This is a genomic window from Mesorhizobium sp. f-mel (genome assembly GCF_053850215.1).
The window spans coordinates 1-57,671 of the sequence record NZ_JBSPTO010000027.1 but is presented as its reverse complement, the minus strand read 5'-3'; the positions used below and the strand labels follow the sequence as shown (position 1 = coordinate 57,671).

Sequence of the window (57,671 nt, the reverse complement as noted above, 5' to 3'; positions counted from 1 at the left end):
ACGACAGTTTCACGCAATTGTTAATGTCGGGCAAAATGCTATGGGCCGCATCATTCGCATGAAGGGCGCGACCGAATTCGCGTATGATTCGTTGGGTTTGAAGGGTGCCGGCCATTGTGCGCAAGGCGTTTCTCATGGCTAATCCTGCATCGCCTTTTGACGGGTTTCGGTGTTTGGCACAAGCGAGGGGCCGGTGAGCAAGCTTTATCTGTTGAGGCATGCCAAGGCCGGGTGGGCTCTGCCGGGCATGCGCGATTTCGATCGTCCCCTCGACGCATCCGGCGTCGCCGACACCGAAACGATGGGTGCGGCCATGCGGGCCCGCAGCTACATTCCGGACCTCACCCTTTGCTCCAACGCAAAGCGAGCGCGCCAGACCCTGGAAGGTCTGGCCGGCCACATCGATACAGGCCGGGTCCTGTTCCTGGACACGCTCTACAGTGAGGACGCCGCCGGCTATCTCAACCTCATCCGCAGCAATGGCGGGCCTAGCTCGCTGCTCATCATCGGCCACAACCCGATGACGGAAGATCTCACTATCGCGCTTTCGGGCGACGGCGACGAGGCTGCGATGGGAATGCTTAATCACGGCTTTCCGACTTCCGGCCTTGCCGTCGTCCGCTTTCCGGCCAGTCTTGCCAACGCCGCGCAAGGCACCGGCTATCTCGAAGCCTTCGTGACGCCGGCCGATCTCTGACGCCATTTCAAACCTAGGCAGCAGCGTCTATATCGGATCGTACCGAAGCCCCGAGAGACCGCATTTTGGCATCATCGCTGACCACTTTCACCGACGAGGCGAAGATTGCCCTGGATACGCTGTCGGGGCGCGCTACCGGGCTTTTTTCGCCATCACTGCGACTGGGTGTCACTGGTCTTTCCCGCGCGGGCAAGACGGTGTTCATCTCAGCCTTTGTCCACAATCTGATCCATGGCGGGCGCTTGCCGCTGTTCTCGGCGCAGAAATCGGGACGCATCGCCCGTGCCTTCCTCGAAGAGCAACCGGATGACGCCGTACCGCGATTCCAGTACGAGGATCACGTAGCGGCTTTGGTCAACGATCGCCTGTGGCCGGATTCGACACGTGCCATTTCCGAGCTGAGGCTCACCATCGAATATGAATCGGCCTCCGCCTGGAGCCGCATGTTTTCATCAGGCAGATTGTCGGTCGATATCGTCGACTATCCCGGCGAATGGCTGCTGGACCTACCGTTGCTCGGTAAATCCTACGCTGATTTCTCGCGCGAAGCGTTCGAGATGGCCGTGCTGCCGGTGCGCGCCGACCTTTCGCAGGAATGGCGCTCGCTCTCCGCCGCAGTCGACCTGAATGCGGACGCCGACGAGATGACGGCGCGACGCCTCGCCGAGAGCTTCGCCGCTTACCTCAAGGCATGCAAGCTCGACGAGCGGGCGCTTTCGACCCTGCCGCCCGGCCGTTTCCTGATGCCCGGCGATCTTGAGGGCTCGCCGGCGCTGACCTTCGCGCCCTTGCCGGGCCAGAGTGAGCGGCGGGCGCGTTCCGGGTCGCTTCAGGCGATGATGGAGCGGCGCTACGAGGCCTACAAGACATACGTCGTAAAGCCGTTCTTCCGGGAGCACATCACGCGCCTCGACCGCCAGATCGTGGTGATAGACGCCCTGCAGGCCCTGAACGCAGGCCCCGGCGCGATGGCCGATCTCGAACGTGCGGTGACCGAAATCCTCGCCTGCTTCCGCCCCGGCCGCGGCAATTTCCTGACTGACTTTTTTTCAAGGCGGATCGACCGCATATTGGTGGCGGCGACGAAGGCGGACCATCTGCATCACGAAAGCCACGAACGGCTGCAGGCGATCGTGCGGCGGCTTGCCGACCGCGCCGTGGCGCGAGCAAATTTCACCGGCGCCGATGTCGACGTGGTCGCCCTGGCGGCGGTGCGCGCGACCCGCGAAGGCACGGTCAAGCAAGGCCGTGAGACGCTGCCAGTCATCATTGGCACACCGTTGAAAGGTGAAAAGATCAACGGCGAAACATTCGATGGAAGAACCGAAACAGCCATATTTCCCGGTGATTTGCCGGAGAAAATTGATGCAGTGTTCGATGTCTCTGGACCAGACCATCGGCAGAACCCGGGCCATCGGAAAAGCGATGAGGACCCGGCGATACGCTTCGTGCGCTTTCGCCCGCCAAAGCTCGAACGCACGGCTGAAGGCGTCACGCTGTCGCTGCCGCATATCAGGCTCGACCGCGCCCTGCAGTTCCTGATCGGAGATCATCTGGCATGACCGCGCCCCGCAAGCCGGCGGCATTTCGCATCGAGCCGGAAGCCCCGCCAAAAGAAAGGGCAGCCTTGCGCCAGCCCGACGCTCCATCGGCCAGAAAGCCGCGCACCGTGAAGGCTGATCTTGCCGTCGTCACTCCGGCGGAAATCGACGTTTTCGACGAGCCGGACATCATCGTCGCCGAACCGCCGCCGGCGACCGCGCCGCGGAAGCGTTCGACGTTCGGCACCCTGTTCTTCGGCGCATTGGGCGTTCTGGTTTCGCTGGCCCTCGGCCTTTGGACCGACCAGCTGATTCGCGATCTGTTCGCGCGTGCCGAATGGCTGGGCTGGCTGGCCGCCGGCATGGCCGTGATCGCGCTGCTGGCGCTTCTGATCATCCTCGTCCGCGAATTCCTAGCGATCACCCGCCTCGCCGAGGTCGAAAAACTACAGAAGCGGGCACTCGACGCCATTGCCCGCGACGATCCGAAGGCCGCTCGCGCCGTGGTCGACGAACTCTCGGCCTTCGTCGCGGCCAAGCCCGAAACCGCGGCCGGCAGACGCGCGCTGGCTGACCTGCGCGACGAGATCATCGACGGTGGCAATCTGGTGCGCCTTGCCGAGACCGAAATCCTCGGCCCCCTCGATGCGCGCGCCAAGGTGATGATTCTCGAAGCGGCAAAGCGCGTGTCGCTGGTGACGGCTGTCAGCCCTCGCGCTTTGGTCGACGTCGCCTATGTCGTGTTCGAAGCGGGCCGGCTGATTCGCCGCCTGTCGGAGCTTTATGGCGGCCGGCCGGGCACGCTGGGGTTCTTCCGGCTGGCGCGCAGCGTTCTCGCCCATCTGGCGGTGACCGGCTCGATTGCCGTCGGCGACAGTTTCGTTCAGCAGATCGTCGGCCATGGCCTCGCTGCTCGGCTCTCGGCCAAGCTTGGCGAAGGTGTCGTCAACGGCATGATGACCGCGCGCATCGGCATTGCTGCGATGGAGACCGCAAGGCCCCTGCCCTTCAGCGCCGCGAGACGGCCCGGCATGGGTGATTTCCTGTCCGCGCTGACATCGTTTGCAACCAAAAAGCAGAAGGAGACATCCGCTTCCGACACGTGACAACCGTCTCCAGAACCGCACGTCCTGGTGGGAGGCTGTAGCCCTTTGATTTCGCGCACGATCCCAGCGCAAATCGCTCCCGATTTTCGGGGCCATGCGCTAGTGGTGACGAAGCATTAACCAATCTTGTTCATGGTCGGACGGGTTCCAAACCAGACTCTTTGTTGCCGGATGTCGTCGATGAAAAGCGTGATCTTGTCCAGTGTCCTGCCCATAGCTGTCGTGGTTTCAACAACTGCCGGCATGGCCGAAAAGACCTTTGCAGCAGAACGAGACAAGAAGTTCTTTCAATCCGTGGAAGGCGAATGGGTCGGCCCGGGGGAAATCGTCGCCGGCAAATACAAGGGCACGAAATTCACCTGCAATTTCACCGGCTCGACACCTGACGGCAAGATCGGCATGTCGCTCGACGGCGGTTGTCGGGTCGGCATGTTCACCCAGCAGATGTCGGCGACGATCCAGCACAAGGGCCGCGAGGGCTACAAGGGCAGCTTCATGGGCGGTGCCGCCGGTTCCGGCCTCGACATTATCGGCGGCAACGTGGTCAGCGCCAACAAGGTCGTCTTCACCATCAACCGCAATCAGTTGCGCGGCGTCATGCAGGCTCTTGTCCCCAACGACAATTCGATGACGGTGACGGTTGCGGTGCGCGTCGACCAGCAATTGGTGCCGGTCATCGGCATGAAGCTGAAGCGCGTCGATACGGTCGAAGTCGGCTCCATCGCGCCGAACTGAGCGATTATCTGCGCGTCCGACAGGACGTGCGGCGGCGCTATAAAAAAGCGGCGGCCACGGCCACCGCTTCTTTTGCAAAACTCAAATCGATTCTCAGGCCTTGATGGCGGCAGTCAGCTCGTCATAGGCCTTGCAGGCCTCGTCCGCCGTCGTCGCGCCCTGATACTCGGCTGTGACCGCCTGGACCTTGGCGGTGAGATCGGCCGCCTTGGCCGGATCCTTGGTAATTGCCTCCTGAAGGGCTGCAGTCATGTCATGAGCCTTCTTGGTCAGCATTTCAGTCGTGCAGTCCGGCGCGTTCGAGCAGGCCGATCCGGCAAGTGCCGCGATGCCAACGGCAACAAGCAAAAAATCTTCATGTCAGTCGTCTCCCTCAAAAAAAGACGGCGGATTTGATCGTCGTCCGCCCTTCACGGCCAAAGCCGCGCGTCCTTAGCGCCCGATTGCTGCAACACGCAGCGCAGCGGTGCATAAAGCTGTGGAGCGCGCCTGCAACACTGCTGCACCAGTTTCCGGATTCGGACTGTTCGATTTCAGCCGAAGCCCGTATCTTGGCTGCTCGATGCCGCAGCACGTGCAGCGGTCTCTAGAGAGAACGGAACGGCAGGCATGGCAGCAGAAGCAGCGGGCAGCGATCTGATCCACGTGGTGGCGCTGCTCGCCGCAGGTGTTGTCGCCGTACCGATCTTCAAACGCGTGGGGCTTGGTTCCATCCTCGGCTATCTGGCGGCCGGCGTGGTCATCGGCCCGTTCGGCATCGGCATCTTTTCCGAATCGGAAGCGATTCTTCACGTCGCCGAGCTCGGCGTCGTCATGTTCCTGTTCATCATCGGGCTGGAGATGCAGCCGTCGCGGCTGTGGGGCCTCAGGCGAGAGATCTTTGGCCTTGGGGCATTGCAGGTCGGCGTATGCGCGCTGTTGCTGACCGGCGTCGGACTGGCGGGAGGTTTTCCGATCTCGCAATCCTTCGTCGCCGGCGCCGGCTTCGTGCTGACCTCGACAGCGATCGTCATGCAGCTTCTGGAGGAACGTGGTGAGATCGCTGCGCCCAAAGGCCAGCGCATCGTCTCCATCCTGCTGCTCGAGGACTTGGCGATCGTGCCGTTGCTGGCCCTGATCGCCTTCCTGGCGCCGGGCGGCGCCGATATGAGCTTGACGCAGCGGCTGACGGAGGTGGGCATAGGCCTTGCCGCCATCGTCGGGCTGGTGTTGGCCGGGCGTTATCTGCTCAATCCGTTCTTCCGCATCCTGGCGGACGCCCGCGCCCGCGAAGTGATGACCGCAGCCGCCCTTCTGGTCGTTCTGGGGTCGGCGCTTGCCATGCAGCTCAGCGGCCTGTCGATGGCGATGGGCGCCTTCCTGGCCGGCGTGCTTTTGTCCGAATCCACCTTCCGCCATCAGCTGGAGGCTGATGTCGAACCATTCCGCGGTGTGCTGCTCGGGCTGTTCTTCCTCGCTGTCGGCATGTCGCTCGACCTGCATGTGGTCATCGAGAACTGGCGGCTTGTCGCCATCTACGTCGTTGCCTACATGGCGATAAAGGCGATCGGCATCTATCTCGTCGCCCGCATCCTCAAGACCGGTCACCGGGAAGCACTCGAGCGCGCCGTCTTCATGGCGCAAGGCGGCGAATTCGCCTTCGTTCTCTATTCCGCAGCCGCGGCGGTCGGCATCATCGACAGCCAGGCTAACGCGACCCTGACGGCGATCGTCATCATCTCCATGGTGCTGACACCGCTGGCCATTCTGGGACTGCGGTATCTGACGCCGCGCGACGAGCAGTCGCTCGAAGGCGTCGACATCGCCGATGGCCTTACCGGCAGCGTGCTGATCATCGGCTTCGGCCGCTTCGGCCAGATCGCCAGCCAGCCGCTGCTGTTGCGCGGGATCGATGTGTCGATCATCGACAATGAGGTCGAGATGATCCAGGCGGCGGCCGATTTCGGGTTCAAGGTCTATTATGGCGACGGCACGCGGCTGGACATTCTGCGTGCCGCAGGTGCCGGCCGCGCGCGCGCCGTGTTGATCTGCGTCGACAAGCCCGATGTCGCCGTCCGCATCGCAAAGCTCGTCAAGGCGGAGTTTCCCCTGCTGACCGTGCTGGCACGGGCTTTCGACCGCGGAACCGCACTGCAGTTGATACGTGCCGACGTCGATTTCCAGATTCGCGAAACCTTCGAATCGGCGCTTGTCTTCGGCGGCTCCACGCTGGAAGCGCTGGGCGTCGACCCGGAGGAAGTCGCCGAGGTGATCGAGGATGTCCGCCACCGCGATGCTGCCCGTTTCGAGTTGCAGCTCGCCGAAGGCGTTCGCGCCGGAGCGCGCTTCCTCAAGGGCAATATCGGCACGCCCATTCCGACACCGCTCAGCCAGCCGCGCCGCACCGGTCAGGCGCTCAATGAAGAAACCGCCGGCGTTCTGCACAAATCCGAGCCTGCGGACTAAATACCTGGAGCAACAGATGACCGAACTGGACGAACGTGCGCTCTCCGTCACCAGATTCTGGCGTGACGCCGGGAAAGATGCGTGGTTCGAGAAGAATGACGCCTTCGACGCGGAGTTCCGCAACCGGTTTCTCGACCTGCACTACGCTGCCGCACGGCGTGAATGCGATGACTGGTCGGAGCATGCCGAAGGCTCACTGGCACTGATGATCCTGCTCGACCAGTTCCCGCGAAACTGCTTTCGCGGCACCGGCCATATGTATGCAACCGACCCGCTGGCGAAGCATTTTGCCGAAAAGGCGACCGCCGCCGGCCAGGATCTGGCGCTCGACGAAGACCTGCGCGCCTTCCTCTATTTGCCGTATGAGCATTCGGAGCATCTCGCCGACCAGCTCAAATCGATGGACCTTTTTACCGCCAAAGCCCAATCCTATCTGAAATATGCGGTCGAGCACCTGGAGATCATTCAGCGCTTCGGCCGCTTTCCGCATCGAAACAGGATGCTTGGCCGCGAGACGACGCCGGAGGAACAGGTGTTCCTCGACGGGGGCGGATTTTCCGGCTGAGCTCAGTGCATCGGAGCCAAAACTGGTTAGAGGTTTTGGTCCGATGCTTTAGGTCAGCCACCAATCCCGGCCAGACGGCAGTCGCTCGATGCCGGCGCTGTCGAGTGCGGCAAGCCGCTCCGCCACGCTTCTGCCGTCGACGGTGAGGTCAGGCGCGATCTCGGCCAGCGGCGCCAGAACGAAAGCGCGCTCCAGCATGCGCGGATGCGGCACTTCCAGCCCGGATTCGTGGATAATCCGATCGCCGAACACCAAAATGTCGATGTCGATCAGCCGTGGACCCCAGCGCTCCTCGCGCACCCGCTTCAGTCTGCGCTCGACGTCGAGACAGAGATCGAGCAATGCGTGTGGTGCGAGCACAGTCGAAATTTCGGCAGCCGCATTGAGAAAATCCGGCTGGTCGAGCTTGCCCCAAGGCGGCGTGCGGTAAAGTGAGGAGACGACAACGACGCGCGCGTTCTCGTCAGCGTCCAGCATACGCAGCGCAGCGCCCATCGACCTTGCCGGGTCCCCGAGATTGCCGCCAAGGCTGAGGTAAACCGTGTTATTCTGGCCAGACAACGGTCACCTCGACATGATCGAGCACACCGGGCACTGGCGCATTCGGCTTGCGCACGGTGATCTCGGCCTTTTTGATCTGAGGAAACCGGGCCGTCAGCGCCCGGGCCACCTCCAGCGCCAGCGCTTCTATCAGAAAACGCCTCTCGCCGGTTATGATCTTTTCGATCACTCCGAAGGCGACACCATAGTGGACGGTATCCTCGATGGAATCATCGACCAGCGCGCGGCCGGGTTCGACGGAGAGCGCAGCGTCGACATAGAAACGCTGGCCGAGCGTCTCCTCCTCATCCAGCACGCCGTGCCGGGCGAAGAAGGCGCAGTTCTTCATGCGGATGACATACATCGCTCAGCGTCCCGCTCGATTAGAGCGACGTGCATCCACTTGGACGCAAAAACTACGCTCTAACGCTTTCAATCTACGCATCCTGCTTTCCGAAAATCGATTTTGATTTTCGAGCCTATGCGGTGGTTTCACGGGCCAGCATAGCATCCGCAAGCGCCAGCGCATCCACATTGATTGCGACATCGTGGACGCGAAAAAGCTGCGCGCCCTTGAGTCTCAGGATAACGCTCGTCGCCGCTGTTCCGGCCCCCCTGGCCGAGGCGTCGCGGCCGGTGACGGCGCCGATGAAGCGCTTTCGCGATGTACCCGCCATCAGCGGAAAGCCCAAGGCATCAAGTTCGGAAAACCGTGCCATCAGGTCGAGATTTTCCTCCGCTGTTTCCTTGGCGAAGCCAAAGCCCGGATCGAGCACGATTTGGTCGTCGGCAACGCCGCTTTGCCGGGCGATTTCCAGTGACTTCGTGAGGAAGGAAAACTGATCCTCGATAACGTCGGGCAGTTTTTGCCTGTCACGTCCGGTGTGCATGATGACCAGCCCGGCGCCGGTCTCGGCAGCGACCCGCGCGACGCCCGGTTCGCGCTGCAGGCCCCAGACATCGTTGACGATATGGGCGCCGGCGGCGACGGCAAGCCGAGCGGTGTCCTCGCGATAGCTGTCGACCGAAATCAGCGCCTTGCCAAGCCTGGCGAGCGCCTCGATGACAGGCAGCACACGGGCCTGCTCTTCCTGGACGGCTACCGAAGATGCGCCGGGGCGTGTCGATTCTCCACCGACGTCAATGACGGAGGCCCCCTCTTCCACCATCCGGCGGGCCTGGGCCATCGCCTGTTCGGGCGCAACGAACAGTCCCCCGTCGGAAAAACTGTCCGGCGTGACATTGAGGATACCGACGATCACCGCTTTGCCGCCGAGGTCGAGATGACGCCCATGCGCCAGTTGCCATCGCCGTGTCGTCATTGTCCATCAACCATGTGTGATCCGCCAAAGATCAATTCCGTTGCGCCGGCAGCGGCCGTAGCGCATGGTGGGCAAAGAGGCAACATGATGAAACGATCACTGCTTTGCGCCCTGATGCTCGCTTTTTCTGCCTTCCCGGCGGGCACCGCGAGTTTGGTAAAGACATATAGCTACTTTAGCATCGGCGGCAGGACGCTCGATGATATCGGAACCCAGCTTACGAAACTTGGGCCCCAGGTAAAAAGTACAGGGATGCGGCATCCAGGCGCGACGCAGATGGCGTTCACCACCCGCGTCAGCTATGCGGAAAAATCGAATTCCTGCGCGATTGCCGACGCCAACGTCACTCTCAAGGTCAAGGTGATCCTTCCCGAGTGGCGCCGCTCGCGCAAGGCTGATGCGGGCGTAAGGCTGTTTTGGGATACATTGTCCGCCGACATCAAGCGCCATGAGGACCGCCATGTCGAGATCGCCAAGAACCATGCCCGCGAACTCGAGGATGCGCTGAAGGCGACCTATCCGCAAAAGACTTGCCAGCGGGCCAAGGCCAAGGCCGCGGAGATCGCCGCCGCTATTCTTGCCAAGCACGACCGGGCCCAGATGCAATTCGATCGCGTCGAGACAATCAATTTCGAGAGCCGTATCCTGCGTCTGCTGCGCTATCGCATGGAGCGCATCGAGAACGGCCGACTGCCGGGTTAGCTTGGGCCAGATGGTAACGATTTAGGCATTGGCAGGGCCTTCGCCTCGACACGTCCGAGATCGCCTGCTATTGCCACGCCGCTGTTATCCGAAACGCATGCCGGTCGGTAGTCCGGCGATCCTGCCTGGCGGGATTCGAAGCCCCGTTGCCCAACGAGGTCCACAGCCCAATTCAGAGGGTCCGATTTCCGGCCTGTCGCCGTCACCGGCGCTTAGACGGACGGCCCCGGCTCTTCCTCTGGAAGCAGTGTCGCCGCAGGCGGACGGAGTGGATCGATGGACAAATCTGTCAGCGAAGCGGCCACGGCGCCGGTAAAGGCGTCGCCGCTGACGGAAAGCGAAAAGAACGCCATCATCGGCGGTGTGCTGCTGTCGATGCTGCTGGCGGCGCTCGACCAGACTATCGTCGCGCCGGCAATGCCGACCATCGCGCGTTTGCTCGGTCATGCCGAATATCTGCCGTGGATCGTGACCGGCTACCTTCTGACCGCGACCGCCACGGCGCCGCTCTACGGCAAGATCTCCGACGTCTACGGCCGCCGGCCGACCGTCTATGCGGCAATCCTCATCTTTCTCGCCGGATCGCTCGTCAGCGCCATGGCGCTCAACATGCTCGTCCTGGTCGTTGGACGGGCGATCCAGGGCGCCGGCGGTGGCGGCCTGTTCGCCCTGACCCAAATCGTGATCGGCGACCTCGTTCCGCCGCGCGAACGCGCACGTTACGCGGCCTGGATCGCAGGCACATGGGCGGTTGCCAGCATCGCCGGGCCGCTGCTCGGCGGCTCCTTCGCCGAACATCTGCACTGGTCGCTGATCTTCTGGATCAACATCCCGCTCGGCCTCCTGGCCATGGCGATCATCGACAAGCCGCTCAAGAAACTGCCCGTCGCCGCAAAGCATCACCGCATCGACGGCCTCGGCGCGCTGCTTCTTGTCGTGGCCACCGCGTTATTGCTTCTTGCACTGAACTGGGGCGGCAGCGCCTATCCTTGGGCGTCGCGCGAAATCCTCGGGCTGCTCGCTTGCTCGGCTGTCTTTAGCGGCGCCTTTGCGCTGCGGCTCATGCGCGCGGCCGAACCGCTGATCTCGCTCGAAGTGCTCGGCAATCCGATCGTGCTTGCCGGCACGCTTTCGATGTTCCTGCTGCAGGCCGCCAATGTCGGCCTGGCGGTCTACCTGCCCGTCTATCTGCAGTCGGTCCTTGCTCTCTCCGTCAGCAATTCGGGCATCGCGATGCTCGGGCTGTTGCTTGGCACCGTTGCAGGCGCGACATTCAGCGGCCGCATGATACCGCGCTTCGTCCATTACAAGCGGATCGCGCTCGCAGGAACGATCTTCGCCATAGCCTGCCTCGGCCTGCTCAGCCTCATCGCCGGACACGCCTCGCTGGTGGTTGTCGAGGTTCTGACGACCTGCATAGGGCTGGGTGCCGGGACGACGTTTCCGGTTGTCACCATTGCGGTCCAGAACGCCGTCGACCGCCCGCATCTTGGTGTCGCGACCGGCGTGCTGGCTTTCCTTCGCTCGCTCGGCAGCGCGCTTGGTGTCGCCATGCTCGGCGCGGTCGCCCTCGGCTATGGCCTGCCGTTAGCCGGCGAAGCCGCGCAGGCGGCCGGCCATATCGCCTCGGCGACCCCGTTCGTAATGATCTTTCTTGCCACCGCGGCGACGCTGCTTGTATCGCTTGTCACGCTCGGCCTGATGCCCGAGAAGCCGCTGCGCGGCCATGCCGAGACCGCGGCGCCGATTCGCGTTGAGTAAAATCAATGACCCAGGTGCGTGTTAAGATTCAGATCAGGCCCGGCATCATCTTGAATATCAACACCGCTAGCCGGCGACGCCGAGCTTCTTCTGCAGGCTGGTCGACGAGGTCGTATACTGGAATACGATTCGCTCGCCGGGGCTGACGATGCGCTTGGCTGCCTGCGCCATCAGGGCGACCTCATGGAAGCCCGACAGGATCAGCTTCAGCTTGCCGGGGTACCAGTTGATGTCGCCGACGGCGAAGATGCCCGGTACCGATGTCTGGAATTTCTCGGTGTCGACCGGGATCAAGTTCTCGTGAAGATTGAGCCCCCACTCGGCGATCGGTCCGAGCTTCATGGTCAGGCCGAAGAACGGCAGCATCCGCGTGCACGGCACCTCGATATCGCCGCTGGGGCCTTTGATGGTCGCGGAGGAAAGCTGGCCGTCGGCGCCGGACAATCCCGCCACCTGCCCTACCTGGAAATCCAGTTCTTTCATCTCCTGCATGGCGTACATCTTGTTGACGCTGTCGGGCGCCGCGCGAAACTCCGGCCGCCGGTGGACTAGCGTCACGCTCTTGGCCACCGGCTGCAGGTTCAGCGTCCAGTCGAGCGCCGAATCGCCGCCGCCGACGATAATGAGGTCGTGGCCGCGAAATTCCTCCATCCGGCGAACCGAGTAGAAGACGCTCTTGCCCTCATAAATCTCGATGTGCGGGATCGGCGGCCGCTTCGGCTGGAATGAGCCGCCGCCGGCGGCGATAACCACAACCTTGGCTTCAAAAACCTCGTTCTCGTCAGTGAGGACGCGAAAGCTGCCGTCCTCGAGCTTTTCGAGGCTCGAGATCATGCGGTTGAAGGTGAAGTCGGGCTTGAACGGCGCGATCTGCTCAAGGAGCCTGTCGACCAGGCCCTGCGCCGAAATCGATGGCCAGCCGGGAATGTCGTAGATCGGCTTTTCCGGATAGAGTTCGGCGCATTGCCCGCCAGGGCGATCGAGTATGTCGATGAGATGGCATTTCATGTCGAAGAGGCCGAGCTCGAATACAGCGAACAGGCCGACCGGCCCTGCCCCGACAATCAATACGTCCGTCCTGGTGATATCGGTCATGAATGCGCCTTCAATCCGCATGACCGCGAAAATCGAAATCGATTTTCGCTGGAGATCATGTGCCAAATCACGGTGCTATAGCGTCCTTTGCGCGTCCAAGAGGATGCGCGGCGCTATAGAGAACGGCGAGACACTGCATGACCATTGGCCCGCTGCCAAGCCGGGACCCGAAAAATCGGCTACAACGCTTCAGCCTTCACGCTTCAGCCCTGGCGGGCGGGCACGCGCACAACCAGGCCGTCGAGAGCGTCGCGCACCTTGATCTGACAGGAGAGCCGTGAGTTCGGCTGGACATCGTAGGCGAAGTCCAGCATGTCCTCTTCCATCGCTTCCGGCTCACCGACTTCCGCCGTCCATGCCTCGTCGACATAGACGTGGCAGGTCGCGCAGGCGCAGGCGCCACCGCACTCGGCCTCGATCCCCGGCACGGCGTTGCGGATCGCGTTCTCCATGACGGTCGAGCCGTTTTCGGCATCCACGTCAAAATGTGTGCCGTCATGGGCGATGAAGGTCAGCTTGGTCATTTGTCACCTGAAGGGAGTTCCAGCCGAGATAATCACTCCAGCAGACAAGTCAACTGCCGCGCGAAAGCGGCGCTCTATGCCGTTTTTTTCGGAAATCGGTTTAACGGCTGATGGCGGCGACGAAATCGCGGACTTCTTCGATCAGGGCGCCAAGCCGCTTGAGGGTATTGGTATCTTCAGGTTGAAGTTCGATCGCGCTGGCGCAATCGGCAATAGCGAAGGCGCCGACGCCGCGCGCCGAACCTTTCAGCCCGTGCGCAAGAAGCAGTCTTTGCCCCACATCGGCGTCGACGATCCTGTCGCGAACGGACAGCGCCTGCTGCACGAACAGCGCCAGCACCTCCTGTTCGAGGTTGCGGTCGCCCATCGTCTGACGCGCCAGATGCGCCAAGTCCACCGGCCGCGACCCGGCCGTTCCCGATACGTCGCCGCCGGGCATCGAGAAGGCAATGCCGTTTTCGCCACGCATGATTCTGCAACTCCGTTCATCCAGCCGCAAAAAATAGGCCCATCCTGTGGATGACGGGTTAATGATTGGCCCGGAAAAATGTTGCGATATCGGCGCCGGAATCACAGTTCTGTTAACCTTATATTTAAAGTTTTACGTATCGCGCCGAATGCATGTTTTCTTTACCCCGGTGTGTCATTACGATACGACAGGTCCATTTTCAGCCTCTTGCGTGGGACACGACAAGCAGAATCAATAAGTCCCGCGGCAGCTTGTACAGGGTAGCGAAGGCATGGCGAAGAAAACAACGACGAGAACGCTCGACAACGACGTAGCCAGGGAACTCGAAAAAGCACTTGAAATCGATCTGAGCGGCGATGCCGGCGGCGACCTCGACATCGCAGCGTCGATGGAAGATCTGGAAGCGCAGATATCGCAGGCTGCCGACGAGTTGGCACGCGAAGGCCGTAACCAGAATGCCGAGCCTGTCGCCAGCCAGAGCGAGAATGCCGAGCCCGTCGCCAGCCAGAGCCAGAAGACGGAGCCTGCCGCCAACCAGGACCAAAAAGCCCAGGACCAGAAAACAAAACCCGCGGCAAAGGACGAACTGCGCCCTGTGGAAACGCGCAATGGCACGCAGCCGGCCGGCTTCACGCCGGCCAATGACCCTCGTCAAAAAGATTACAAAACGCTGCTGCATACCCTCAATCGGCGTGCCTCGAACACGATCTACTGGGTCGTGGCGCTCGTTTCGCTTGCCTGGATCGCGGGCGCCGGTGCATTGGCCAACTTGCTGTTTGGACCAGGCATCTGGCAAATCCGCACGCCCGGCCAGTTTTTCGCCCGTCCCGAACTGATCGGCCTGGCGATCGCTGCGATCCTGCCCGTGCTGCTGTTTTGGGCGTTTGCAGCCATGATTCGCCGCGCGCAGGAGATGCGCATCGCGGCTCAGTCGATGACGGAAGTGGCCTTCCGCCTGACCGAGCCGGAAAACATTGCCCAGGATCGCGTCATGATGATCGGGCAAGCCGTCCGCCGCGAGGTGGCGGCCATGGGTGAAGGCATTGAGCGCACGCTTGCGCGTGCCGTCGAGCTCGAAACCCTGGTGCACAGCGAGGTGAACCAGATCGAACGCTCCTACTCGGAGAATGAATCCCGCATCCGCTCGCTTGTCGACGGGCTGGGCAGCGAGCGCGAAGCGGTGGTCACCCACGCCGAACGCGTGCGCGCCTCGATCACCGGCGCGCATGAGACGCTGAAGGACGAAATCGGGGCGGCCAGCGACATCATTCGCGACAGCATTCTCAACGCCTCGACCAACCTGTCGATGACCATAACCAATTCCGGCGACACCCTGATCGACAGGATCAACCAAAGCTCGTTGTCGATCTTCGATTCGGTGGAAGGCCGGCTCGAATCGATCACGGACCGGCTGTCGACCTCCGGCGAAGCCTTCGCCAGCCTTCTCGATACGCGCATCGCCAAGCTGACGGACACGACCGACGGCCTCACCCGGTCGCTGACCGACCTGCTCGACGATCGGACCTCCGGCATGGTGTCGTTGCTCGGCGGCGCCGCACGTACGCTCAACTCCGAATTTGAAGCCAGCCTTGACGGCATCGAGCGGACGCTGGCCGAACGCGGCCAGGCGCTGATTAGTGAATTTCAGACCCGCGCCGAAGCGCTGGACACCGGCACCCAGAAGCTCAACGCCGCCCTCGAGGCTCGCGCACGCCAGATCAACGAGACGCTGGTCGAGCGCGCGCGCGAAATCGCCCATACCTTCCAAGAGAGCAAGGAGACGCTGTCGGCGATGATCGATCAGGGCAAGACCCAGATCGGCGCCGACATGGCCGACATCGTTTCGTCGACTTCGTCCATGCTTGAAGCACGCGCAGGCGATTTCGCAGGGCGCATGGAAGCGGCCCGTCATGTGGTGTCGCGCTCCTTCGACGCCGACATCCAGCGGCTTTCCGATGCCCGCGTCGGCATCGAAGAAGCCGTCGAGAACCACAGCCGCAAGCTTTCCGAAAGCCGCGAACGCATGGCGGCGGCAATGCAGGCCGATCTTGCGAAATTCGCCGAAAGCCGCGCCGGAATCGACGCGGCTGTCACCGACCAGGTGCAGAAGCTTGCCGAAGGCCGCAACCTGATCTCGCGCGCCCTCGAAGAGGATCTGCGCAAGGTCAACGAGTCAAGCGCCGCCATCGATGCTTCGCTCGGCAGCCATCTCGAAAGGCTCGAAGAGGGCCGCAACAGGCTTTCACAAGCCTTGAACGAAGACTCCGGAAAACTTGTACAAGCCCGTACGATCATTGACGAAATGGTTGCCGGCCATGTTGGCAAGCTCGCCGAAGGCCGCAGCATTCTTTCACGCGCCCTCGAGGCCGATCTCGGCAAGCTGGCCGACAGTCGCGCCAGCATCGACGGCCTGGTCGCCGGTCAGGTCGAGAAGATCGCCGAAGGTCGCGCCATACTTGCCAAGGCGTTGGAAACCGACATTGTCGGCATCAAGGATCTCATCCAGAGCCATTCCGCCAAACTGGCGGAAGACCGCAGCCTGCTTTCGCGCTCGCTCGAAAACGACCTGTCCGGTATCCGAGGCCTGATCGAGGACCATTCGGGCAGGCTCGCCGACGATCGCAGCCTGCTTTCGCAAACGCTCGAGGCAGACCTCGCCAAATTGGCGGAAAGCCGGTCGAGCATCGACGGGCTGGTCGCCGGTCAGGTCGAGAAGCTGGCCGAAGGCCGCGACATCCTTAAGCGCGCGCTGGAGTCCGATCTCAACACGATCAAGGACGTCATATCAGGCCAGTCCGAAAAGCTGGCGGAAGACCGTGGTCAGCTTTCGAAGGCGTTGGAAACGGACCTGCAGAGCGTGGATGGCCTTATCTCCGATCACATGAACAGGCTCGCCGAGGACCGTTCAATCCTGTCGAAGGCACTCGAAGACGACCTCGCCAAACTGGCTGAAAGCCGGTCGAGCATCGATGGTCTGGTTACCGGCCAGGTCGAGAAGCTGGCCGAAGGCCGCGACATTCTCAAGCGCGCGCTGGAGTCCGATCTCAACACGATCAAGGACGTCATAGCAGGCCAGTCCGAAAAGCTGGCGGAAGACCGTGGCCAGCTCTCGAAGGCGTTGGAAATCGACCTGCAGAGCGTGAACGGGCTTATCTCTGATCACATGAACAGGCTCGCCGAGGACCGTTCAATCCTGTCGAAGGCACTCGAAGACGACCTCGCCAAGCTGGCCGAAAGCCGGTCGAGCATCGATGGTCTGGTCACCGGCCAGGTCGAGAAGCTGGCCGAGGGCCGCGACATTCTCAAACGCGCGCTGGAATCCGATCTCAACACGATCAAGAGCGTTATCGCAGACCAGTCCGAAAAGCTGGCGGAAGACCGCTCGACCCTGTCCAAGGCGCTCGAAGACGACCTCGCCAAGCTGGCGGAAAGCCGGTCGAGCATCGACGGGCTGGTTGCCGGCCAAGTCGAAAAGCTGGCCGAAGGCCGCGACATTCTCAGACGTGCGCTGGAAGCAGACCTCAATACCATCAAGGGTGTCGTCGCCGACCAGTCGCAGCAGCTGGCCGACAATCGCGCTCAGTTTGCGCAGGCGCTGGAAGCCGATCTCGGCAGCGTCAACGGTCTTGTAAACAGCCATGCCGAGAAACTCCTCCAGGAGCGCTCGACCCTGTCCAAGGCACTCGAAGACGACCTCGCCAAACTGGCGGAAAGCCGGTCAAGCATCGACGGGCTGGTTGCCGGCCAGGTCGAGAAGCTGGCCGAAGGCCGCGACATCCTCAGACGCGCGTTGGAAGCAGACCTCAATACCATCAAGGGTGTCGTCGCCGACCAGTCGCAGCAGCTGACCGACAATCGTGCAGAGTTTGCGCGGGCGCTGGAGGCCGATCTCGGCAGCGTCAACGGTCTCGTAAACAGCCACGCCGAGAAGCTCATCCAGGACCGCTCGATCCTGTCCAAGGCGCTTGAAGACGACCTCGCCAAACTGGCGGAAAGCCGGTCGAACATCGACGGGCTGGTTGCCGGCCAGGTCGAGAAACTGGCCGAAGGCCGCGATATCCTTAGACGTGCGCTGGAAGCAGACCTGCAGAAAATTGCGGCGAGCCGCGGCGAGGTGGACGACATCATCGCCGGGCATGTCGGCAAGCTGGCCGAAGGCCGCGACGCGCTGACCCGTGCGCTGGAGGACGATCTCTCCAAGCTCGCCGATACGCGCAAGGAAGTCGACCGTTCCCTGTCCGGCCATATCGACCAGATCGCCGCCAGAAGCACCGACATTTCGGACGCCATTGCCGCTGACGTCGAAAAGATCGAGCAGGCGTTCAGCCGTCAGACCGGCATCATCGAGGAGCGCGCCGGAACCATGGAGCGCGCGCTGTCGACCGGTGTCGACAACGTCCGCAGCGTGCTCGAAAAGAGCGCCGTCTTCGTCGCGGGAGCGCTGCGTGAAAAGGTAATAGAAGTCACCAGCGCGCTGCATGAGCAGGCCGGCGCGGCGTTCAGCGACGCCGACCGCAAGATCGCCGAGCGTGCCGAGCAGACCTCGGCCGCCTTGCTCGCCAGGGCGGAGGATATCGCCCGCACCTTCGAAGAGGCGGACCGCCGCCTCGCCGCACGTGCCGAAGACACGTCGACTGCGCTCATTGCCCGCGCCGAGGATACATCGAGCGCAATCATGGCCCGGGTCGACGACACATCGAACTCCTTGCTGACGCGCGCCCAAGAGACGGCCGACCAACTGGCCGCTCGTGCCAGCGAGATCGCCGGTACATTCGATGCGGCGGACCAGAAGCTGGTTGCCCGCGCGGTCGAAACGGCGCAGTCGCTGGCGGCACGCGCCGGCGACATCCTGCGCAATTTCGAAGGCGCCGACGAACGGCTCGGCGTGCGCATCGGCGAATCGGCCGAAGCGCTCGCAGCGCGAGCATCGGACCTTGGCCGCATTTTCGATGCCGCCGACCAACAGCTGATCTCGCGCATCGCCGAAGGTTCGGAGGCGCTGTCGGCCCGTGCGTCGGAGATCGGCCGTATCTTCGACGAGGCGGATCACCGTCTGGTATCCCGCATCGCCGACAGCACGTCGACGATCGGAGAACATGCCGACAACATCGTCGGGGCCTTCGCCAGCACCGAGCAGCGGGTTGCCGAACGTGCGCGGCAGACCGGTGAGGAACTTGCCGTCCACGCCCGTGAAATCGAGCAGGCGCTCGCCGGCGCCGACGAGCGCCTGGCATCCAGCGCGGCGGCTGCGGCGGCTCGCGTCGAGGAGCAGGTTGCCGGCGTCGAAAACCGTCTCGTCTACACCACCGAAACGATAGGCCAGAAGCTCAACGAACAGGTTTCGACCGCTGAGGCGCAACTTATTTCGCGCGCCAACGCGATCGCCGAAACCTTCACTGCGGTCGGCCAACATATCGGCCAGAGCACCAACGACGCGGCGAAGACCATCGGCACCAACACCCGCGAGCTCAACACCATGCTTGCGGCACGTTCGGCCGAGATCTCGAAAATCCTCGACGAAACGGCACGGCCGCTGGTCGAGCGCTTCGCCCAGGGCGGCTCGGAACTGCAAAAGAGCATGGAAGAGGTGACCGAACGCGCCACCGAGAAGCTCCGCAGTGAAAACGCCACCCTCGTCAATGCGCTCGCCAGCCGCACGGCCGAAACATTGTCGGCCGTCGAAGGCGCGCGCTCGACGCTCGCCGACAGTGTCGCCGATCTCATCGGCCGTATGAGCACCTCTAGCTCGCAGCTCGGTCAGTTGATCGAGCAGGCGGCGGCCAATCTCGGCCAGGTCGACGAACGCCTGACCGGCAGCACGCAAAGCTTTGCAGCGACCACGGAAAAAGCCGCGCAGACCTTCGCCAGTTCGGCACGCCTGGTCGATTCGAACACGACACGGCTTACCGAGCTGTCATCCGCGACCTTGCGCGAGGTTGCCTCGATCGCCACCAAGTTCGACGAGCACAGCCGATTGCTGTCCAGTGCTTCGGATCTGTTGAGCTCGGCCCAGAGCAACCTCGAACACACGTTGGAAAGACAGTCGTCGCTGGAGGATCTCGCCGTAGGCCTGGTTAAGAAGTCGGAGGATCTCGAAAAGGTCATGCGCTCGTTCGAGGATCTGGTCGGCCAGACGTTGCAGAACGCCGAAGGCAAGACTCTGGAGTCGGCGGACAAGATCCGTACCGCCATCGCCGACGTGGTCGATTCGGCAACGAAGCGCTTCGCCGACGCGACCGAGGAGATGCGGCGCACCGCCGGCTCGATCAAGAGCGAGCTCGACCTCACCCGCGCCGAGCTCAAGAAGGGCGTCATCGAGATGCCGGAAGAGGCAAAGGAATCGACCACGGCCATCCGCCGCGCCGTTTCCGAGCAAATCAACGCGCTGAAGGAATTATCTGAAATCGTTGCGAAATCGGGCCGCAGTACCGACTCCTCGGAGCCGCGCAACCTGCGTCCTGCGCCGCAAGCGCCTGCCGCGCGCGCCACTGAGCCGCTGCGCCGTCCTCCGGCCCAGCAACCCGAACCTCTTGGCCCGCAGGCGCCATCGGGTGACACCGCACTGCGCGGCACGCTCGACCTGGAACGCCCGGCCGAGGCGGCGCCGCGCCAGCGGGACCCCAATGGCCGTACGCCGCAGGGCGGCTGGGTGCGCGATCTTTTGACCGGGGCATCGCGCGAAGAGGGCGCCAAGCCGGCGGCACCTTTGGAAGCGCCACGCTCGGCACCTGCCCAGCGCTCGCCGCTTCACGTCGTGGAGTCGCTTAACTCGCTTTCCGTAGACATCGCCCGCGCCATCGATCACGACGCCTCGATCGAGCTTTGGAACCGCTACCGGCGCGGCGAGCGTGACGTGTTCACGCGGCGTCTCTACACGCTGAAGGGCCAGCAAACTTTCGACGAGATTCGCCGCAAATATCAGATGGAGGCGGAGTTCCGCGTCGCTGTCGACCGCTACTGCGACGATTTTGAAAAGCTGCTCAAGGACGTGTCGCGCAACGACCGCGACAACATGATGGCGCAGACCTACCTGACGTCGGACACCGGCAAGGTCTATACGATGCTTGCCCACGCCAGTGGCCGCCTGCATTGATCAGACGATAGGAACCAAAAAGGCGGGAAATTTTCCCGCCTTTTTCATGCCGTGCCGACCCCTTCGTAATGATGCTCTATTGATTGATCTCCGGTTCGACGAGCTTTGCCAGGTTTCGCAGCGACTCCTGCCAACCGAGATAACACGCCTCAGCTGGAATGACGTCCGGCACGCCTGCCTGCGTGATATCCAGCTCCGTGCCGACTGATACTCTCTTCAGTATCACCGTCACCTGCATCTCGCCGGGCAAGTTAGGATCGTCGAACTTGTCCGTATAGCGCAGACGTTCGCCCGGAACGAGCTCGACATATTCGCCGCCAAACGCGTGGCTTTTGTCGGTTGTGAAGTTGCGGAACGACATCTTGAATGTGCCGCCGACTTTGGGTTCCAGATGATAAACCGTGCAGGTAAAGCCGTTGGGCGGTAGCCATTTCGCGAGCGCGTCCGCCTCAAGGAAAGCGCGATAGAGTTTTTCTGGGCTGGTTGCCAGGACGCGGTGCAGGCGTACGGTACTGGGCATATCATTTATCCTTGTGATGTCGATCCTGCCCAAGGACGAACGGGTCCTGACCAATCCGACACAAGTTCTGAGGTTTTTTGGAACCGGGGCCGCAGACCTTCATGTTAGGCTCCCTGCGACCGCTTTTCGACCCGTTGCGGAAGTTCGTTCGACCCTGCCGAATTCACGCCCATGACCCTAGTCGGACATTCCAGGCCCAAATTTTCTCCCAGATAGGGACCTCCAGTGGAACTCACCGCTTTGACCCAATCCAGTTGTTACTCGATTTCGACCTCAATATCGCAACAGGTGGCGAAAGCGGATCTTGACCGAGCTAGATGCGTGTCGCCTATTTGGCCCGCTCGATACGCAGGGGTATATGAGCGGGCTTGCAATGGTGAGCCTGGCGCTACCTGCCCGGCCGGCTCAAAACAAGGATGGGGCCTATTCGGAGCTCGCCACGAGTGCGACCAGCGGCGTGATGCGGCGGATCGCGACGCGCCGGTTCTCGCGCTCGGGCTCCTGGGTTTCAACCTTCAGGTACTGCTCGCCATAACCCTACGTCTCCATGTTCTCGGGCGCGATGTCGAAGACGTTGGTCAGCGCAGTCGCCACCGCCTCGGCCCGCTGGTCCGACAGCGATCTGGCGACCCCTTTCTACTATGTTCGCCCGCAGCGACGTCGAACCGCTAACCCCTGTGCGGTCCTTGCAGCGAAGCAACACGAAGGTCGGCCAACGGGTCGGAGAGGCGACCGACAGGGTCGCCTCGATGTTGGTCCGGAAATGTCGCAACCGAGCCGACCGGGGCATCGGCTCGGATTTCACCGCTATGGCGCGTTCTACGTCTCAATCGGGTGGCTTTGCGACACCAACTAGCAGCAAGATCGAAGTCGGGAATCAGGCGGGCACCCGTCCTGCGATTCATGCACCGACGGCAATTTTGATCAGGCAATGAGCTGATGCGACCGGCGGTATTCGGCACACGCTTTTCAAGCACGGTGCTATTGTACAATCTCTACCAGGACGCGCTTACCTTGATAGCCCGATGAGTTTAGAATTGGTCTTCCAGGCGGCTCGTCAGAAGCCGCCGGCGAAGAGGCCTATCAAGGGAGGAAACCATGACGCCGATCGAACCAAACAGGTCGCGTACCTGGCATAGGTCAGTGCTCGGCGCGGCCGTACTCGGCATGGGCGTGCTGCTGACGGGAATTAGCGCCGGCGCCGGCTCTGTGGACAAGACCCCATTCGGAAACACGCAGGACGGCAAAGCCGTCGATCTCTACACGCTCACCAACGACCGGGGCGCGTCCGTCAAGTTCATCGCCTATGGCGGTATCATCACGGCGATCAATGTGCCCGACCGCTGGGGCAAGCTCGACAACGTCGTGCTCGGCTTCAAGGAACTCGCCGACTACGAATCCATGAACCCCTATTTCGGCGCCTTGATCGGGCGCTACGGCAATCGCATCGGCGGCGCGAAGTTCACGCTCGACGGCACGCAATACCAACTCGCCGCCAATAACGGGCCGAACAGCCTGCACGGCGGCACGAAAGGCTTCGACAAGGTCGTCTGGGCGGTCGAGCCGCTGAGCAGCGTCAGCGGCGCCGCAGCGCGGCTCAACTACACGAGCAAGGATGGCGAGGAAGGCTATCCCGGCACGCTCACGGTCCAGGTCGTCTATAGCCTCACCAACGACAACGAGCTGCGCATCGACTACGAGGCGACAACCGACAAACCAACCGTGGTCAATCTCACGAGTCATTCCTACTTCAATCTCGCCGGCGACGGCACGGGTGGGGTCGACGATCACATCCTCACGATCAACGCCGATCGCTACACGCCGGTCGATGCGACCTTGATCCCGACCGGGCAGCTCGCCTCCGTGACCGCCACGCCGTTCGACTTCCGCCAAGGGGCGCCGATCGGCGCACGCATCCGCTCGAACGACCCACAGATGGCCTATGGCCGCGGATACGATCACAACTTCGTGCTGAACCGGTCGGGTGGTGGACTTTCGCTCGCCGCCCGAGTCTACGAGCCGCGCTCGGGCCGGATCATGGAGATCTCGACCACCGAGCCCGGCGTCCAGTTCTACAGCGGCAACTTCCTCGATTCGACGCTTGTCGGCGCAGCCGGTCAGCAATACCGCCAGACCGACGGCTTCTGCCTTGAGACGCAGCACTTCCCGGATTCGCCGAACAAGCCGTCATTTCCAACGACGGTGCTGAAACCGGGCGAAACGCTGAAGTCGACTACGATACACAAATTCTCCACCGACGCGTCCTAGCGTTGCAGCTGCGTTCTTTTCTGGTTGCTGAATCGATGGGTCGCCATGATTCGGAGATCATGGATGACGGGCGTTTCGATCGAGACGCTGGAGCTCTGGGCGTCGCTGCGGAGGCAAGGCAGCGGATCCGGAGCTTGTTTGCTGGCGCTATGTCCCCGGCCGAACACACAGCCTCTCCGCGGCGAAGCAGGCGAACGTTGCGGCTTTCCATCGCCCCCAAAGCCGCTGGCCGTAGCCAAATCAGACCTTCATGCAAGTCGCTGTCTACGTCCGAAAGGGGGTCGATTCAAAGCTGTGGCGCGAAGGGCGGCTTTGGAGAAGCGCCGGAAGGTCGGTAATTGGCGCCCCCTGCTCGTTCCAGTCGTCGAAACGGACGGCAGTTCCCCACCCGTCTCGGCCATTGGCGGCAGCCAGATGATTGAGTTTTATCCTAAGCTCCGCCCTGCAGTTCCGGCTGTATCAGATCACCGAATCGGTCCAGCGGACGATGTCCTTGGCGGCATCGCCGAATGCGCGGTCGAGCGCGCCGACATAGGCCTGGTTGCCGCTGCCGGAGACGGGCGCGGTCGCGGTAAAGCTCTTCGAGGCGCGCACCTCGCCATTGCGGTCGTTCAGTATCCGCACGAACAGCTCGACTTCGGCATGTTCGCCGCCGTCGACCCTGACTTCGAAGGAACGGACCTCGACGATGACCTGGTAGTCGATCGCCAGCCCCTCGCCCGGCTTGCCGACACCGGCGAAGCTGCCCGAGCGCTGGAATGTCTCGGCCAGCCGCGCCTGCACGATCAGCGGCAGCCGATCGGCCCATTGCGCGCCCTTGAGGTACTGGATCGAGCGCACGGACGGCTTGATGACGATGTTCTGGCTGTCCAGCGCCTTGAGCGCGGAGGGTTGGGCAATGAGGATCTGGCGGCGGCTGCGGCCGCGCGCATCGAGCGGCGGCGCCGACAATTCGAATGTGTCCAGAGGCGCCGGCCCGCCGCCCGGCAAAAACGCGCAACCGGCTACCAAAAGCGTAAGCAATGCCACACCCGCTTTAAGCCCGCCCGATTTGACCCCGCCCAATTTAAGCACGACCGACTTCACACGCGATCCCCGTTGTCCCCGAATCGTATGAGCAACCCGCATCCGTAGCGCACTTGCCCGCTGTTCTTGGGGCGGGCGAAGGCCGAAGTCAACGCCGCACCCTGCCGTCGAATTGCCGAACCTCGCCTTCGCCGCCTGACAGGATACGCTGCGGATTGCGGCTGAGATCCGTCACCGCCTCTTCGATGCGGCTGATCGAACGGCGGCTGTCCTGGACCAGCGCTTCGACGTTCTGCAGCCCCTGACCGGAGAATCGGGCCAGATTGTCCGTGATGGTGCCGAGGCGGGCGTTCAGGGTGTCGGCGACCTGCTTGAACGATCTCAGCGTATTCCTGGCATCGGCTATCATGCCGTCGGCCTGACCTGAGCCGAGCAATGTATCGACCTTGGCGAGGATGCCGTCGACGCGCACCGATGCGTCGTTGAGACGCTCCGCGAGCTGCTGCGCGTCCTTGATGGTCTGGTCGATATCGTCGGCCCGGTTGGCGAATTTGCTGGTCACCTTGGCGATGTCGGCGGCAGCCTCGTTGGCGTTTTCGCTGGCCTTCTGGATGTTGGCCAGCGCGGTGCGAACCTGTGCCGGGTCGATGCCGTCGAGAACGCCGTCGACTTTGGCCAGCGTGCCTTGCGTCCTTTGAGCGAAATCGTTGATCGACCCTACCGCCGTGTCGACATTCCTGACGACCCTGTCGAACTGCTTGCTGGTTTCCTTCAAGTTCGTGGTCACCGTGTCGACGTTGGCGACGATGCTCTTGATCTGGTCCTTGTCGACGGCGTTGAGCAGTCCTTCCGCCGCCTTCAGCGTGCCATCGAGCTTGCCCGAGACACCCCTCAACTCGTCCGAAAGCGAACTGACGCTGGCGAGGAATTTGTCGATGCCGTCGGAGTTCTTGGCCAGCGCGTCGGAGAAGGTCTGCACATTGTTGACGGTCTGCGTCAGCGGCCCGCGAACGTCCCTGGTGAAGCCTTCGAGCTGGGTGAGAACTGTATCGGCGCGGGTGAAGATGTTCTGCGCCGTCTGCAACAGGTTGGTGACCGCCGACGGGTTGGCGACGATCTCGGCGACGCGGCCCTCCGCCTCCGCCTGGTCGAGAAGATTTACTTCCTTGGGGTCGGCGCCCTTGAGTTCGATATTGGCCTGACCGGTGAGGCCGGCGAGACCGATGTCGGCCTGCGTCGATTTGGTGATCGGCGTCATGCGGTCTATTTCGGCGTCGGCTATGGCGGCGGTCGGATTGTCGACGTCGATATAGACGCGCCTGACATCCCCAACCCTGACGCCGTTGAACAGCACGAAGCTGCCGCGGCCGAGGCCGGAAGCCGATCCCGGAATGCGCACCCGCAGCATCGCCGTCTCACCTCTGTCGCCGATCGCTGCCGTCCAATAGACGAACGCGAACGCTGCCAGGATCGCGGCTAGCGTGAAAATGCCGACAATGACGTAGTTGGCTCTGGTTTCCATTTATCCACTTATGGCTACGCGCGGGCCGCAAGATCAAGTTGCCGCGCACGTTTTCCGCGAAAATAGGATTTCACCCAGGGTTCCTCGCTTCTGAGCATGTCGTCGATCGTGCCTTCGACCAGCACTTTCTTTTTGCCGAGCACGGCCACCCGATCACAAGCTGTGAACAGCGTGTCGAGATCGTGCGTGACCATGTACACGGTCAGATCCATGGTATCGCGCAGCTTGACGACCAGTTCGTCGAATTCAGCCGCACTGATCGGATCGAGGCCGGAGGTCGGCTCGTCCAGGAACACGATGTCGGGGTCGAGCGCCAGTGCGCGCGCCAGCGCCGCGCGCTTGATCATGCCGCCGGAAAGCTCGGACGGAAATTTCTGCGCCGCATCCGGCGGCAACCCGACCAGTTCGACCTTGAGCATCGCCAGCTCGTCCATCAGCTTTCTGGGCAGGTCGAGATATTCGCGCATCGGCACCTGCACGTTTTCGAGAACCGTGAGCGCCGAAAACAGCGCGCCGTGCTGGAAGAGGACGCCAAGGCGCATGTCGATGCGAAGACGCTCCCTCTCGCTCGCCTTTTCGACATCGACGCCGAACAGCTTGATCGTTCCCGACTGCTTGTGGACCAGGCCGAGGATGGTGCGCAGGAGAACCGACTTGCCGGCACCGGAGGCGCCGACAAAGCCGAGGATCTCGCCGCGCCTGATATCGAGCGACAATCTGTCGAGAATGACCTTGTCGCCGAAGGACACGGTGATGTCGTGCGCGGAAAGCACGATCTCGTCTTCGTCGGCCCCTTCCGCAACCCCAGTCGCCTTTGTGTTGCCCTGCGTCGCCATGTCAGAACTCGATCGCCGCGTAGAACATGGCGAAAAGCCCATCCAGGATGATGACCACGAAGATCGACTTCACCACCGAAGCGGTCACGTGTTGTCCCAGCGATTCGGCGCTGCCGCCAACCTTCATGCCTTCGACCGATGCAATCGTGCCGATGATCATGGCCATGAACGGCGCCTTGATCAGCCCGGCAAAGATGGTGCTGAGATCGATGGCGACACGCAGCCGGTCGATGAACGCCGCCGGTGCGATGTCGGAGTAGAGCCATGCGGCCAGGATGCCGCCGCCGAGTGCGGCGAAATTGGCGATGATCGTCAGGCAAGGCAGTGCGATCACCAGCGCGACCAGCCGCGGAAACACCAGCACGCCGATTGGATTGAGCCCGATGACCTTCAGCGCGTCGACCTCCTCGCGCATTTTCATCGAGCCGATTTCAGCCGTAATGGCGCTGCCCGAACGGCCGGCGATCATGATCGCGGTCATCAGCACGCCGAGTTCGCGCAGGATCAGCACGCCGACCAGATCGACGACGAAGATATCGGCGCCGAAATAGCTGAGCTGGTAGGCGCCTTGCTGGGCGACGATCGCGCCGACAATGGCCGACATCAGCACGACCACCGGGATGGCGCCGACGCCCATGCGATCGATCTGGTTGAAGATCGCCGCCGGATTGACCGCATGGCCGCGGCCAAGCTTCATCTGCGCGCCGCGTATCGTGGCGCCCAGTATGTTCATCGCGGCCAGGAAATCGTCACGCATCTCATAGACGCGCCGGCCAACCGCCTCGAGCGCGCGAATGATGATGTTGGGCGGCTTTGTGCCGCCGGAATCGGGTTCGCGCCGGACCGCGTCGCCAACGGCGCCGAGCAGGATCGAGGCAATCTCGCTTTGCCCTTGCAGCCTGATCTCGACGCCTTTCTTTTCGAAGGCGCTGACCAGGCGGTCGATCAGCCAGGCTCCGGCGGTATCCATCTTCTCGATATGCGAAAGGTCGAGCGCCAGCGTCTGGAAACCGCTGCGCTTCTCGATCTTGCGCATCTCGGCGTCGACCAGCGTCACGGTGCGCGTCGTCCAGTTTCCGGAGAAGGCGCAGCCCAGAACGCCACCCTCCTCACCGACCGCGACGCGCGGCTGGTGGTCGGCCTCCTTGGCGGTCGTGCCGCTTGCATGGCGTTTGCGGATGGTAAACATGGCGTCCTGTTAGCCTGACGGGCCAATCTGTTTAACCTGACGGAACCCACCTGTCGATTTGCCGACAAGCTCGTTGTCGCACAGCCGGAGCAGAAAAATATGGCGCGTGTCATTTCGGTCGAGGCCGAGCGCTTTCCCATCGCCGGGACCTTCACCATTTCGCGCGGTTCGAAAACCGAAGCCGAGGTTATCACAGTGACGATCCACGAGGACGGCCAGAGCGGGCGCGGCGAATGCGTCCCCTACAAGCGCTATGGCGAAACGATGGACGGTGTGCGCGATGCGATCGAGGCGATGCGCGGCGAGATCGCTGGCGGCATCAGCCGGGCCGCGCTGCTCGATGCCATGCGCGCCGGAGCCGCCCGCAATGCCATCGACTGCGCGCTATGGGACCTGGAGGCGAAGATCACAGGCAAGCCGGTCGCTTTCAGCATCTGCACGGCTCCGCCGAGCGAGCTTGAGACGGCCTACACGCTGTCGCTCGGTGAGCCCGCAGCGATGGCAGCCCAGGCCCGCGCCAACGCCCAGCGCCCGCTGCTCAAGGTCAAGATCGGCGGTGACAACGATATGGCCCGTATCCGCGCGGTTAGGGAGGCGGCACCGGCGAGCCGCATCATCCTTGACGCTAATGAGGGCTGGAGCGACGACAACATCGTTGCAAATCTCGCCTTTGCCGCCGAATACGGCATCGCCCTGATTGAACAGCCGCTGCCGGCGGGCCGTGACGGCATCCTTCGCCAAATCGCGCATCCGGTGCCGATCTGCGCCGATGAAAGCGTGCATGAGGCAGAGGGCCTTGCCTCGCTTGTCGGCCTTTACGATGCCGTCAACATCAAGCTCGACAAGTCGGGCGGCTTGACCGCTGCCCTCATCCTTCGCGATCGCGCCCGCGTACTGGGTTTTGACGTCATGGTCGGCTGCATGGTCGGCACGTCATTGGCCATGGCGCCGGCCGTGCTCTTGGCGCAGGATGCCGATTTCGTCGATCTCGACGGGCCGCTGCTGCTGGCCCGCGACCGTGTTCCCGGTCTCGTCTACCAGGGTTCGCTGGTGTCACCGCCCGATACGGCGCTGTGGGGCTGAACGCGCGGCAAGCCCGATCAACGCAAGGCCGATAAGGGCGATCGGGATCATGGCAAAAAAGCCGTCCACGCCGAAGCGGTCATAAAGCGGGCCGGACAAGAGCGTCACGACGGCCGTAAAAAAGCCGTTGGAGAAATAGGCGATGCCTTGCGCGGCCCCGGTGCGCTCCTCCGCGATCGTCTCACCGATCATTTTCTGCAGGCCGATCAGCACCAGCGCCACGGAGACCGCATGCAGCGTCTGGACTGCGAAAAATCCGGCGACGCCAAGGCCGAGCGGCCAGATCATAGGGAAGGCAATCCAGCGCACGATCGCGCCTATCCCGGCCATCACCATGATCGACACGACCGAGAAGGAGCCGAAAACCCGGGTGAAGACCATGAACATACCGATCTCGGCCACCACACCCCAACCCCAAACCAACCCGACCACCTGATCGCCGATGCCGATCGATTTCCAGTAGATCGACACGAAGCCGTAAAGAAACGCGTGGCTGGCGGTGATGACGCCGACGCCGATGGAGAAATACAGGAAATAGGCGTTGAGGAGTTTTGGTGCTGATTGCTGGATGTCGGCTGCCGAAAGCGGCGAGGCACGGCGGGGACGGCCGAGCCGCGGCGCGATCAGTCCGACGACAAGCGCGGCGCCAAACGCTGCGAAAATAATCACCGGAACAGCCAGGGCGCCCGTCGCCGACAGGATGAAACCGCCCGCAAGATTTGCGCACAGATAGGAGATCGATCCCCATTTGCGCATGCTTGCGTAGTTGGAGCCGAAGCGGCGCACTCCCGACAGTGCCAGCGAATCGGCAATCGGCGAATGCGGTGTCCAGACCACAGCGAGCGCCAGCGAAACAGCGAGCACCATGGCGTAGCTCGGCGTCAGAAAATAACCGGCGGACAGCGCCACAGATGCGGCCATCAGCGCGACATAAACATGGGCGCGGTCGCTCGCCCTGTCGGCCAGTGCTGTAAGCAATGGCGTCGTCACCACGCGCAGGAACATTGGTGCTGCGAGAATGACCGCTATCTGCTCGGCATCGAAACCCTCTGCCTGCAACCACAGCGGGAAGTACGGCAAATGTATTCCGAGCGGCACGAAAAGCGTGAAGAAGATCAGGCCCATCCGCACTTCGAAATGACGCGGCTTGACGAGCTGTTCGGGTGAAAGCGGCGGCAGGGAGGACATCAACAGGCAATCCGTCGGCGCAACGTTCAGCCGAGTCGGTCTGCAGCGCACGCCAATTCCATAACATGCTGAAAAAGTCGGCGGAACCGCTTGGACTAATCGATTAAAGCGAGGTGAGGTCGGGTTTGGTCAGGCAGCCTGGACTGCCCTGCCCTTGATGTCGATCGGCACGAGCACTTCGTTGCCGGCCGGAGCCTCCGGCAGGACGTGCGCCCAGTGCAGGATCTCCATCCGGCCGTCGAAATGCTCGACCACCGCGGTGCAACTCTCCACCCAATCGCCGGTGTTGATGTATTGCACGTCCTCATAATTTTCGATCGCGGCATGGTGGATGTGCCCGCAGATCACGCCGTCGACATGCGAGCGGCGCGCTTCCTCGGTCAGCATGGTCTGGAACGAGCCGATGAAATTCACCGCCTTTTTGACGTTGACCTTGGCCCAGGACGAAAACGACCAATAAGGCAGGCCAAGCAGTTGGCGAAGCCGCATCACCACGCGGTTGACGAGCATGGCCGCGTCGTAGGCGTAGTCGCCAAGATAGGCCAGCCAGCGCGCATTGTGGACGACAGTGTCGAACTGGTCGCCATGGATGACAAGAAGACGTTTGCCGTCAGCGGTCTCGTGAATGGCGCGGTCGGCGACGACGATGCCGCCGAAATGCACGCCTTGGAACTGGCGCGCGAACTCGTCGTGATTGCCGGCGATGTAGGTGATGCTGGCGCCCTTGCGCGCCTTACGCAGCAATTTCTGGATGACGTCGTTGTGGCTCTGCGGCCAGTGCCAGCTCCGTCTCAGCCGCCAGCCGTCGACGATGTCGCCGACGAGATAGATGATATCGGCGTCGTGATGGCGCAGGAAATCGATCAGGAACTCGGCCTTCGCCGCCTTCGATCCGAGATGGACGTCGGAGATAAACATGCTGCGGAAAGTGCGGGGCTCTGCGCCAGGCATTGGATTCTCACCGTTGCTCTCGTGTAGCCTATGCCCCGATTCATGCAACAACCGTATGACGGTTGCGATTGGTCCAGCCTCAAGAGTAGGTTGCCGCGCCAATCAGAGGAGAAATCGCCATGGATCTCGGTATTCGCGGAAAAAAGGCCATCGTCTGTGCTTCGAGCAAAGGACTTGGGCGCGGTTGCGCCATGGCGCTGGCCGAGGCCGGTTGCGATCTGGTCGTCAACGGGCGCAATGCCGACCAATTGGCGAAGACCGCCGCCGAACTGCGGGAAAGATTTGGCGTCGAGGTGACCGAAATCGTCGGCGACGTGTCGAAGCCCGAGGTGCAGAAGGCGCTGCTTGCCGCCTGTCCCGATCCCGATATCCTCGTCAACAACAATGGCGGACCGCCGCTTCGCGATTTCCGCGAACTCGACCGCGAAAAAATCCTCGAAGGCGTCACCCAGAACATGGTGACCCCGGTCGAACTGGTTCAGGCTGTGATCGACGGCATGGCCGAACGCGGCTTCGGCCGCATCGTCAACATCACCTCGCTGTCGGTCTATGTTCCCATTCCCGGCCTCGATCTGTCGTCCGGCGCGCGCGCAGGCCTGACTTCGTTCCTGGCCGGCGTCGCGCGGACGGTGATCGACCGCAATGTGACGATCAACAACATGCTGCCGGGCAAGATCGACACCGATCGGCTGCGCCCCCCGCATGAAGCCGGCACTCCCGAAGATCCGGCTGCTGCCGCCGCACGCAAGACCCAGGCAGCAGCCAACGTTCCGGCCAAGCGGCTCGGCACGCCGGAGGAATTCGGCCAGATCTGCGCCTTCCTGTGCTCAGTTCATGCCGGCTACCTGACCGGGCAGAACATACCGGTCGACGGCGGCGCCTATGTCAGCGCGTTCTAGTACCGAACGCTTAGTACCCGCTGGGAACGCCGGGAGACGATCGTGACGGCTCTGAAGCAGGCCTTGCAGTGGCCGTCGTCATGGAGCAGCTGGGCTATGATGGCCCCTTCCCGCGCTGGCCGCCCTACAGTGCATAGGGCCATTCGTCCGGCACGAAGCGATAGGCGTCGCCATCGCGCGCCACATGGCCGATGCCGGGGAACGGCAAATGCATGCCGGCGATCAGCATCCGGTCAGCAGCGACCCGGTCGAGCGTCCGCTTGCGCGTTTCGGCAGCCAGCTTGGAATCAACATCGAAGGCGATGCTCCAGTCCGGGCGCGCGAACTGGTAGGTCGCCATATGCACGACATCGCCCCAGATGAACAGCGCCTCGCCGTCCGATTCCACGATGAAGCCGGCATGGCCCGGAGTGTGGCCGGGCAGCGGCACGGTGCGGATCGCGCCGACCGCCTCGCCCTCGCCAGCCACCTGCCGCACGCGGTTCGCATAGGCGGCGGCGGCCTGGCGGGCGCCGATGAAGAACGGCCTTGCCCCATCCGGCGCCTGGTTCATGTTCGCGTCGTCATGCCAGAAGGCGTAATCGGCGGCGGTGACGATGAGCTCGGCATTGGGAAACAGCGCCTGGCCGGCGGGAGTCAGAACGCCGTTGATATGGTCGGGATGCATGTGGGTAATCAGCAACGTGTCGATCTGGTCCGGAGAGACGCCGGCCGCCTCGATAGCGGCCGGAAGTCGGCCGAGTGACGGGCCCATGCTGTCTGACGTACCGGCGTCGACGAGCACCAGACGGTCGCCCAGATTGATGAGATAGGCATTGACCGGTGCGCGGTGCGGTCCGGGCTTCTGGAAGCTGGCCTCAGCCAGCCGCTCCGCATCGGCCTCAGCGAGTCCGATGACCAGCTCGGAACCAATGTCGATATAGCCGTCTAGTAGCGCCGTAACCTGGACCGATCCCACGTTGCGGCGCAGCGCGCCAAGCGTTGCGGCGTCGACCAGCGGCGCGCGGGCCAAGGCCGGAACGGAGACATTGGCTAGGAGAGTGCCGCCGGCTAGGCCGGCACCGGCGAGAAAATGACGGCGGGAAAGCGGCATTGCATCGTCTCCAGTTTGGGGATCCAGAGCTCCAGGCGGAGCAAGGCGGATCTATGTCATAGGCTCAGCTTTTTGAACTTGCCGATTCCTTATATGTCTTATTACTCTTGTTTATTAATCACGACGGAGAGTTGCCATCATGGACCGCTTGACCGAGCTGACCAGCTTCGTACGCGCCTGCGATACCGCCAGCTTCTCGGCGGCAGCGCGCGAGTTGGGCCTGAGCCAGCCGGCCGTCAGCCAGCAGATCCGCGCATTGGAAAAGCGTCTAGGCGTCCGGCTCTTTGACCGTACGACCCGCCATGTTTCGCCAACGGAAGCCGGCCGGCGTTATCTGGAGCGCGCCCGCGACATCATTGAGCGCATCGAGGAGGCGGACCGCAGCGTCGGCTGCCTCGAATCGAAGATGTGCGGACGTCTTGCCGTCGGCGCGCCGGCCAGCTTCGGCGCCGGCGTGCTTGGCAGCTATCTGATCGAGTTCAAGCGCGCCTATCCGGAACTGTTGCTCGACGTTGCGCTGACCGACAGTTTCGTCGATGTGATCGCAGAGGGGCTCGACGTGGCGATCCGTATGGGGACCATCGATGACAACCGGCTGATCGTGCGCAAGCTCGGCGTGATCGGGCGCTGCCTCGCGGCGACGCCAGAGTATCTCGACCGCCGGGGCCGGCCGCGGCGCCCGGAAGATCTCGCCGACCATGATTATCTGCTTTACGCTCACATCAGGAAGCGCGATGTCGTGCCGCTCACCGGCCCGGGCGGCGAAAAGGCCGAGGTGCGAATCCGGCCGGCCATGCGCTCTGACAATTCGCTGCTCAATCATCAGGCGTTGCTGTCCGGCGTCGGCATCGGCCTCGGGCACAGGGTGATACTCGATCCGCTCATCGCCGAAGGCTTGCTCGAACATGTGCTGCCGGACTGGCACTATGCGCCGCACCATGTGCATGCGGTCTATCCATCGAACCGCTTCATTCCGTTGAAGGTCAGGCGGTTCGTTGCCGGCTTCGCCGACCACCTCGCCGCGATGGGTGCGCTCATCAATGACAAAAAAGCATGAACATCCAAGGAAACGGCGCCGGCCTAGCGAACTCTGACGTTTGTACGCGCAGGGAAATGGCGGAGACGGGAGAGTCGAGATGTGGCGCGGCGGAGATAGGCGTAGCCCCGCAACCGCGCGGTGAGTAGCTTTCGGGTGGACGGTAGCCGCAAAGCCGGGAAGCGGTCGACCTGACACCTTTGCGGCTGCTGCTCCCGCAGGACACATGAACTACCCTTCATGGTCATTCCTCCTGCCGATCGAGAAACCGCTTCACAGCGTCGAGGAACACACCGCGCCCTGCGGCCTCGCGATCGAGATGCACGAAGTGCGTGGCGTCCGGGATGTCTAGGCGTTCCGCTTTTGTCTGAGGGTTTTTGATATCGTCAAGATATGGAACTTCGGCACTTGCGACATTTCCTCGCTGTTGCGGAGGATTTGCATATGGGTCGTGCCGCACTGCGGCTGGCCATGGCGCAGCCTCCGCTTAGTCAATCGATCGGGCGCCTGGAGAAGGAGCTCGGCGTCAAGCTGTTCGAGCGGGCCAACCGCCGCCTGACCTTGACGCGCGCCGGCTCGGCCTTCGTCGAAGAGGCTCGAGCATCCATACGGCACGCCGATTCGGCGCTTCATGTCGCCCGCGCAGCGTATGACGGCGAAGCTGGCGAGATCAGGATCGGCTTCGTGTCGGCGGCCCTTTACGAGCATCTGCCGCACCTCCTGTCCCGGCTTCGCGAGAAATATCCGGACATCCATCCAAAGCTCATCGAGGTGTCCACCAATGAGCAGATTGCGGCGCTGTCGCGCAGTGAGATCGACATCGGTTTCGTGCATCCACCGCTCGGGACCGACGAACGTCTCGACGTCCATGACTATCCTGCTGAAGATCTTATTGCCGTTCTGCCTGACGACCGGCAGACGCACGGGGTGACGCTGGCGGACATCGCCCGCCACGGGCTCATCATGTTTCCGGCTGCACAAGGCCCGGCGCTCCATGCCCGCATCGTAGACACATTCACCAAGACTGGCCTCGACGTGCGGATCGTCCAGGAGGCGACGCGGGCACTGACCATGCTATCGCTCGTGTCCACAGGCTTGGGCGCGGCCCTGCTGCCACGATCGACACAGCGCCTTGTATTTCAGGGCGTCCGGTATGCAGCGATCGCCGACGCATCGCTGCCCGCGTGGCCACTTGCGGTGATCGCGAAACGACGGCCACGGCCGGCCATCGTCGATAGCGTCTGGAAACTGCTTGACGGTCGGCCAGACGTGACTTGACCGCCGGCGATCGGACATACCCCGGTCGCGCAATGCGCTCCCATGACATCAGCCCGGCAGCGACATGGCAGGTGAGGATTTAAGCGCAACAATCTGACACAGATGAGTTTTTGACGATTCTTCTGCCTAATTGGCGGTTGCGTGATTTGGCATCGTGAAAATCCGACGCTGCATGCTAAAAGGGCTTCAAGGCAGGATCGCAGGGAGGCCCGTATGGAAGGCGAAAACAAAAAAGCAGCCCGGTCGGACCTCGACGAAGCCGCACTTTATTTCCACAAGCATCCACGGCCTGGAAAGCTTGAAATCCAGGCAACAAAGCCGCTCGGCAACCAGCGCGACCTGGCGCTTGCCTATTCGCCCGGCGTCGCGGCGCCTTGTCTGGAAATCCGCGACAATCCGGCGGCGGCCGCCGACTACACGGCGCGCGCCAATCTGGTTGGCGTCGTCTCCAATGGTTCGGCGGTGCTCGGCTTGGGCAATATCGGCCCACTGGCCTCCAAGCCGGTGATGGAAGGCAAGGCGGTGCTGTTCAAGAAATTTGCCGGCATCGATGTCTTCGACATCGAGATTGACGCGCCTGACATCGAGCGGATGGTCGAGACCATCTCGGCGCTGGAGCCGACCTTCGGCGGCATCAACCTCGAGGACATCAAGGCGCCCGAATGTTTTGAGGTCGAGGAACGGCTGAAGGCCCGCATGGCCATACCGGTCTTCCACGACGACCAGCACGGCACCGCGATCATCGTCGCCGCCGCCGTGCTCAACGGGCTGGAATTCGCCGGCAAGACGATCTCCGACATCAAGATCGTCACCTCCGGCGCCGGGGCAGCGGCCCTTGCCTGCCTCAACTTGCTGGTTTTGCTGGGCGCGCGCATCGAAAACATCTGGGTCACCGACCGTTTCGGCGTCGCCTACAAGGGCCGCGTCGATGAGATGGACCGCTGGAAGGACCCTTATGTGAAGGACACCGAGGCGCGCACGCTGGCCGATGTGCTGCCGGGCGCCGACGTGTTCCTGGGGCTTTCGGCCGCCGGCGTGCTGAAACCGGAATTGCTCCAGCATATGGCGCCAAAACCGCTGATCCTGGCGCTGGCCAATCCCAATCCCGAGATCATGCCGGAAGCGGCACGGGCGGCACGACCCGACGCGATGATCTGCACCGGCCGTTCCGATTTCCCCAATCAGGTCAACAACGTACTTTGTTTTCCTTATATTTTCCGTGGCGCGCTGGACTGCGGCGCCAGCGCCATCAACGAAGAGATGAAGATGGCGGCGGTGCGGGCGATCGCTGCCCTTGCCCGCGAGGAACCGTCAGATGTCGCCGCGCGCGCCTATTCCGGCGAAACGCCGATCTTCGGGCCTGATTTCCTGATCCCCTCGCCCTTCGACCCGCGGCTGATCCTGCGCATCGCTCCGGCGGTGGCCAAAGCCGCCTGCGACACCGGCGTCGCGACACGGCCGATCACCGACTTTGCCGCTTATATCGACACGCTGAACCGCTTCGTCTTCCGCTCCGGCCTGGTGATGAAGCCGGTGTTCACGATGGCCAAGACGTCGAATGCCAAGCGCGTCATCTATGCCGACGGCGAGGATGAGCGCGTGTTGCGTGCCGCCCAGGTGGTGCTGGAGGAAGGCATCGCCGAGCCGATCCTGATCGGCCGCCCGCACGTCATCGAGGTGCGGCTGAAACGCTACGGACTGCGCATCAAGCCGGGCGTCGATTTCGGCCTGATCAATCCCGAGGACGACCCACGCTATCGCCACTATGTCGACCTTTTGATCGAACTCGCCGGCCGGCGCGGCGTCACGACGGAGGCCGCCCGCACCTTGGTGCGCACCGACAACACGGTGATCGCCGCACTTGCCCTCAAGCGTGGCGATGCCGACGCCATGGTTTGCGGCCTGGAAGGACGTTTTGAGCGGCATTTGCGCAATGTCACCCTGATAATCGGCCCGCGCGCCGGTATCAAGGATCATGACCTGTCGACGCTTTCCATGCTGATCTCGCAGCGAGGCATTATTTTCCTCACCGACACCCATGTCACGGTCGATCCGACGGCCGAGGAGATCGCAGAGATGACGGTGTTGGCGGCCGAAGAAATCCAGCGCTTCGGCATCGAACCCAAGGCCGCCCTGCTGTCGCATTCGGATTTCGGCTCACGCGATTCGCCAAGCGCGCTCAAGATGCGGCAGGCAGCGGCAATCCTGGCGCGCATCGCGCCAGACCTGCAATGCGACGGCGAGATGCATGCCGACTCGGCCTTGTCGGAGCAGCTGCGCCAGCGGGTCTATCCGCATTCGCGGCTGAAGGGCGAAGCCAATCTGCTGGTCTTCCCCAATCTCGATTCGGCGAACATCACGCTCACCGCGCTGCGCGCGATGATGGACGCGCTGCATGTCGGCCCGATCCTGCTCGGCACCGACAGACCGGCGCATATATTGACGCCGTCGGTGACGTCACGTGGCGTCGTCAACATGACGGCGCTCGCCGTGGTCGAAGCGGCCCATAAGGCGCAGGCGGTCGTAAATCTGGGCTAAAACGGCTTTTTCGCGGTAAGCTGATAAATGACCGCAAAGCGGTAGCTTTCACGACGGGCGCTTAAACGGAGTTCACGGCGAATGACGGGCGGAGGGTGGAAGCTGACGCATGCCGCGGCGCTGCTTGGTGCCCTGGCGTTATCAGGCTTTGCCGTCACTCAGCCGCAGGCCGCCTCCCGTGTTTGCCGGCAACTGGAAGCCGATCTCGCGACCGCTTCGCGCGGTGGCGGCGGCAAGCCGGCCCTGCTCAGGAAATACGATGATGCGATCGTGCGGCAGCGCGAGCAGATTTCAAAGGTAAGCCGCCAGTCCGACAGCGCCGGCTGCGGCTTTTCGCTGCTCGGCCGCAATCGCAACGCTTGCGCCGCACTCGAGGCCACGCTCGACCGCATGAACGCCAATCTCGATGCCCTGCAGGTCAAGCGCGCGCAGCTCGCCGGCGGCGGCTCGCGCCGCGATCGCGCACGCATATTGGCCTCACTCGACGCCAATGGCTGTCGCGACAGCGTCGTGCCTTCGAGGCGTGCGCCTGTCCTCGAAGCGAACCGTGAAAACGGCGAAGAAAGCCTGCTCGATCGGCTTTTGGGCGACGCCACAAATCACCCCGATGCGCTGGACGAGTCGAGCGATCCCGACGAAGAGCGCGGTGTCCGCACCATGATCAATCAGCCCGACGGCATGGACCTGCCACGCCTTGGCGGCGAATTCCGCACAATGTGCGTGCGCACCTGCGACGGCTATTTCTTCCCGATGTCGAATGCCGCCTCGCTGGGCGATTTCGAGCGCGACCAGAAGAACTGCGATTCGAGTTGCCCCGGCACCGAGATGCAGGTGTTTTATACGCGCGGCATTGGCGACGACTCGGCTGACATGACGTCTTCGGTAACGGCAGGCCCTACAGCGAACTGCCGACCGCCTATCTCTACAAGCAGCCCGAAACGTTGCGCCCGCCGGCCTGCGGCTGCAACGCTGCACAGAATTTCGAGATCATTGCCGGCAATCCGCCAAGCCCGGAACAGACCGAGGCCGATGTGGAGACCAAGCCGCTCATTCCGGTGCCTGTCGCCAAAGCCGATCAAGGCGCCGACCCCGAGACTTTGACAAATGTCGAAGGCGGGCTCGAACGCGAAGCCATCAAGCGCCTCGCCGTCAAACCCTCGCCGACGACTTTGCCGCCGCCGGGACGGCGCAAGGTCAGGGTCGTCGGGCCAACGTTCCTTCCCGACCCAGCAGCGGCAACAGATCTGCAAGCTCCGGCCCCGAAGGCTGCCCGGTAAGCGCCAGCCTGAGCGGCATGAACAGCGCCTTGCCCTTGCGGCCGGTCGCTTCCCTGATCCTGCCCGTCCACTCCTTCCAGACCGACCCGTTCCAGGGGTCTTCCGGCAAAAGGTCGAACGCCTGGCGAAGGAAATCGCGGTCGACGTCGGAAAAGTCCGGCTGCTCCTGCGGGCCGTCGCGAAGTGTGCGCCACCAGATTGCTGCATCGGCCAGCCTGTCGAGATTGCCGCGCACCGCCAGCCAGAAGGGCTCGGCCTGTTCGCCGGAAATGCCGAGCACGATCAGCCGGTCGCGCGCCTCGGAAAACGGCATATGGTGGAGCAGTGTGCGGTTGAGCACGAAGAGCTCGTCCGGATCGAATTTGGCGGCGGATTTCGACGTCGCGGCCGGATCGAAGCGCCGGGCAAGTTCGGTCATATCAGGCACCGCCACTACGTTTTCCGACGTGCCGACAAGCACGGCCAGCGAGGCAACGGCCATCGGTTCGATGCCGGTCTCGCGTAGGCTCTCGATGGACAGCGCGCCGCTCCGCTTCGACAGGCCCTCGCCCGATGCAGTGGTCAACAGATTGTGGTGGCCGAACACCGGCGGCTCGGCACCCAGTGCCTGGAACAGCGCGATCTGCACGCCCGTGTTGGTGACGTGGTCGTCGCCACGGATGACATGGCTGATCCCCATCTCGATGTCATCGACCACCGAGGGCAGAGTATAGAGATAGGTGCCGTCCTCGCGCATTAGAACCGGGTCGGAAAGCGAGGCAAGGTCGACGGTTTCCTCGCCGCGCACCAGATCGTTCCAGTGGATTTCGGTGCGCTCCGGCTGCAGAGGATCGCTGGTGAAATTGGGCAGGAGGAAGCGCCAATGCGGCCGCCGACCATCGGACTGGTATTCGGCGATCTGCTCAGGGGTCAGCGTCAGCGCTTCGCGGCCGTAGACCGGCGGCAGGCCGCGCGTGCGGCGCACCTTGCGCCTGAGATCGAGCTCTTCCGGTGTTTCGTAACAAGCGTAGAGAAGGCGCGCCGCCTTCAATTTCTCCACCGCCGCATCGTAGATCTCGAAGCGCCGTGACTGGAATTCCGTCGCGTCCGGAAATATCCCTAGCCAATGTAGGTCGTAGAGGATGGCGTCGGAGAATTCCTGCGTCGAGCGGGCGACGTCGGTGTCGTCGAAACGCTGGATGAAGCGGCCCTTGTTGTTCATGGCGAACAGCCAGTTGAACAGCGCAGTGCGCGCGTTGCCGATATGAATGCGGCCGGTGGGTGATGGGGCGAAACGGACGGTAACTGTCATGAACGGGGCGTACCGGATGGTTTTGCGGTTGACAAGACACGCCCCCGCGCTTGGCCGCAGACATAGAACATGACGAAGGCGATGAAAAGGCGGCAGCGCCGCGCGTCCATTAATACACGAGGCGCTGTAAGCGTCAGATCGCCAGCCCCTTGGTCAATTCGAGCGCCTGGCGCTCGAACAGCCGGCGGTAGATGCCGCCCTGCAGCCGGATCAGTTGGTCATGCGAACCCTCTTCGACGATGCGGCCGCGATCGAACACCAGAAGCCTGTCCAGCGCCCGTACCGTCGAAAGCCGGTGCGCGATGACGAGCGTTGTGCGGCCGACCATCAACCGCTCCATCGCCTGCTGGATCAGCACCTCCGATTCCGAATCGAGGCTGGATGTCGCCTCGTCCAGAATGAGGATCCGCGCGTCGGCGAGGAAAGCCCGCGCGATCGCCACGCGCTGGCGCTCGCCGCCCGATAGTTTCACGCCGCGTTCGCCGACCAGCGTGCGGTAACCCTTCGGCAGGCCGACGATGAAGTCGTGCGCGCTTGCCAGCCGTGCTGCGTGCTCGATTTCGGCTTGCGTGGCGCTCGGCCGGGCATAAGCGATGTTTTCGGCCAGCGACCGGTGGAACAGAATCGGCTCCTGCTGGACGATGGCTATCTGCCCGCGCAGCGATGCCTGCGCCACCCCAGCAATATCCTGGCCGTCGACCAGGATCGTTCCCGCGTTCACGTCGTAAAGGCGCTGGATCAGCTTGACGAAGGTCGTCTTGCCCGAGCCCGAATGGCCGACCAGCCCGATGCGTTCGCCCGGCGCGATATCCACCGAAAAGTCGCGATAGAGCGGCAGTCGATGGCTGCCATAATGGAAGGTGACGTTGTTGAAGCTGATGCGACCGTCGGTGATGCGGACCGGTTTGGCGCCGGGCGCATCCTCGATACCGAGCGGCTCGGACTGGAAGTCGACCAGTTCCTCCATGTCGTTGATCGAGCGCTGCAAATTGCGGATGTGCGTGCCGATGTCGCGCAAATAGCCTTGCAGCACGAAGAACGAGGTCAGCACGAAGGTGACATCGCCGGCGCTCGCCTGTCCCCACGACCACAAAAGCAGCGAAAGTCCGATCACCGCTGCTCTCAGAAGCAGCAGCATCGACCCTTGCGTGGTGCCGTTGATGGTGCCGCGCACCCAGGTGCGGCGCGTACGCGCGCGCCATCTGGCCACGACTTTGGCAAGGCGCGTCTCCTCGCGCTCCTCGGCGCCAAAACCCTTGACCACGGCGTTGCAGCTCACCGCATCGGCCAGCGAACCGCCCAGGCGCGTGTCCCACGCGTTGGCAAGCCTTGCGGCAGGCGCGACATAGCCAAGCGACAGCAGCGCCGTCATCGCGATGAAAAGCACCGAACCTGCGGCGACGACAGCACCCATCAGCGGCCAGAGCCAGCCGAGCAGCAGCGTCGAGCCGACGAGCATGACGAGGGACGGCAGCAGCGCGATCAGGATCGTGTCGTTGAGCAGGTCGAGTGCCCACATGCCGCGGGTTATCTTGCGCACGGTCGATCCGGCGAAGCTGTTGGCGTGCCAGTCGGTCGAGAAGCGCTGGACGCGATGGAAGGCGTCGGCGGCGATATCCGCCATCATCTTCAGGGTCAGTTCGACGATGGCCATGAAGGCGAGATTGCGCAGCACAACACCGGTGAGCGCCAGGGTTACCAGCATCGAAAATGCCGCCATCGCAGCATTCCACGCGACATCGTCCGCTGCAGCACTGCTGGCAACGGCATCGACCAGTCGGCCGGAATAGAGCGGCGTCAGCACGTCGGCCAACGTCGACAGCAGGAACGTGCCCATGATGAGCGAAAGCCGCCACGGCTGACGCCGCCAATGACTGAGCGTGAAGCCAAGAACGCTGCGAAAGGCGCCCGCGCGCAAATCTATCTGAAAACGAGCCATGATGTCATTCGGGCGCAACGAGCCCGGTCCCGGTAAGGTCGAAAATTGAAAAAAAACCGCGTGGGGCGAATTAGCGCCCGGGAATGCGGAGGTTCGGCATATTTGGCGGCTCACCCGAATACGGGCGGCGACTGGCATCGACGAAGGCCTGTTGTCAGATCGGCTTGGCCATGAAGGTAAAAACCTTCCGGCGCGCCACCTGAGACCTAGGCTTCGCGGCCTCGGATAACGATGTCAAATCCTGGCATTTGGTCCTCCCGAAAAGGGGAATCGCGAAACCGTACTTATAGAGATGCCTCAACGCCTCGCCAAGCCAGAGAGCGACCGAACGCGCATCTGGTCCAACCAGTCAGAAGATATGCAACAATCGCGGGTTGTGCGCCGTCGTCGTCCACTCAGGCTACCGGAATACGATCGAGCCGCATGTAGCGGCCATCGGTGGACGGCCTGAAGCCAAGTTTTTCGTAAACCGCGTGGGCATCGTTGGTCGACAGGCTCCAGTGCGTGACTGTCTTGCAATCCGGATGATCGATAAGCGCCTGGACAAGCCGCGTGCCGATCCCTTGCCAACGATATTCCGGCCAGATGATGACATCGGCCAGATAGGCAAACACCGTGCGGTCGGTGATTGCCCGGCCGAAGCCGACCTGCTTGCCGTCGGAATAGGCGCCGACGCAAAGCGAATTAGCAAAGGCGCGGCGGTGGACTTCATCGCTGCGCCCGCTGCCCCAGTAGCTTGCCATCAACAGGTCGGAGGTTGCCCGGAAGTCGATCCGTGACACGTCGAAGCTGATTTCACAGTCAGGCATAGCTGTCCCACTGATCGTCCGGCCGCAGCCATTTCACAGGAGCGAGAAACGGTGATCTATCCGCCATCCCTGAACCGGTTGGTGATGGGATAACGGCGGTCGCGGCCGAAATTCTTTTTGGTGATCTTCACGCCGGGCGCTGCCTGCCGGCGCTTATATTCGGCGATGTAGAGCAGATGTTCGACGCGCGTCACCGTCGCCCGGTCGTGGCCGCGGGCAACGATCTCGTCGACACCCATCTCGTTCTCGACCAGACACTCCAAGATGTCGTCCAGCACCGGATAGGGCGGCAGCGAATCCTGATCCGTCTGGTTCTCGCGCAGTTCCGCCGACGGCGCCTTATCTATGATGTTGTTCGGGATCACCTCGCCGGAGGGGCCCAGTGCGCCCGGCGGCACGTGCGTATTGCGCCAGCGCGACAGCGCATAGACCTGCATCTTGTAGAGGTCCTTGATCGGGTTGAAGCCGCCATTCATGTCGCCGTAGAGCGTGGCGTAGCCAACCGACATCTCGCTCTTGTTGCCGGTGGTGACCACCATCGAGCCGAACTTGTTGGAGATCGCCATCAAAATGGTGCCGCGCGCGCGGCTCTGCAGGTTTTCCTCGGTGATGCCTTCCTTGGTGCCCTCGAAAAGCTGCGTTAACGTATGCAGGAATCCCTCGACCGGCTCGAAGATCGGCACGATATCGTAGCGGCAACCGAGCGCGCGGGCACAGTCCTCGGCATCCCTCAGCGAGTCCTTCGAAGTGTAGCGATAAGGCATCATCACGGCGCGCAGCCGTTCCTCGCCGAGCGCATCGACGGCAAGCGCCGCACAGATCGCCGAATCGATACCGCCGGATAGGCCGAGCACAACGTTCTTGAAGCCGTTCTTGTTGACGTAGTCGCGCAGGCCCAGCATGCAGGCGCGATAATCGGCCTCCTCCTTTTCCGGGATTTTCGACATCGGCCCTTCGGAGCAGACCCAGCCGTCGGAATTATTTCCATTTTGCCCGCCTGCGGCGGCGCGGTTTCTCTTCCAGGTGGTGACGTTGACCGTCTCCTCGAACTGGCTCATCTGGAAGGCCAGCGTCTTGTCGGCGCCGATGGCAAAGGATGCACCGTCGAAGATCAGTTCGTCCTGGCCGCCAAGCTGATTGGCATAGATGATCGGCAATCCGCATTCGATGACCTGGCGGATGACAACCTGGTGGCGAACGTCGACCTTGCCGCGATAATAGGGCGAGCCGTTCGGCACCAGCAGGATTTCCGCACCGCTTTCGGCCAGCGTCTCGCAGATGCCGACATCGCCCCAGATATCTTCGCAGATCGGAATCCCCAGGCGCACGCCGCGGAAATTGACCGGTCCCTGCATTTCAGGACCAGCCTGGAAGACGCGCTTCTCGTCGAATTCGCCGTAATTCGGCAAATCGAGCTTGTAGCGCTCGGCAAGGATCTTGCCGCCATCGGCGAAAATGATCGAATTGTGCGTGCCGCTGTTGCGCTTCAGCGGCGTGCCGATGATGACGCCCGGCCCGCCATCGGCAGTATCGCCGGCGAAATCCTGCGCCGCCCGCTCGCAGGCCTTCAGGAAAGCCGGCTTCAGCACCAGGTCTTCGGGCGGATAACCGGCGAGGAAAAGCTCAGTGAACAGCACGAGGTCGGCGCCTTGGCGGGCGGCATCCGCCCTCGCCTCGCGCGCCTTGGCGAGATTGCCGGCGACGTCGCCAACCGTCGGATTGAGCTGGGCGACGGCGATGCGCAATATGTCGGAAGCGGTGTTGTTGGTCATGCCTGCTGACTTAGCGCGACAGAATTCGCCGGGCAATGGCGTTCGCTTGGACCACCCCAGACCGAATGACTTGTGTCGTTCGTGTCCAGACCGATCGACGACGTCGATTGCGTCTTGACCGATCGACGGATCGTGTCGGATCGATCGTGTCCTATTCGCCCATATATTCGCGCAGTGCCTCCGGCGAGTGGTTCTCGCCGATCGACATCGCCAGAATGCGCGAAATATGCCGGCGCGGCAGGCTGGTTTCCGCCGCCCAGACATTGATCTGGTTCTGGATCTTGTCGAGATCCCTCTTGGAGGTCGGGCTTTCGGCGATGTCCAGGCCGGCGTCGCGCAGCGCGGCCGCCATGTCGGTTGAGACGATGAAGGCGTCCCATTCCAGCCAACGCAAAAAATACTGGCCGGTGTTGCCGCCGAGCCGGCTGCCATGCTTGCCGAGATAGGCCATCAGTCCAATCTGGTCGTCTTCAGGCCAATCGGCAAGGAATTTGCCGAAGCCGCCATGCTCCTTCGACACCCTCTCGACAAACACCGCGTTGTCGCGGACAGATTTGATCTTCTGCGGGTTGCGCACGATGCGCTCGTCCCTCGCCAGATCGTGCCAGAAATCATCGGGCTGGAACAACAGCCGCTTCGGCTCGAAGCCGAGGAACGCTTCTTCGAAACCAGGCCATTTCTGCTCGATGACACGCCAGACGAAACCAGCGGCGAAAACACGCTCAGCCATGGTCGAGAGGATGCGGTCGTCGGTAACGTCAGCCACCGCGGCATTGTCGGGCATAGGACCCAGCAGCGACGCCAGCGCCGCTTCCCCGCCCTTGCGATTGGCCGCGCGGGCGCGGATTTTCTGAAAATCCATCATTGTTTCCTCACCTTATCGCGTCAATCTACCACTTCCCGTGCGAACCAGTAGCCTCTACCTCTATCGCTGACGACGGAGGCGACGATGAACAAGACGATCGAGGAACTGGCGAACCGTTGGCTGAAGCGAACGCCGAACGGCCTCAGCGCACCTGAAAACCGGGTGCTGCAATCAACGCTCGAACGCACCACGATCTCGAAGGACACCAACAAGGCCGTCGCTTTTCATCAGACGTTTGGCGACCGCCTCGCCGACACCATCGCCCGGATCGGCGGTTCCTGGTCCTTCATCCTGGCCTTCATCGCCTTCCTGATCCTGTGGACGTCAGGCAATGTCTGGCTCCTGTCGCGCGATGCCTTCGATCCCTATCCCTTCATTTTCCTCAACCTCATCCTGTCCATGATCGCTGCGCTGCAGGCGCCGGTGATCATGATGGCGCAGAACCGCCAGGCCGAGCGCGACCGCATCGACGCCGCCCACGACTACGAGGTCAATCTCAAGGCCGAGATCGAGATCATGGCGCTGCATGAGAAGCTGGACGAACTGCGCCACAGCCAGATCGTTGGCATGCGCGACGAGATCGCCCAGCTGGCCGAACAGGTGAAGCGGATCGACGAGATTCTGTCGAAGCAGCGGACGCGTTCATGACGGATGCCATCCACCATCTCGTCGAACAATACGGGCTGATTGCCGTCTTTCTGGGCTGTGTCGCCGAGGGCGAAAGTGCCGCCCTGCTTGGCGGGTTTTTCGCCCATCAGCATGTCTTCGTCCTGTGGCAGGCGTTTCTGGCGGCCTCCATCGGCGCCTTTGTCGGCGACACTTTATTCTTCACCCTCGGACGAAGCTTTGCCAATCATCCGCTTGTGATCAAATTGAGAGGTCGGCCAGGCTTCAGCCACGCCTATCGTCTCGTCTCCAGCCATCCCGACATTTTCGTGCTGTCGAACCGCTTCATTTACGGCCTGCGCCTTGTCGGCGGCATCGCGGCCGGATTGTCCGGCATTGCCGTGACGCGCTTTGTCATTCTCAACGTCATATCATCCATAGTCTGGGCCGGATTGTTCACCACCATCGGCTATGTGTTCGGGCTGGGCGCGGAGCGCATCGTCGGCCAGGCGTTGGTCCGTCACGAGCGATTGCTGATCGCCCTGGCGATTGGGTTGGCAGCGGCGGTCCTCGCCTGGTTCATCGCTCACACCATTGCCAAAAAGGAGCGTAGCAAGGAAACGTAAGGGTCGACCAAACCTGACCTCACCTTGCTCCAGGATGTGTTGAGATTCAGTTCAGGCCGAGTCGGAGTCGAGGACGGGCGCGAAGCGACCAAACAGGTGGGTCCCGAGAACCGGAGCGCAGCGTACTTTTGGGTACGTGAGCACCGGAAGCACAGGAAGCCGCCATTTGCAGGCCGGCATCACCTGGATATCCACACATCCTAGTCGATGCCGAGCGCCCGGTCGCCGCGATCAAGGATCAGCGGAATGATCAGGTCTTCCTCATCGGCAAGGTGCCGGGTCAGCATGGCGATCAGCCGGCTGTTCTCGTCGGCATAGGCATCGGCGGCAAAGCGCTGCTTGTCCTCGCTGTCCTGAAGCGTGCGGATGAAGGCGTTCGCGGTCTCGGCATTGCGCTCCAACCCCTCATGGATCGTGTGATGATCGGCATCGAGAATCTCGAAGCCGCGCTTCAGCCGGACCTCGGCTTTGGCGAATACCGGGAAATAATGATGGTCCTCGACATTGTGGTGACCGTCGAGATTGCTAAGAAAATGGTTGAGGCCCGGCGCGAACCAGCGAGCGAACTCCGGCCCCGTCAGCCTGCCCTCGTGATAGTCACCGATACCGTTGGTCAGCATGCCGCCGAGCTCGCGGAACATGTCGTGCCGCTGCAGCCACATAGTGGCGATGCCATGGATGTTGGAATGCGCCTGCCAGATCTCGCGCGGATATTTCTCAGTCAGCCAGCGCAAATCATCGGGCAAGCCGGCACGCTCGAGCAGAAGAGAATCAGTAGCGTCCGACATGACGGTCTCCTTTGGTAACCGCCATATAAGAGGTGAGGGATTAGATCGGTAGCCCCAAGATTCGCTCGATGATGGCGATTCCCCAGACGCCGGCAACGATCACCACCGAAATCAGCACCGCCAGCGAACCGCAGTCTTTGGCGAGCTGGATATCGACGTTGAATTCCCGGCTGAACGCATCGCATGCGGCCTCGATGCCGGTGTTCAGCACTTCGACCATGATCAGGAGCAGCACCGCCCCGATCAACAGCGCATAGCCGCGCCACGACACCGAAACAAACCAGCCAAGCGGCAACGCCAGCACGAGCAGCATCAGCTCCTGCTGGAAGGCTTTTTCGCTGGAAGCCAATTTGCGAAATGCCCGCACTGAATTGAAGAAAGCATCGATCAGCCGCTGCATGCCAAACCTTTCCGAATCACCGGCAGGGGATAGCGCAATGGCCGGATCAAGGGAATAAGGCGATCTCTTCAAAAATCATTCGTCGGCGACCTTCTCACTCATCCGCGACCTTGATCGACGGCGTCGACTTCTCGAACTGCGGCAGCCCGTCGTCGATCGTGTAGTAGTCGCCCTTGTCGCCGACGAAGATGTGACATTGCCCCTGAAGTCCCGTGGGCTCGTCGAATAGTCCCGCCAGAACCGAGATGTAGGCATCTTGCCGTGGCTTCCAGAACAGCAGAGAGCCGCATCTCTTGCAAAAGCCGCGCTTTGCAAACGAAGACGCTTCGTACCAAGTGATGCTCTCGACACCTGATATTGTGATGTTCCCTTCGGGGACATTGGTTGCAGCGTAGAAGTGACCACTCTGCTTCCGGCATTGCGAGCAGTGACAATAGATCACGCCGCGCAATGGCCCCCGCGTCCTGAAGCGCACGGTTCCGCACAGGCATGACCCGGTATGAGTGTCGTCCATCTCGCCCCTCCCAACGCAGTCGCCATCCCCGGCATTGCGGCAGGATTCCAGTTTTATGGCCGCCGCGCACGAGCAAATGCGACACAAAGCAGGCGTGTTCGAACTGCCAGCTATGAAACCGACCGCGACCCCAAAAAGCGCCAATGTGGCGCTGAGCTAAATTGCGCCATCGATCAAGAAGCGCCGGAGAAATCCCCAGCCTCTGAGGAACCCGGACCACTTGGCGGCTCATCAGCGTTGGGTATCTCCGGGCTACCTGCCTTGGCTCTTGTCATATTCTTGAGTGCTCTGATCACTTTATGCCGTGGTTCCATGCGACTGAAATCAGCCGTTGACGGCCTGCTTGTGCTGGACCGGGTGGCTCTTCTTAAGCAGGTCCGACACAAGGAACGCCAGCTCGATCGCCTGGTCAGCGTTGAGGCGCGGGTCGCAATGGGTGTGGTAGCGATCCTGCAGCTCCTCGGCGGTGATGGCGCGGGCGCCACCAGTACATTCGGTGACGTTCTTGCCGGTCATCTCGATATGGATGCCGCCCGGATGCGTGCCTTCGGCACGATGCACCTCGAAGAAGGTCTGAACTTCCTTCAGGATGCGGTCGAACGGCCGCGTCTTGTAGCCGGCGGCCTCGATGGTGTTGCCATGCATCGGGTCCGACGACCACACCACGCTCCGGCCTTCTTTTTTCACCGCGCGCAGCAGCTTCGGCAGATGGTCGGCGACCTTGTCGGAGCCGAAGCGCGCGATCAGCGTCAGCCGGCCGGGCTCGTTCTCCGGATTGAGCAGGTCGATGAGCTGCAGCAAGCCGTCCGGCGTCAGCGACGGGCCGCATTTCAGGCCCAGCGGGTTCTTGATGCCACGGCAGTATTCGACGTGGGCATGGTCAGGCTGGCGGGTGCGATCGCCGATCCAGATCATATGGCCGGAGGTCGCATACCAGTCGCCCGAGGTCGAATCGACGCGGGTCAGCGCCTCCTCATAGCCGAGCAGCAGCGCCTCGTGGCTGGTGTAGAAGTCGGTCTCGCGCAGCGCGTAATTGGTCTCCGAGGTGATGCCGACGGCCTTCATGAAGTCCATCGTCTCGGTGATGCGGTTGGCGAGCGACTCGTATTTCTCGCCTTGCGGGCTGTCCGAAACGAAGCCCAGCATCCATTGATGCACGTTCTCCAGGCTGGCGTAGCCGCCCTGGGCGAAGGCGCGCAAAAGATTGAGCGTCGCCGCCGACTGGCGGTACGCCATTTCCTGGCGTGCGGGATCGGGAATACGCGACTTGGCGTCGAACTCGATGCCGTTGATGATGTCGCCGCGATAGCTGGGCAACGTCACGCCACCCTTGGTCTCGTTGTCGGACGAGCGCGGCTTGGCGAACTGGCCGGCAACACGGCCGACCTTCACCACCGGCTGCGCGCCGGCAAAGGTCAGCACCACAGACATCTGCAGGAAGACGCGGAAGAAGTCGCGGATGTTGTCCGCGCCATGCTCGGCGAAACTCTCGGCGCAATCGCCGCCCTGAAGAAGGAATGCGTCACCGGCAGCGACGGTCGCAAGCTGCTTCTTCAGCTTGCGTGCTTCACCTGCAAAAACCAGCGGTGGAAAGGTGGCGAGCTGGGCTTCCGTGTTCTTCAGCGCGGCAAGATCCGGATAGGCAGGAACCTGCTGGATCGGCTTTGCTCTCCACGAATTCGGCGACCATTTCGTCATCGTTGCACCCAACGTTCTTTCCAGCGGGTGCTATCGCCCGCCATTTCGCCCCAAAATGTGGCTCGCGGCTCCATACACGAAGCCGATTTCCTATTCTAGACCGGATTTGGACGTGTGGCGAATGGCCGTGATGCGCCAGGAACTGCCGGCGTAGTCATTGGCCAAAGCACCAGACGCCTTGCTAGGCAGCCTTCTCCACCAGCCGAGCCAATTGCGTCATGACGACGGCGGCCCCGGCCAGACGCTTTTCAGGTGTTGGCCAGTCGCGGCTGAAGACGACGCTCTGGTCGGGCCGGATCTTGGCCAGCGAACCCTGCTCGCCGATGAACGTGACCAGCCCGACAGGATTGGAAAACTCGCGCTTGCGGAAATGGATGACAACGCCTTTTGGTCCGGCATCGAGCTTTTCGACATTGGCCTTGCGGCAGAGCGCCTTGATGAAGACGATCTTCAGCAGATGCTTCACCTCCTCCGGTAGCGGGCCGAACCGATCGATCAGTTCTGCGCCAAAGGCATCGATCTCCTCAGTGTTTTCGAGGTCGCCGAGGCGGCGGTAGAGCGCCAGCCGTAGCTGCAGGTCCGGAACATAGCTTTCCGGGATCATCACCGCCGTGCCGACGGCGATCTGCGGCGACCAGCCGCCATCCTGAACCTCGCCGGAATCCTTCACCTCGGCGACAGCTTCCTCCAGCATCTGCTGGTAGAGCTCGAAGCCGACCTCCTTGATATGGCCCGACTGCTCTTCGCCGAGAAGATTGCCGGCGCCTCTGATATCGAGATCGTGGCTGGCGAGCTGGAAACCAGCGCCCAGCGTGTCGAGCGATTGCAGCACCTTCAGCCGGCGCTCTGCGGTGTCGGTCAGCTTGCGGTTGGCCGGCAGCGTGAACAGCGCATAGGCGCGCACCTTCGAGCGGCCGACGCGGCCGCGCAGCTGGTAGAGCTGCGACAGACCGAACATGTCGGCGCGATGCACGATCAGCGTGTTGGCGGTCGGGATATCGAGGCCGGATTCGACAATGGTGGTCGACAGCAGCACATCGTACTGGCCGTCGTAGAAGGCATTCATGACGTCGTCGAGCTCGCCGGGCGGCATCTGGCCGTGAGCGACAGCCACTTTCAGCTCTGGAACGGATTCACGCAGGAAATCATGGATTTCCGCCAGATCGCTGATGCGTGGCACGACATAGAAGGAATGACCGCCGCGGTAGCGTTCCCTGAGCAGGGTCTCGCGGATGACCAGCGGGTCGAAGGGCGAGATGAAGGTGCGCACCGCCAGGCGGTCGACCGGCGGCGTGGCGATCAGCGACAGTTCGCGCACGCCGGTCAATGCCAGTTGCAGCGTGCGCGGGATCGGCGTCGCCGACAGCGTCAGCACATGCACGTCGCTCTTCAGGTCCTTCAGCCGTTCCTTGTGCTTGACGCCAAAATGCTGTTCCTCGTCGATGATCAACAGGCCAAGATTCTTGAACGAAATCGAGGCGCCGAGCAGCGCGTGAGTGCCGACGACGATGTCGACCGTGCCTTCGGCGATGCCCTTCTTGGTCTCGGCCAGATCCTTGGCGCCAACCAGCCGCGAGGCCTGAGCGACGCGGATCGGCAGGCCGGAGAAACGCTGCGAAAAGGTCTTGAAATGCTGGCGCGACAACAATGTTGTCGGCACCACCACCGCGACCTGAAACCCTTCCATCGCCGCGATGAAGGCGGCGCGAAGCGCAACTTCCGTCTTGCCGAAGCCGACGTCGCCGCAGATCAGCCGGTCCATCGGCTTTCCAGCGCTCAGATCGCCCATGACCGAATCGATCGCCGTCTGCTGGTCGTCGGTTTCCTCATAGGGAAACCGCGCGGAGAATTCGCCATAGAGACCTTCCGCCGGCACCAGCGAAGGAGCGGCGCGCATCTGCCGCTCTGCGGCGATGCGGATCAACTGGCCGGCCATGTCGAGCAGCCGCCGCTTCAGCCGCGCCTTGCGCGATTGCCAGGCGCCGCCACCAAGCTTGTCCAATGTCGCTTCGGCCGAATCCGAGCCATAGCGTGACAGCAGTTCGATGTTCTCAACCGGCAGAAACAGCCGGTCGTCGCCGGCATAATGGATTTCTAGGCAATCATGCGGCGCACCGACCGCCTCGATAGTGCGCAGCCCGATGAAGCGGCCAATGCCGTGGTCGGTGTGGACGACAATGTCGCCGGAGGACAACGCCGAGGCTTCGGCGATGAAGTCCGAAGCGCGTTTCTTGTGCTTCGAGCGACGGATCAGTCGGTCACCCAGAATGTCCTGCTCGGCGACGACGACCAGTTTCTCAGTCTCGAAGCCGGATTCGAGCGGCAGCACGGCAAGTGCCGCCTGCCCTGGTTCGAGCTTTTCCGCCTCGGCCAGCGTGGCCACCGGCTTGAGATTGCCGAGATGATGTTCAGCCAGGATCTGGCCGAGCCGGTCTAGCGAACCTTCTGTCCAGCCGGCGACGACGACGCGGCGGCGGGCGGCCCGCTCATCGGCAATGTGTTTTACGACGACGTCGAAGACGTTGATGGTGGGATCGGCGCGTTCCTCGACGAAGCTGCGGCCATGCCGCGAGCCGGCATGGAAGATTTTCTTCGCGCCGGCATCGGGCGCATCGAAGGGCGTGAAGTCGACCGCTTCGCGCGGCCCAAGCGAGGCGATGAGGTTTTCGGGCGACAGATAAAGCAGGTCCGGCGGCACCGGCTTGTACGGAACGGCGTCCTTCAGCGCGCCGTCCGCCTGCTTCCTGCGCGCCTCGTAGTGGTCCAGGATCAGCGTATGACGTTCTGCCAGCGCTTCATGCGCCAGATGGTCGAACACGACAGGCGTGTCCGGCAGATAGTCGAACACCGTCTCCAGCCGCTCATAGAAGAACGGCAGCCAGTGCTCCATGCCGGCGAAACGCCGTCCCTCGCTGACCGCCGCATAGAGCCCGTCGTCGCGCGAAGGCGCGCCAAAGGCTTCGATGTAGCTGCGGCGGAAACGGCTGATGGTCTCCGGCGTCAGCGCCACTTCGCTCATCGCCTGCAGCGCCATCGACTTGCGCTGGCCGGTGGTGCGCTGAGTGGCGGCGTCGAAGACGCGGATTGATTCCAGCGTGTCGCCGAAGAAATCGAGCCTGAGCGCTTCCGTCCAGCCGGGTGCGAACAGGTCAAGAATGCCGCCGCGCACGGCAAACTCGCCGATGCCGCGGACGGTCGGCACCCGCTCGAAGCCCGACGTCTCCAGTCGCGACACCAGTGCATTCATGTCGATCTGGTTGCCGGGTTTGGCGTGGAAGGTCTGCGCCTCGATGAGGCTTGCCGGCGGAATGCGCTGCAGCAGCGCATTGGCGGTAGTCAGGATGACGGCGCGGTGCGGTTTTTTCACCAGCGCGATCATCGCGGTGAGCGCATCCAGACGCCGTGCGGCAGCATCCGCCCCGGGCGAGACGCGGTCGTATGGCAGACAATCCCAGGCTGGCAGTTCGAGCACCGGCAGGCCTGGCGCGGCGAATGACAGCGCCTCAACGATCGAAGGCAGGCGCTGGCCGTCGCGCGCCACGAACAGCACCGGCTTGTCGGGCGCGATCTCGTGCGCGGCCTGCACCAGCGCAAAGGCTTCGTAGCCGTCGGCGACACCGTCGACGATGAACTGGCCGGCGCGGCCTTTCGGCAGGCCAATGGTGGGGATCAAGCTCATGAAATCACGTATTCAGAATGTCATCGCCTGGCGCGACGCCAAGATCTTTTGCAGGACGGCACACTCGATATCAGCCGGAACTGGGCGCTCGCCGGTGACCACGGGCAGGAATTCGGTGTCGGGAACGTCGAGGAGCCTCTCATATTGGTCGAGTTCGTCGCCGGTCAAGGCGCCTATCTCGGCGTCTGCGAAACTGCCGAGAATGAGGTCCATTTCGCGCATGCCGCGATGCCAGGACCGAAACAGAAGCTTGCGGCGGCGGGCGTCGAGCCCCTCGCTTGATCGTCCGGTTCCCGTCATCGTCCAGTATCCTTGCCTGAAGCGGGGCATATAGCGTGGATAGAGGGCGGTGTCAGCCTTGCGCTGCGGCTGTCGCGACATAAGCTGACATCATGCGTCCTTCCCTCCTCGATCCGCTGTTTGTCCCGATCACCTCGCTTGCCGGCGTCGGGCCGAAGGTCGGCGCACTGATCGAGAAAATCGTGCCGGCCGATCTCGGCGACCGAGCGGCGCGCGCCGGCGATCTTCTGTTCGTGCTGCCCCACACGGTGATCGACCGCCGCAACCGGCCGCGCATCGCCGGTTCGGCCGAAGGCGCGATCGTCACCCTCGAAGTACGCATCGACCGCCACCAGCCGCCGCCGCGCGGCAACAGATCGGTGCCGTACCGGGTGTACGCCCATGACGACACCGGCGAGATCGCGCTGACCTTCTTCCATGCGCACGCCGCCTATCTCGAAAAGGCGATGCCTCAGGGCGAGCATGTCGTGGTCTCGGGTCGAATGGAATGGTTCAACGGCCGGCCGACCATGGTCCACCCAGACCACATCGCGCTGGCCAGCGAAGCGGAAAACCTGCCGCTGGTCGAGCCGGTCTATCCACTCACCGCCGGGCTCTCGGGAAAAGTACTGCGCCGCGCAATCGGCCAAGCGCTCGCTCGCTTGCCGGTGCTGCCGGAATGGCAGGATGGCGAGTTTTTGCGCCGCCGCACCTTTCCTGCCTTCGGCGACGCGCTCGCCAGCATCCACAATCCCGCCGACCCGATCGACGTGTCCGTCGACGGCGCGGCCTGGCGGCGTCTCGCCTATGACGAGTTTCTGGCAGGCCAGGTGTCGCTGGCGCTGGTGCGCGCAAAAGTCCGCCGCTTGTCCGGACGACCGTTGGTCGGCGACGGCCGCGTCGTCGAAAACCTGCGCGCCGCCCTTCCCTATTCGCTGACTCCCAGCCAGGAATTCGCGTTGGCCGAAATCAACGCCGATCTCGCCGATCCCGAACGCATGCTGCGGCTTTTGCAGGGAGATGTCGGCTCCGGCAAGACGGTGGTCGCGCTACTCGCCATGGCGCGCGCCGTCGAGGCCGGCGGCCAGGCGGCGTTGATGGCGCCGACCGAAATCCTGGCGCGCCAGCATCTTGCGACGATTGCGCCTTTGGCGGAACAAGCCGGCCTGCGCATCGCCATCCTCACCGGCCGTGAAAAGGGCCGCGAGCGCACTGACACGCTGGCCGGTCTGGCCAATGGCGAGATCGACATCGTCGTCGGCACCCACGCCCTGTTCCAGGAAACGGTGACGTTCCACGACCTCGTCCTCGCCGTCATCGACGAGCAGCACCGCTTTGGCGTCCACCAGCGGCTTGCCATCACCGCCAAGGGCGATGCCCCCGACATGCTGGTGATGACGGCGACGCCGATCCCGCGCACGCTGGTGTTGACCGCTTTCGGCGACATGGACGTGTCGAAGCTGACCGAAAAACCGGCCGGTCGCCAGCCGATCCGCACCGTCACCCTGCCGCTCGAGCGGCTCGACGAACTGGTCGGCCGCATGCGCGACGCCGTCGCCGACGGCCAGAAGATCTACTGGATCTGCCCGCTGGTCGAGGAATCCGAAGAGATCAGGCTGATGTCGGCGGAGGACCGCTTTGCCTCGCTAAAGCCGCTGTTCGGCGACCGGATCGGCCTGGTGCACGGGCGCATGAAGGGCGCCGACAAGGACGAGGCGATGCGCGCCTTCAAGGCCGGCGAGACACGCATTCTGATCGCCACCACGGTTATCGAGGTCGGGGTCGATGTGCCGGATGCGACGATCATGGTCATCGAGCATGCCGAGCGCTTCGGCCTCGCCCAGTTGCACCAGTTGCGCGGCCGGGTCGGTCGCGGCGAAAAACCGTCCTCCTGCGTGCTGCTCTACAAGGATCCGCTCGGCGAGACGGCAACGCGCCGGCTGTCGGTGATGCGCGAGACCGAGGACGGGTTCCGCATCGCCGAGGAGGACCTAAAGCTGCGTGGCGAAGGCGAGCTGCTGGGCACCCGCCAGTCCGGCACGCCGGGTTTCCAGGTGGCGCACATCGAAGCGCATGCCGACCTGCTCGAAGCCGCCCGCGACGACGCGCGGCTGATCCTGTCGCGCGATCCCGAGCTGCAATCCAAACGCGGCGCCGCCCTTCGCATGCTGCTTTATTTGTTCGGCCGCGACGAGGCGATGCGGCTCTTGCGCGCCGGCTGAGGCCCGGCATCCACAGGCGGATTGCCGATCTGACCGCCGATCGATTTGCCGTTCAACGTCACCATTTTCGTCTTGACCGCCGGCGCCACCAAGCCTGCCGAAACGATCAGCTTGGCGCCGTCCTCGACCGTCATGTCGAGCAGCACGATGTCGGATTTCGGCACATACATAAGAAAGCCCGTGGTCGGGTTGGGCGCGCACGGCATGAAAACTGCGATTAGCGGATCACCTTCCTGGTCGAGCTTCTGGTTGATCTCGGTTTCCTTGTCGCTGGCGACGAAGACCAGCGACCAGACGCCCTTGCGCGGATATTCGACCAGCCCGACCTGGCGAAACATGTCACCTTTGTTCGACAGCACGGTCTCGAAGATCTGTTTCAACGAGCCATAGATGCCGCGCACCAGCGGCATGCGGCCGAGCAGCCGTTCGCCGAACAAGACGATAGCGCGGCCGACTATATTGGCGGTCAAGAAACCGATCAGAGTGATCAGGATCAAGGCGACGATCAGGCCGAACCCCGGAACCGGCGCCGGCAGATAGCTATCGGGGTTGTAGCGCGCCGGAATATAGGGTTTCACCCAGGAATCGACCCAGCCGATGAAGGACCAGGCGATGTAAGCGGTGATCGCCAGCGGCGCGCAGACGACAAAGCCTGTCAGGAAGTAATTCCGCAGCCGGGTCATGCCTGAGGTCTTGGGCGCATCGGACATGGTTCACCGCAGCACTGATTGCGGCGCAACATTAATGAACCGCAATCCGCTTTGGAACCGCGAAATTTTTTAAACCACGCCTATTCCACAGTCACCGATTTCGCCAGGTTGCGCGGCTGGTCGACGTCGGTGCCCATGAACACGGCGGTGAAATAGGCCAGCATCTGGATCGGC

Annotated in this window: 46 protein-coding genes and 2 pseudogenes; 20 read left to right on the top strand and 28 right to left on the bottom strand. The window is 62.6% G+C overall.

Going from position 1 to position 57,671, the window contains the following annotated elements; genetic code table 11:
* The first annotated feature begins 193 nt into the window (after window positions 1-193).
* From ACWUKX_RS25130 to ACWUKX_RS25115, 4 genes are all read left to right on the top strand, one after another.
* Window positions 194-697, top strand: coding sequence for a SixA phosphatase family protein (locus ACWUKX_RS25130; RefSeq protein ID WP_029352921.1), 504 nt, complete (start codon window positions 194-196; stop codon window positions 695-697).
* Window positions 698-762: 65 nt separating this feature from the next.
* Window positions 763-2,259: a YcjX family protein gene (locus tag ACWUKX_RS25125; protein ID WP_456009532.1), complete on the top strand. Its 1,497-nt coding sequence runs from the start codon at window positions 763-765 to the stop codon at window positions 2,257-2,259.
* The gene (locus tag ACWUKX_RS25120) at window positions 2,256-3,344 is read left to right on the top strand and encodes a YcjF family protein (protein WP_456009531.1); all 1,089 of its coding nucleotides are present in this window, start codon (window positions 2,256-2,258) and stop codon (window positions 3,342-3,344) included. The genes ACWUKX_RS25125 and ACWUKX_RS25120 overlap by 4 nt, the downstream gene beginning before the upstream one ends.
* Window positions 3,345-3,524: 180 nt before the next feature.
* Window positions 3,525-4,079, top strand: a complete 555-nt coding sequence (locus tag ACWUKX_RS25115; RefSeq protein ID WP_029352927.1) for a hypothetical protein — start codon at window positions 3,525-3,527, stop codon at window positions 4,077-4,079.
* Window positions 4,080-4,172: 93 nt separating this feature from the next.
* On the opposite strand, the gene ACWUKX_RS25110 is transcribed toward ACWUKX_RS25115, so the two are convergent.
* A complete protein-coding gene (locus ACWUKX_RS25110; RefSeq protein ID WP_456009530.1) occupies window positions 4,173-4,427 on the bottom strand; it encodes a hypothetical protein in 255 nt (84 codons plus the stop codon).
* 261 nt (window positions 4,428-4,688) lie between these two features.
* Between ACWUKX_RS25110 and ACWUKX_RS25105 the strand changes: the two genes are divergently transcribed.
* Window positions 4,689-6,524 carry a monovalent cation:proton antiporter-2 (CPA2) family protein gene (locus ACWUKX_RS25105; protein WP_456009529.1) on the top strand — a complete coding sequence of 612 codons (1,836 nt, stop codon included), beginning with the start codon at window positions 4,689-4,691 and terminating at the stop codon, window positions 6,522-6,524.
* Between the two features lie 16 nt (window positions 6,525-6,540).
* Window positions 6,541-7,089 carry a DUF924 family protein gene (locus ACWUKX_RS25100; protein ID WP_456009528.1) on the top strand — a complete coding sequence of 183 codons (549 nt, stop codon included), beginning with the start codon at window positions 6,541-6,543 and terminating at the stop codon, window positions 7,087-7,089.
* A 48-nt stretch (window positions 7,090-7,137) separates the two neighbouring features.
* On the opposite strand, the gene folK is transcribed toward ACWUKX_RS25100, so the two are convergent.
* The 3 genes from folK to folP form a co-directional block, all read right to left on the bottom strand.
* A complete protein-coding gene (gene folK, locus ACWUKX_RS25095; protein WP_128344559.1) occupies window positions 7,138-7,650 on the bottom strand; it encodes a 2-amino-4-hydroxy-6-hydroxymethyldihydropteridine diphosphokinase in 513 nt (170 codons plus the stop codon).
* Window positions 7,634-7,993: a dihydroneopterin aldolase gene (folB, locus tag ACWUKX_RS25090; protein WP_029352935.1), complete on the bottom strand. Its 360-nt coding sequence runs from the start codon at window positions 7,991-7,993 to the stop codon at window positions 7,634-7,636. The genes folK and folB overlap by 17 nt, the downstream gene beginning before the upstream one ends.
* A gap of 115 nt (window positions 7,994-8,108) precedes the next feature.
* Window positions 8,109-8,951, bottom strand: coding sequence for a dihydropteroate synthase (gene folP / locus ACWUKX_RS25085; RefSeq protein ID WP_456009527.1), 843 nt, complete (start codon window positions 8,949-8,951; stop codon window positions 8,109-8,111).
* A gap of 84 nt (window positions 8,952-9,035) precedes the next feature.
* On the opposite strand from folP, the gene ACWUKX_RS25080 reads away from it, so the two are divergent.
* Window positions 9,036-9,653 (top strand): DUF922 domain-containing Zn-dependent protease, encoded by a 618-nt coding sequence (locus tag ACWUKX_RS25080; RefSeq protein WP_456009526.1) that lies wholly within the window; start codon window positions 9,036-9,038, stop codon window positions 9,651-9,653.
* A gap of 276 nt (window positions 9,654-9,929) precedes the next feature.
* Window positions 9,930-11,414: an MDR family MFS transporter gene (locus tag ACWUKX_RS25075; RefSeq protein ID WP_456009525.1), complete on the top strand. Its 1,485-nt coding sequence runs from the start codon at window positions 9,930-9,932 to the stop codon at window positions 11,412-11,414.
* Window positions 11,415-11,480: 66 nt separating this feature from the next.
* On the opposite strand, the gene ACWUKX_RS25070 is transcribed toward ACWUKX_RS25075, so the two are convergent.
* The 3 genes from ACWUKX_RS25070 to ACWUKX_RS25060 form a co-directional block, all read right to left on the bottom strand.
* Window positions 11,481-12,509, bottom strand: coding sequence for an NAD(P)/FAD-dependent oxidoreductase (locus tag ACWUKX_RS25070; RefSeq protein ID WP_456009524.1), 1,029 nt, complete (start codon window positions 12,507-12,509; stop codon window positions 11,481-11,483).
* A 203-nt stretch (window positions 12,510-12,712) separates the two neighbouring features.
* On the bottom strand, window positions 12,713-13,033 hold the full coding sequence (locus tag ACWUKX_RS25065; protein ID WP_006334837.1) for a 2Fe-2S iron-sulfur cluster-binding protein: 321 nt from the start codon (window positions 13,031-13,033) through the stop codon (window positions 12,713-12,715).
* Window positions 13,034-13,133: 100 nt separating this feature from the next.
* Window positions 13,134-13,502 carry an Hpt domain-containing protein gene (locus ACWUKX_RS25060; RefSeq protein WP_095520463.1) on the bottom strand — a complete coding sequence of 123 codons (369 nt, stop codon included), beginning with the start codon at window positions 13,500-13,502 and terminating at the stop codon, window positions 13,134-13,136.
* A gap of 271 nt (window positions 13,503-13,773) precedes the next feature.
* Here ACWUKX_RS25060 and ACWUKX_RS25055 point away from each other — a divergent pair, with 271 nt between their 5' ends.
* Window positions 13,774-20,595 carry a kinesin gene (locus ACWUKX_RS25055; protein ID WP_456009523.1) on the top strand — a complete coding sequence of 2,274 codons (6,822 nt, stop codon included), beginning with the start codon at window positions 13,774-13,776 and terminating at the stop codon, window positions 20,593-20,595.
* Between the two features lie 76 nt (window positions 20,596-20,671).
* On the opposite strand, the gene ACWUKX_RS25050 is transcribed toward ACWUKX_RS25055, so the two are convergent.
* Together ACWUKX_RS25050 and ACWUKX_RS25045 are read right to left on the bottom strand one after the other, a co-directional pair.
* A complete protein-coding gene (locus ACWUKX_RS25050; RefSeq protein ID WP_456009522.1) occupies window positions 20,672-21,115 on the bottom strand; it encodes an SRPBCC family protein in 444 nt (147 codons plus the stop codon).
* A 423-nt stretch (window positions 21,116-21,538) separates the two neighbouring features.
* Window positions 21,539-21,736, bottom strand: a pseudogene (locus ACWUKX_RS25045) (OmpA family protein); the annotation flags it as partial.
* A 477-nt stretch (window positions 21,737-22,213) separates the two neighbouring features.
* On the opposite strand from ACWUKX_RS25045, the gene ACWUKX_RS25040 reads away from it, so the two are divergent.
* A complete protein-coding gene (locus ACWUKX_RS25040; RefSeq protein WP_456009521.1) occupies window positions 22,214-23,383 on the top strand; it encodes an aldose epimerase family protein in 1,170 nt (389 codons plus the stop codon).
* A gap of 459 nt (window positions 23,384-23,842) precedes the next feature.
* Here the strand turns inward: ACWUKX_RS25040 and ACWUKX_RS25035 are convergent, their stop codons facing one another.
* Genes ACWUKX_RS25035 through ACWUKX_RS25020 form a run of 4 tightly spaced genes read right to left on the bottom strand, consistent with a single transcriptional unit; the run spans window position 23,843 to window position 27,956 of the window.
* Entirely contained in the window at window positions 23,843-24,511 is a 669-nt protein-coding gene (locus ACWUKX_RS25035; RefSeq protein ID WP_456009520.1) for an ABC-type transport auxiliary lipoprotein family protein, read from the bottom strand.
* A gap of 46 nt (window positions 24,512-24,557) precedes the next feature.
* Window positions 24,558-25,931: an MlaD family protein gene (locus ACWUKX_RS25030; protein WP_456009519.1), complete on the bottom strand. Its 1,374-nt coding sequence runs from the start codon at window positions 25,929-25,931 to the stop codon at window positions 24,558-24,560.
* Window positions 25,932-25,945: 14 nt separating this feature from the next.
* A complete protein-coding gene (locus ACWUKX_RS25025; RefSeq protein ID WP_456009518.1) occupies window positions 25,946-26,767 on the bottom strand; it encodes an ABC transporter ATP-binding protein in 822 nt (273 codons plus the stop codon).
* 1 nt (window position 26,768) lies between these two features.
* Window positions 26,769-27,956 (bottom strand): MlaE family lipid ABC transporter permease subunit, encoded by a 1,188-nt coding sequence (locus ACWUKX_RS25020; protein ID WP_456009517.1) that lies wholly within the window; start codon window positions 27,954-27,956, stop codon window positions 26,769-26,771.
* 99 nt (window positions 27,957-28,055) lie between these two features.
* On the opposite strand from ACWUKX_RS25020, the gene dgcA reads away from it, so the two are divergent.
* Window positions 28,056-29,039, top strand: coding sequence for an N-acetyl-D-Glu racemase DgcA (dgcA, locus tag ACWUKX_RS25015; RefSeq protein WP_456009516.1), 984 nt, complete (start codon window positions 28,056-28,058; stop codon window positions 29,037-29,039).
* On the opposite strand, the gene ACWUKX_RS25010 is transcribed toward dgcA, so the two are convergent.
* Together ACWUKX_RS25010 and ACWUKX_RS25005 are read right to left on the bottom strand one after the other, a co-directional pair.
* Window positions 29,010-30,227 carry an MFS transporter gene (locus ACWUKX_RS25010; protein WP_456009515.1) on the bottom strand — a complete coding sequence of 406 codons (1,218 nt, stop codon included), beginning with the start codon at window positions 30,225-30,227 and terminating at the stop codon, window positions 29,010-29,012. The two genes, dgcA and ACWUKX_RS25010, sit on opposite strands and share 30 nt — an antisense overlap.
* Before the next feature lie 129 nt (window positions 30,228-30,356).
* Entirely contained in the window at window positions 30,357-31,178 is an 822-nt protein-coding gene (locus tag ACWUKX_RS25005; RefSeq protein ID WP_456009514.1) for a UDP-2,3-diacylglucosamine diphosphatase, read from the bottom strand.
* Window positions 31,179-31,297: 119 nt separating this feature from the next.
* Between ACWUKX_RS25005 and ACWUKX_RS25000 the strand changes: the two genes are divergently transcribed.
* Complete coding sequence (locus ACWUKX_RS25000; protein ID WP_065009509.1) at window positions 31,298-32,077, top strand: SDR family oxidoreductase; 780 nt, start codon at window positions 31,298-31,300, stop codon at window positions 32,075-32,077.
* Window positions 32,078-32,201: 124 nt separating this feature from the next.
* Here the strand turns inward: ACWUKX_RS25000 and ACWUKX_RS24995 are convergent, their stop codons facing one another.
* Complete coding sequence (locus ACWUKX_RS24995) at window positions 32,202-33,170, bottom strand: MBL fold metallo-hydrolase (protein ID WP_456009513.1); 969 nt, start codon at window positions 33,168-33,170, stop codon at window positions 32,202-32,204.
* Window positions 33,171-33,309: 139 nt separating this feature from the next.
* Between ACWUKX_RS24995 and ACWUKX_RS24990 the strand changes: the two genes are divergently transcribed.
* The 5 genes and pseudogenes from ACWUKX_RS24990 (at window position 33,310) to ACWUKX_RS24970 (ending at window position 39,299) form a co-directional block, all read left to right on the top strand.
* Window positions 33,310-34,227 carry a LysR family transcriptional regulator gene (locus ACWUKX_RS24990; RefSeq protein ID WP_029352968.1) on the top strand — a complete coding sequence of 306 codons (918 nt, stop codon included), beginning with the start codon at window positions 33,310-33,312 and terminating at the stop codon, window positions 34,225-34,227.
* Between the two features lie 205 nt (window positions 34,228-34,432).
* Entirely contained in the window at window positions 34,433-34,558 is a 126-nt protein-coding gene (locus tag ACWUKX_RS24985) for a hypothetical protein (protein WP_456009512.1), read from the top strand.
* A gap of 41 nt (window positions 34,559-34,599) precedes the next feature.
* Complete coding sequence (locus tag ACWUKX_RS24980; RefSeq protein WP_456009511.1) at window positions 34,600-35,484, top strand: LysR substrate-binding domain-containing protein; 885 nt, start codon at window positions 34,600-34,602, stop codon at window positions 35,482-35,484.
* Between the two features lie 213 nt (window positions 35,485-35,697).
* A complete protein-coding gene (locus ACWUKX_RS24975; protein WP_287112929.1) occupies window positions 35,698-38,022 on the top strand; it encodes an NADP-dependent malic enzyme in 2,325 nt (774 codons plus the stop codon).
* An 81-nt stretch (window positions 38,023-38,103) separates the two neighbouring features.
* Window positions 38,104-39,299: pseudogene (locus ACWUKX_RS24970) on the top strand (DUF2865 domain-containing protein).
* On the opposite strand, the gene gltX reads toward ACWUKX_RS24970, so the two are convergent.
* The 5 genes from gltX to ACWUKX_RS24945 all read right to left on the bottom strand — a co-directional run bounded on the left by gltX (window position 39,217) and on the right by ACWUKX_RS24945 (window position 45,975).
* Window positions 39,217-40,590, bottom strand: a complete 1,374-nt coding sequence (gene gltX, locus ACWUKX_RS24965; protein WP_029352977.1) for a glutamate--tRNA ligase — start codon at window positions 40,588-40,590, stop codon at window positions 39,217-39,219. The pseudogene ACWUKX_RS24970 and the gene gltX sit on opposite strands and share 83 nt — an antisense overlap.
* Window positions 40,591-40,723: 133 nt before the next feature.
* Window positions 40,724-42,529 carry an ABC transporter ATP-binding protein gene (locus ACWUKX_RS24960; RefSeq protein ID WP_456009510.1) on the bottom strand — a complete coding sequence of 602 codons (1,806 nt, stop codon included), beginning with the start codon at window positions 42,527-42,529 and terminating at the stop codon, window positions 40,724-40,726.
* A gap of 395 nt (window positions 42,530-42,924) precedes the next feature.
* Window positions 42,925-43,338, bottom strand: coding sequence for a GNAT family N-acetyltransferase (locus ACWUKX_RS24955; RefSeq protein WP_456009509.1), 414 nt, complete (start codon window positions 43,336-43,338; stop codon window positions 42,925-42,927).
* Window positions 43,339-43,394: 56 nt separating this feature from the next.
* Window positions 43,395-45,110, bottom strand: coding sequence for an NAD+ synthase (locus ACWUKX_RS24950; protein ID WP_456009508.1), 1,716 nt, complete (start codon window positions 45,108-45,110; stop codon window positions 43,395-43,397).
* Window positions 45,111-45,261: 151 nt separating this feature from the next.
* A complete protein-coding gene (locus ACWUKX_RS24945; protein WP_456009507.1) occupies window positions 45,262-45,975 on the bottom strand; it encodes a DNA-3-methyladenine glycosylase I in 714 nt (237 codons plus the stop codon).
* Window positions 45,976-46,059: 84 nt separating this feature from the next.
* On the opposite strand from ACWUKX_RS24945, the gene ACWUKX_RS24940 reads away from it, so the two are divergent.
* Both ACWUKX_RS24940 and ACWUKX_RS24935 read left to right on the top strand, forming a co-directional pair.
* Window positions 46,060-46,623, top strand: a complete 564-nt coding sequence (locus ACWUKX_RS24940) for a DUF1003 domain-containing protein (protein ID WP_456009506.1) — start codon at window positions 46,060-46,062, stop codon at window positions 46,621-46,623.
* Window positions 46,620-47,207 (top strand): DedA family protein, encoded by a 588-nt coding sequence (locus ACWUKX_RS24935; RefSeq protein WP_456009505.1) that lies wholly within the window; start codon window positions 46,620-46,622, stop codon window positions 47,205-47,207. The genes ACWUKX_RS24940 and ACWUKX_RS24935 overlap by 4 nt, the downstream gene beginning before the upstream one ends.
* 200 nt (window positions 47,208-47,407) lie before the next feature.
* Here the strand turns inward: ACWUKX_RS24935 and ACWUKX_RS24930 are convergent, their stop codons facing one another.
* The 6 genes from ACWUKX_RS24930 to ACWUKX_RS24905 all read right to left on the bottom strand — a co-directional run bounded on the left by ACWUKX_RS24930 (window position 47,408) and on the right by ACWUKX_RS24905 (window position 54,586).
* Window positions 47,408-47,995, bottom strand: a complete 588-nt coding sequence (locus ACWUKX_RS24930) for a hemerythrin domain-containing protein (protein ID WP_456009504.1) — start codon at window positions 47,993-47,995, stop codon at window positions 47,408-47,410.
* Between the two features lie 40 nt (window positions 47,996-48,035).
* On the bottom strand, window positions 48,036-48,395 hold the full coding sequence (locus ACWUKX_RS24925; RefSeq protein ID WP_029352991.1) for a diacylglycerol kinase: 360 nt from the start codon (window positions 48,393-48,395) through the stop codon (window positions 48,036-48,038).
* Window positions 48,396-48,489: 94 nt separating this feature from the next.
* Window positions 48,490-48,909, bottom strand: a complete 420-nt coding sequence (locus ACWUKX_RS24920; protein WP_456009503.1) for a GFA family protein — start codon at window positions 48,907-48,909, stop codon at window positions 48,490-48,492.
* Window positions 48,910-49,233: 324 nt separating this feature from the next.
* Window positions 49,234-50,607, bottom strand: a complete 1,374-nt coding sequence (locus ACWUKX_RS24915) for a class II 3-deoxy-7-phosphoheptulonate synthase (protein WP_029352996.1) — start codon at window positions 50,605-50,607, stop codon at window positions 49,234-49,236.
* A 181-nt stretch (window positions 50,608-50,788) separates the two neighbouring features.
* Complete coding sequence (gene mfd / locus ACWUKX_RS24910) at window positions 50,789-54,286, bottom strand: transcription-repair coupling factor (RefSeq protein WP_456009502.1); 3,498 nt, start codon at window positions 54,284-54,286, stop codon at window positions 50,789-50,791.
* Window positions 54,287-54,298: 12 nt separating this feature from the next.
* Entirely contained in the window at window positions 54,299-54,586 is a 288-nt protein-coding gene (locus ACWUKX_RS24905; RefSeq protein WP_029353000.1) for an FAD assembly factor SdhE, read from the bottom strand.
* Window positions 54,587-54,678: 92 nt separating this feature from the next.
* On the opposite strand from ACWUKX_RS24905, the gene recG reads away from it, so the two are divergent.
* On the top strand, window positions 54,679-56,787 hold the full coding sequence (gene recG, locus ACWUKX_RS24900; protein WP_456009501.1) for an ATP-dependent DNA helicase RecG: 2,109 nt from the start codon (window positions 54,679-54,681) through the stop codon (window positions 56,785-56,787).
* On the opposite strand, the gene ACWUKX_RS24895 is transcribed toward recG, so the two are convergent.
* Entirely contained in the window at window positions 56,739-57,497 is a 759-nt protein-coding gene (locus ACWUKX_RS24895; RefSeq protein ID WP_456009500.1) for a DUF502 domain-containing protein, read from the bottom strand. The genes recG and ACWUKX_RS24895 overlap by 49 nt on opposite strands.
* Between the last annotated feature and the right edge of the window lie 174 nt (window positions 57,498-57,671).

Coding starts and splice junctions, on each gene's coding strand:
- ACWUKX_RS24935 (WP_456009505.1), top strand. CDS start 46,620: ATGACGGATGCCATCCACCATCTCGTCGAACAATACGGGCTGATTGCC.
- ACWUKX_RS24945 (WP_456009507.1), bottom strand. CDS start 45,975: ATGATGGATTTTCAGAAAATCCGCGCCCGCGCGGCCAATCGCAAGGGC.
- ACWUKX_RS25120 (WP_456009531.1), top strand. CDS start 2,256: ATGACCGCGCCCCGCAAGCCGGCGGCATTTCGCATCGAGCCGGAAGCC.
- ACWUKX_RS24980 (WP_456009511.1), top strand. CDS start 34,600: ATGGAACTTCGGCACTTGCGACATTTCCTCGCTGTTGCGGAGGATTTG.
- ACWUKX_RS25115 (WP_029352927.1), top strand. CDS start 3,525: ATGAAAAGCGTGATCTTGTCCAGTGTCCTGCCCATAGCTGTCGTGGTT.
- ACWUKX_RS24995 (WP_456009513.1), bottom strand. CDS start 33,170: ATGCCGCTTTCCCGCCGTCATTTTCTCGCCGGTGCCGGCCTAGCCGGC.
- ACWUKX_RS24920 (WP_456009503.1), bottom strand. CDS start 48,909: ATGGACGACACTCATACCGGGTCATGCCTGTGCGGAACCGTGCGCTTC.
- ACWUKX_RS25070 (WP_456009524.1), bottom strand. CDS start 12,509: ATGACCGATATCACCAGGACGGACGTATTGATTGTCGGGGCAGGGCCG.
- ACWUKX_RS24960 (WP_456009510.1), bottom strand. CDS start 42,529: ATGGCTCGTTTTCAGATAGATTTGCGCGCGGGCGCCTTTCGCAGCGTT.
- recG (WP_456009501.1), top strand. CDS start 54,679: ATGCGTCCTTCCCTCCTCGATCCGCTGTTTGTCCCGATCACCTCGCTT.
- ACWUKX_RS25065 (WP_006334837.1), bottom strand. CDS start 13,033: ATGACCAAGCTGACCTTCATCGCCCATGACGGCACACATTTTGACGTG.
- ACWUKX_RS25005 (WP_456009514.1), bottom strand. CDS start 31,178: ATGCCTGGCGCAGAGCCCCGCACTTTCCGCAGCATGTTTATCTCCGAC.
- ACWUKX_RS25050 (WP_456009522.1), bottom strand. CDS start 21,115: ATGCCCAGTACCGTACGCCTGCACCGCGTCCTGGCAACCAGCCCAGAA.
- dgcA (WP_456009516.1), top strand. CDS start 28,056: ATGGCGCGTGTCATTTCGGTCGAGGCCGAGCGCTTTCCCATCGCCGGG.
- ACWUKX_RS25020 (WP_456009517.1), bottom strand. CDS start 27,956: ATGTTTACCATCCGCAAACGCCATGCAAGCGGCACGACCGCCAAGGAG.
- ACWUKX_RS25030 (WP_456009519.1), bottom strand. CDS start 25,931: ATGGAAACCAGAGCCAACTACGTCATTGTCGGCATTTTCACGCTAGCC.
- ACWUKX_RS24955 (WP_456009509.1), bottom strand. CDS start 43,338: ATGCCTGACTGTGAAATCAGCTTCGACGTGTCACGGATCGACTTCCGG.
- ACWUKX_RS25000 (WP_065009509.1), top strand. CDS start 31,298: ATGGATCTCGGTATTCGCGGAAAAAAGGCCATCGTCTGTGCTTCGAGC.
- ACWUKX_RS24990 (WP_029352968.1), top strand. CDS start 33,310: ATGGACCGCTTGACCGAGCTGACCAGCTTCGTACGCGCCTGCGATACC.
- mfd (WP_456009502.1), bottom strand. CDS start 54,286: ATGAGCTTGATCCCCACCATTGGCCTGCCGAAAGGCCGCGCCGGCCAG.
- ACWUKX_RS25075 (WP_456009525.1), top strand. CDS start 9,930: ATGGACAAATCTGTCAGCGAAGCGGCCACGGCGCCGGTAAAGGCGTCG.
- ACWUKX_RS24950 (WP_456009508.1), bottom strand. CDS start 45,110: ATGACCAACAACACCGCTTCCGACATATTGCGCATCGCCGTCGCCCAG.
- ACWUKX_RS25040 (WP_456009521.1), top strand. CDS start 22,214: ATGACGCCGATCGAACCAAACAGGTCGCGTACCTGGCATAGGTCAGTG.
- ACWUKX_RS24975 (WP_287112929.1), top strand. CDS start 35,698: ATGGAAGGCGAAAACAAAAAAGCAGCCCGGTCGGACCTCGACGAAGCC.
- ACWUKX_RS25105 (WP_456009529.1), top strand. CDS start 4,689: ATGGCAGCAGAAGCAGCGGGCAGCGATCTGATCCACGTGGTGGCGCTG.
- ACWUKX_RS24895 (WP_456009500.1), bottom strand. CDS start 57,497: ATGTCCGATGCGCCCAAGACCTCAGGCATGACCCGGCTGCGGAATTAC.
- ACWUKX_RS24915 (WP_029352996.1), bottom strand. CDS start 50,607: ATGACGAAATGGTCGCCGAATTCGTGGAGAGCAAAGCCGATCCAGCAG.
- folP (WP_456009527.1), bottom strand. CDS start 8,951: ATGACGACACGGCGATGGCAACTGGCGCATGGGCGTCATCTCGACCTC.
- ACWUKX_RS25055 (WP_456009523.1), top strand. CDS start 13,774: ATGGCGAAGAAAACAACGACGAGAACGCTCGACAACGACGTAGCCAGG.
- folB (WP_029352935.1), bottom strand. CDS start 7,993: ATGTATGTCATCCGCATGAAGAACTGCGCCTTCTTCGCCCGGCACGGC.
- ACWUKX_RS24905 (WP_029353000.1), bottom strand. CDS start 54,586: ATGACGGGAACCGGACGATCAAGCGAGGGGCTCGACGCCCGCCGCCGC.
- gltX (WP_029352977.1), bottom strand. CDS start 40,590: ATGACAGTTACCGTCCGTTTCGCCCCATCACCCACCGGCCGCATTCAT.
- ACWUKX_RS24985 (WP_456009512.1), top strand. CDS start 34,433: ATGAACTACCCTTCATGGTCATTCCTCCTGCCGATCGAGAAACCGCTT.
- ACWUKX_RS25080 (WP_456009526.1), top strand. CDS start 9,036: ATGATGAAACGATCACTGCTTTGCGCCCTGATGCTCGCTTTTTCTGCC.
- ACWUKX_RS25025 (WP_456009518.1), bottom strand. CDS start 26,767: ATGGCGACGCAGGGCAACACAAAGGCGACTGGGGTTGCGGAAGGGGCC.
- ACWUKX_RS25100 (WP_456009528.1), top strand. CDS start 6,541: ATGACCGAACTGGACGAACGTGCGCTCTCCGTCACCAGATTCTGGCGT.
- ACWUKX_RS25035 (WP_456009520.1), bottom strand. CDS start 24,511: ATGCGGGTTGCTCATACGATTCGGGGACAACGGGGATCGCGTGTGAAG.
- ACWUKX_RS25010 (WP_456009515.1), bottom strand. CDS start 30,227: ATGTCCTCCCTGCCGCCGCTTTCACCCGAACAGCTCGTCAAGCCGCGT.
- ACWUKX_RS25060 (WP_095520463.1), bottom strand. CDS start 13,502: ATGCGTGGCGAAAACGGCATTGCCTTCTCGATGCCCGGCGGCGACGTA.
- ACWUKX_RS24930 (WP_456009504.1), bottom strand. CDS start 47,995: ATGTCGGACGCTACTGATTCTCTTCTGCTCGAGCGTGCCGGCTTGCCC.
- ACWUKX_RS24940 (WP_456009506.1), top strand. CDS start 46,060: ATGAACAAGACGATCGAGGAACTGGCGAACCGTTGGCTGAAGCGAACG.
- ACWUKX_RS24925 (WP_029352991.1), bottom strand. CDS start 48,395: ATGCAGCGGCTGATCGATGCTTTCTTCAATTCAGTGCGGGCATTTCGC.